Annotated in this window: 51 protein-coding genes and 1 pseudogene (2 of these 52 only partly in view); 22 read left to right on the top strand and 30 right to left on the bottom strand. The window is 70.7% G+C overall.

Going from position 1 to position 56,183, the window contains the following annotated elements; translation table 11 throughout:
- Together AB0K14_RS00305 and AB0K14_RS00310 are read right to left on the bottom strand one after the other, a co-directional pair.
- Window positions 1-189: the 5' portion of a class I SAM-dependent methyltransferase gene (locus AB0K14_RS00305; protein ID WP_360448923.1), read on the bottom strand. It extends 621 nt beyond the left edge of the window; 189 of the gene's 810 nt are visible here — the first part of the coding sequence; it begins with the start codon at window positions 187-189; its stop codon lies off the left edge, out of view.
- Window positions 190-276: 87 nt separating this feature from the next.
- A complete protein-coding gene (locus tag AB0K14_RS00310) occupies window positions 277-1,791 on the bottom strand; it encodes a sodium:solute symporter family protein (protein ID WP_360448920.1) in 1,515 nt (504 codons plus the stop codon).
- 327 nt (window positions 1,792-2,118) lie between these two features.
- Here AB0K14_RS00310 and AB0K14_RS00315 point away from each other — a divergent pair, with 327 nt between their 5' ends.
- Window positions 2,119-2,751, top strand: coding sequence for a response regulator transcription factor (locus AB0K14_RS00315; protein ID WP_360448917.1), 633 nt, complete (start codon window positions 2,119-2,121; stop codon window positions 2,749-2,751).
- Window positions 2,752-2,761: 10 nt separating this feature from the next.
- On the opposite strand, the gene AB0K14_RS00320 is transcribed toward AB0K14_RS00315, so the two are convergent.
- Complete coding sequence (locus AB0K14_RS00320; protein ID WP_360448914.1) at window positions 2,762-5,122, bottom strand: hypothetical protein; 2,361 nt, start codon at window positions 5,120-5,122, stop codon at window positions 2,762-2,764.
- Between the two features lie 146 nt (window positions 5,123-5,268).
- Between AB0K14_RS00320 and AB0K14_RS00325 the strand changes: the two genes are divergently transcribed.
- Window positions 5,269-7,107: an acyl-CoA dehydrogenase gene (locus AB0K14_RS00325; RefSeq protein ID WP_360449105.1), complete on the top strand. Its 1,839-nt coding sequence runs from the start codon at window positions 5,269-5,271 to the stop codon at window positions 7,105-7,107.
- Between the two features lie 236 nt (window positions 7,108-7,343).
- On the opposite strand, the gene AB0K14_RS00330 is transcribed toward AB0K14_RS00325, so the two are convergent.
- The 7 genes from AB0K14_RS00330 to AB0K14_RS00360 all read right to left on the bottom strand — a co-directional run bounded on the left by AB0K14_RS00330 (window position 7,344) and on the right by AB0K14_RS00360 (window position 15,170).
- Entirely contained in the window at window positions 7,344-8,153 is an 810-nt protein-coding gene (locus AB0K14_RS00330) for a DUF1206 domain-containing protein (protein WP_360448911.1), read from the bottom strand.
- A 48-nt stretch (window positions 8,154-8,201) separates the two neighbouring features.
- Entirely contained in the window at window positions 8,202-10,436 is a 2,235-nt protein-coding gene (locus AB0K14_RS00335; RefSeq protein ID WP_360448908.1) for a VanW family protein, read from the bottom strand.
- Window positions 10,437-10,535: 99 nt separating this feature from the next.
- Complete coding sequence (locus tag AB0K14_RS00340; protein ID WP_073886419.1) at window positions 10,536-10,829, bottom strand: co-chaperone GroES; 294 nt, start codon at window positions 10,827-10,829, stop codon at window positions 10,536-10,538.
- Window positions 10,830-10,865: 36 nt separating this feature from the next.
- Window positions 10,866-12,701, bottom strand: a complete 1,836-nt coding sequence (locus AB0K14_RS00345) for an NHL domain-containing thioredoxin family protein (protein WP_360448906.1) — start codon at window positions 12,699-12,701, stop codon at window positions 10,866-10,868.
- A 65-nt stretch (window positions 12,702-12,766) separates the two neighbouring features.
- Entirely contained in the window at window positions 12,767-13,147 is a 381-nt protein-coding gene (locus tag AB0K14_RS00350) for an NTP pyrophosphohydrolase (protein ID WP_360448904.1), read from the bottom strand.
- Between the two features lie 422 nt (window positions 13,148-13,569).
- On the bottom strand, window positions 13,570-13,716 hold the full coding sequence (locus AB0K14_RS00355; protein ID WP_360448901.1) for a hypothetical protein: 147 nt from the start codon (window positions 13,714-13,716) through the stop codon (window positions 13,570-13,572).
- 260 nt (window positions 13,717-13,976) lie between these two features.
- Window positions 13,977-15,170, bottom strand: coding sequence for an ATP-binding protein (locus AB0K14_RS00360; RefSeq protein ID WP_360448898.1), 1,194 nt, complete (start codon window positions 15,168-15,170; stop codon window positions 13,977-13,979).
- 122 nt (window positions 15,171-15,292) lie between these two features.
- Between AB0K14_RS00360 and AB0K14_RS00365 the strand changes: the two genes are divergently transcribed.
- Window positions 15,293-15,916, top strand: coding sequence for an SIMPL domain-containing protein (locus tag AB0K14_RS00365; RefSeq protein WP_360448896.1), 624 nt, complete (start codon window positions 15,293-15,295; stop codon window positions 15,914-15,916).
- 100 nt (window positions 15,917-16,016) lie between these two features.
- Here the strand turns inward: AB0K14_RS00365 and AB0K14_RS00370 are convergent, their stop codons facing one another.
- Entirely contained in the window at window positions 16,017-17,060 is a 1,044-nt protein-coding gene (locus AB0K14_RS00370; RefSeq protein ID WP_360448894.1) for an OmpA family protein, read from the bottom strand.
- A gap of 151 nt (window positions 17,061-17,211) precedes the next feature.
- Window positions 17,212-18,480, bottom strand: coding sequence for an acetyl-CoA C-acetyltransferase (locus AB0K14_RS00375; RefSeq protein WP_360448891.1), 1,269 nt, complete (start codon window positions 18,478-18,480; stop codon window positions 17,212-17,214).
- Window positions 18,481-18,579: 99 nt separating this feature from the next.
- Here AB0K14_RS00375 and AB0K14_RS00380 point away from each other — a divergent pair, with 99 nt between their 5' ends.
- Together AB0K14_RS00380 and AB0K14_RS00385 are read left to right on the top strand one after the other, a co-directional pair.
- Window positions 18,580-19,920, top strand: a complete 1,341-nt coding sequence (locus AB0K14_RS00380; RefSeq protein ID WP_360448889.1) for a 3-oxoacyl-ACP reductase — start codon at window positions 18,580-18,582, stop codon at window positions 19,918-19,920.
- Complete coding sequence (locus AB0K14_RS00385) at window positions 19,920-20,720, top strand: MaoC/PaaZ C-terminal domain-containing protein (protein WP_360448886.1); 801 nt, start codon at window positions 19,920-19,922, stop codon at window positions 20,718-20,720. The genes AB0K14_RS00380 and AB0K14_RS00385 overlap by 1 nt, the downstream gene beginning before the upstream one ends.
- Here the strand turns inward: AB0K14_RS00385 and AB0K14_RS00390 are convergent.
- On the bottom strand, window positions 20,710-21,141 hold the full coding sequence (locus AB0K14_RS00390; RefSeq protein WP_360448884.1) for a MarR family transcriptional regulator: 432 nt from the start codon (window positions 21,139-21,141) through the stop codon (window positions 20,710-20,712). The genes AB0K14_RS00385 and AB0K14_RS00390 overlap by 11 nt on opposite strands.
- A 126-nt stretch (window positions 21,142-21,267) precedes the next feature.
- Between AB0K14_RS00390 and AB0K14_RS00395 the strand changes: the two genes are divergently transcribed.
- Window positions 21,268-22,194 carry an alpha/beta hydrolase gene (locus AB0K14_RS00395; protein ID WP_360448881.1) on the top strand — a complete coding sequence of 309 codons (927 nt, stop codon included), beginning with the start codon at window positions 21,268-21,270 and terminating at the stop codon, window positions 22,192-22,194.
- On the opposite strand, the gene AB0K14_RS00400 is transcribed toward AB0K14_RS00395, so the two are convergent.
- Window positions 22,191-22,886: a TetR/AcrR family transcriptional regulator gene (locus tag AB0K14_RS00400; RefSeq protein ID WP_360448878.1), complete on the bottom strand. Its 696-nt coding sequence runs from the start codon at window positions 22,884-22,886 to the stop codon at window positions 22,191-22,193. The genes AB0K14_RS00395 and AB0K14_RS00400 overlap by 4 nt on opposite strands.
- Before the next feature lie 99 nt (window positions 22,887-22,985).
- On the opposite strand from AB0K14_RS00400, the gene AB0K14_RS00405 reads away from it, so the two are divergent.
- The 3 genes from AB0K14_RS00405 (at window position 22,986) to AB0K14_RS00415 (ending at window position 25,322) form a co-directional block, all read left to right on the top strand.
- Window positions 22,986-23,630 (top strand): SCP2 sterol-binding domain-containing protein, encoded by a 645-nt coding sequence (locus AB0K14_RS00405; protein ID WP_360448875.1) that lies wholly within the window; start codon window positions 22,986-22,988, stop codon window positions 23,628-23,630.
- 7 nt (window positions 23,631-23,637) lie between these two features.
- Window positions 23,638-24,852, top strand: a complete 1,215-nt coding sequence (locus AB0K14_RS00410; RefSeq protein ID WP_360448872.1) for an acyl-CoA dehydrogenase family protein — start codon at window positions 23,638-23,640, stop codon at window positions 24,850-24,852.
- A gap of 101 nt (window positions 24,853-24,953) precedes the next feature.
- The gene (locus tag AB0K14_RS00415) at window positions 24,954-25,322 is read left to right on the top strand and encodes a VOC family protein (protein WP_360448870.1); all 369 of its coding nucleotides are present in this window, start codon (window positions 24,954-24,956) and stop codon (window positions 25,320-25,322) included.
- Window positions 25,323-25,326: 4 nt separating this feature from the next.
- Here the strand turns inward: AB0K14_RS00415 and AB0K14_RS00420 are convergent, their stop codons facing one another.
- Window positions 25,327-26,232 carry a MerR family transcriptional regulator gene (locus AB0K14_RS00420; protein ID WP_360448867.1) on the bottom strand — a complete coding sequence of 302 codons (906 nt, stop codon included), beginning with the start codon at window positions 26,230-26,232 and terminating at the stop codon, window positions 25,327-25,329.
- Window positions 26,233-26,306: 74 nt separating this feature from the next.
- On the opposite strand from AB0K14_RS00420, the gene AB0K14_RS00425 reads away from it, so the two are divergent.
- Window positions 26,307-27,374, top strand: coding sequence for a pentapeptide repeat-containing protein (locus tag AB0K14_RS00425; RefSeq protein ID WP_360448864.1), 1,068 nt, complete (start codon window positions 26,307-26,309; stop codon window positions 27,372-27,374).
- Here AB0K14_RS00425 and AB0K14_RS00430 read toward each other — a convergent pair.
- The 3 genes from AB0K14_RS00430 to pdhA are packed head-to-tail and all read right to left on the bottom strand — an operon-like array spanning window position 27,371 to window position 30,964.
- Complete coding sequence (locus tag AB0K14_RS00430; protein ID WP_360448861.1) at window positions 27,371-28,738, bottom strand: dihydrolipoamide acetyltransferase family protein; 1,368 nt, start codon at window positions 28,736-28,738, stop codon at window positions 27,371-27,373. The two genes, AB0K14_RS00425 and AB0K14_RS00430, sit on opposite strands and share 4 nt — an antisense overlap.
- Before the next feature lie 10 nt (window positions 28,739-28,748).
- Complete coding sequence (locus AB0K14_RS00435; protein ID WP_360448857.1) at window positions 28,749-29,771, bottom strand: alpha-ketoacid dehydrogenase subunit beta; 1,023 nt, start codon at window positions 29,769-29,771, stop codon at window positions 28,749-28,751.
- Complete coding sequence (pdhA, locus tag AB0K14_RS00440; RefSeq protein WP_360448855.1) at window positions 29,771-30,964, bottom strand: pyruvate dehydrogenase (acetyl-transferring) E1 component subunit alpha; 1,194 nt, start codon at window positions 30,962-30,964, stop codon at window positions 29,771-29,773. The genes AB0K14_RS00435 and pdhA overlap by 1 nt, the downstream gene beginning before the upstream one ends.
- Window positions 30,965-31,440: 476 nt before the next feature.
- On the opposite strand from pdhA, the gene AB0K14_RS00445 reads away from it, so the two are divergent.
- Complete coding sequence (locus tag AB0K14_RS00445) at window positions 31,441-32,868, top strand: M20/M25/M40 family metallo-hydrolase (RefSeq protein WP_360448852.1); 1,428 nt, start codon at window positions 31,441-31,443, stop codon at window positions 32,866-32,868.
- Window positions 32,869-32,908: 40 nt separating this feature from the next.
- Here the strand turns inward: AB0K14_RS00445 and AB0K14_RS00450 are convergent, their stop codons facing one another.
- Window positions 32,909-34,978, bottom strand: coding sequence for a hypothetical protein (locus AB0K14_RS00450; protein ID WP_360448849.1), 2,070 nt, complete (start codon window positions 34,976-34,978; stop codon window positions 32,909-32,911).
- 107 nt (window positions 34,979-35,085) lie between these two features.
- Here AB0K14_RS00450 and AB0K14_RS00455 point away from each other — a divergent pair, with 107 nt between their 5' ends.
- From AB0K14_RS00455 to AB0K14_RS00480, 6 genes are all read left to right on the top strand, one after another.
- The gene (locus AB0K14_RS00455; protein WP_360448846.1) at window positions 35,086-37,767 is read left to right on the top strand and encodes a glucosidase; all 2,682 of its coding nucleotides are present in this window, start codon (window positions 35,086-35,088) and stop codon (window positions 37,765-37,767) included.
- 156 nt (window positions 37,768-37,923) lie between these two features.
- Window positions 37,924-38,742, top strand: a complete 819-nt coding sequence (locus AB0K14_RS00460) for a transporter substrate-binding domain-containing protein (protein ID WP_360448844.1) — start codon at window positions 37,924-37,926, stop codon at window positions 38,740-38,742.
- Window positions 38,743-38,817: 75 nt separating this feature from the next.
- Window positions 38,818-39,642 carry an amino acid ABC transporter permease gene (locus tag AB0K14_RS00465; protein ID WP_360448842.1) on the top strand — a complete coding sequence of 275 codons (825 nt, stop codon included), beginning with the start codon at window positions 38,818-38,820 and terminating at the stop codon, window positions 39,640-39,642.
- Complete coding sequence (locus AB0K14_RS00470) at window positions 39,639-40,439, top strand: amino acid ABC transporter ATP-binding protein (protein ID WP_360448840.1); 801 nt, start codon at window positions 39,639-39,641, stop codon at window positions 40,437-40,439. The genes AB0K14_RS00465 and AB0K14_RS00470 overlap by 4 nt, the downstream gene beginning before the upstream one ends.
- Before the next feature lie 89 nt (window positions 40,440-40,528).
- Complete coding sequence (locus AB0K14_RS00475) at window positions 40,529-42,709, top strand: hypothetical protein (protein ID WP_360448837.1); 2,181 nt, start codon at window positions 40,529-40,531, stop codon at window positions 42,707-42,709.
- 15 nt (window positions 42,710-42,724) lie between these two features.
- Window positions 42,725-43,627: an ROK family protein gene (locus tag AB0K14_RS00480; protein WP_360448834.1), complete on the top strand. Its 903-nt coding sequence runs from the start codon at window positions 42,725-42,727 to the stop codon at window positions 43,625-43,627.
- Window positions 43,628-43,642: 15 nt separating this feature from the next.
- Here AB0K14_RS00480 and mctP read toward each other — a convergent pair whose 3' ends face one another.
- The 3 genes from mctP to AB0K14_RS00495 form a co-directional block, all read right to left on the bottom strand.
- Complete coding sequence (gene mctP / locus AB0K14_RS00485; protein WP_360448832.1) at window positions 43,643-45,277, bottom strand: monocarboxylate uptake permease MctP; 1,635 nt, start codon at window positions 45,275-45,277, stop codon at window positions 43,643-43,645.
- A complete protein-coding gene (locus AB0K14_RS00490; protein WP_360448829.1) occupies window positions 45,277-45,543 on the bottom strand; it encodes a DUF3311 domain-containing protein in 267 nt (88 codons plus the stop codon). The genes mctP and AB0K14_RS00490 overlap by 1 nt, the downstream gene beginning before the upstream one ends.
- 118 nt (window positions 45,544-45,661) lie before the next feature.
- Window positions 45,662-46,363 carry a GntR family transcriptional regulator gene (locus AB0K14_RS00495; protein WP_360448827.1) on the bottom strand — a complete coding sequence of 234 codons (702 nt, stop codon included), beginning with the start codon at window positions 46,361-46,363 and terminating at the stop codon, window positions 45,662-45,664.
- A gap of 89 nt (window positions 46,364-46,452) precedes the next feature.
- Here AB0K14_RS00495 and AB0K14_RS00500 point away from each other — a divergent pair.
- A pseudogene (locus AB0K14_RS00500) lies at window positions 46,453-46,524 on the top strand (LamB/YcsF family protein); the annotation flags it as partial.
- 14 nt (window positions 46,525-46,538) lie between these two features.
- On the top strand, window positions 46,539-46,688 hold the full coding sequence (locus AB0K14_RS00505) for a hypothetical protein (protein ID WP_360448824.1): 150 nt from the start codon (window positions 46,539-46,541) through the stop codon (window positions 46,686-46,688).
- A gap of 3 nt (window positions 46,689-46,691) precedes the next feature.
- On the opposite strand, the gene AB0K14_RS00510 is transcribed toward AB0K14_RS00505, so the two are convergent.
- Genes AB0K14_RS00510 through AB0K14_RS00525 form a run of 4 tightly spaced genes read right to left on the bottom strand, consistent with a single transcriptional unit; the run spans window position 46,692 to window position 49,716 of the window.
- On the bottom strand, window positions 46,692-47,489 hold the full coding sequence (locus AB0K14_RS00510; RefSeq protein ID WP_360448821.1) for a hypothetical protein: 798 nt from the start codon (window positions 47,487-47,489) through the stop codon (window positions 46,692-46,694).
- 2 nt (window positions 47,490-47,491) lie between these two features.
- Window positions 47,492-48,613 (bottom strand): hypothetical protein, encoded by a 1,122-nt coding sequence (locus tag AB0K14_RS00515; protein WP_360448818.1) that lies wholly within the window; start codon window positions 48,611-48,613, stop codon window positions 47,492-47,494.
- Window positions 48,614-48,629: 16 nt separating this feature from the next.
- Complete coding sequence (locus tag AB0K14_RS00520) at window positions 48,630-48,953, bottom strand: type VII secretion target (RefSeq protein ID WP_360448815.1); 324 nt, start codon at window positions 48,951-48,953, stop codon at window positions 48,630-48,632.
- A gap of 7 nt (window positions 48,954-48,960) precedes the next feature.
- Window positions 48,961-49,716 carry a YbaB/EbfC family nucleoid-associated protein gene (locus AB0K14_RS00525; protein ID WP_360448812.1) on the bottom strand — a complete coding sequence of 252 codons (756 nt, stop codon included), beginning with the start codon at window positions 49,714-49,716 and terminating at the stop codon, window positions 48,961-48,963.
- Between the two features lie 202 nt (window positions 49,717-49,918).
- Between AB0K14_RS00525 and AB0K14_RS00530 the strand changes: the two genes are divergently transcribed.
- Both AB0K14_RS00530 and AB0K14_RS00535 read left to right on the top strand, forming a co-directional pair.
- On the top strand, window positions 49,919-51,151 hold the full coding sequence (locus tag AB0K14_RS00530; RefSeq protein ID WP_360448809.1) for a hypothetical protein: 1,233 nt from the start codon (window positions 49,919-49,921) through the stop codon (window positions 51,149-51,151).
- Window positions 51,152-51,155: 4 nt separating this feature from the next.
- Window positions 51,156-51,986, top strand: coding sequence for a septum formation family protein (locus AB0K14_RS00535; protein ID WP_360448806.1), 831 nt, complete (start codon window positions 51,156-51,158; stop codon window positions 51,984-51,986).
- 41 nt (window positions 51,987-52,027) lie between these two features.
- Here the strand turns inward: AB0K14_RS00535 and AB0K14_RS00540 are convergent, their stop codons facing one another.
- From AB0K14_RS00540 to AB0K14_RS00555, 4 genes are all read right to left on the bottom strand, one after another.
- On the bottom strand, window positions 52,028-52,348 hold the full coding sequence (locus tag AB0K14_RS00540; RefSeq protein WP_360448804.1) for a hypothetical protein: 321 nt from the start codon (window positions 52,346-52,348) through the stop codon (window positions 52,028-52,030).
- 252 nt (window positions 52,349-52,600) lie between these two features.
- Window positions 52,601-54,412 (bottom strand): phosphoenolpyruvate carboxykinase (GTP), encoded by a 1,812-nt coding sequence (locus tag AB0K14_RS00545; protein ID WP_360448801.1) that lies wholly within the window; start codon window positions 54,410-54,412, stop codon window positions 52,601-52,603.
- Between the two features lie 395 nt (window positions 54,413-54,807).
- Window positions 54,808-55,299 (bottom strand): GNAT family N-acetyltransferase, encoded by a 492-nt coding sequence (locus AB0K14_RS00550; protein ID WP_360448798.1) that lies wholly within the window; start codon window positions 55,297-55,299, stop codon window positions 54,808-54,810.
- A gap of 7 nt (window positions 55,300-55,306) precedes the next feature.
- Window positions 55,307-55,570, bottom strand: a complete 264-nt coding sequence (locus tag AB0K14_RS00555) for a hypothetical protein (protein ID WP_360448795.1) — start codon at window positions 55,568-55,570, stop codon at window positions 55,307-55,309.
- A gap of 115 nt (window positions 55,571-55,685) precedes the next feature.
- Between AB0K14_RS00555 and AB0K14_RS00560 the strand changes: the two genes are divergently transcribed.
- A protein-coding gene (locus AB0K14_RS00560) for a helix-turn-helix transcriptional regulator (protein ID WP_360448792.1) crosses the window boundary here: on the top strand, window positions 55,686-56,183 show its 5' portion. 351 nt of this gene lie beyond the right edge of the window; 498 of the gene's 849 nt are visible here — the first part of the coding sequence; it begins with the start codon at window positions 55,686-55,688; the stop codon falls past the right edge of the window.

Below are 56,183 nucleotides of genomic sequence, written 5' to 3' on the forward strand. Positions count from 1 at the left end.
CCCGTCCTGCGCCAGCCAGCCCGCGTGCACGCCGGTCGCCCCGCCGACGTCGAGCACGCGACTGCGCTCACCGACGAACCGCCGCACCACCTCCTGCGTGCGCAGGAACTCCAACCGCCCGTTCCCGCCGACGCGCAGCCGCTCGTCCTCGAACCCCTGCGCGTAGAACTCCCTGATCTCCCGGTCCATTTCCCGACCGTATGAACGGCGGCAAGCGGTTTACCGCTGTGCGGGCGCACGGAGGCGCCCGCACAGCGGAGACGACCCGCACGCGGTTCAGGCGCGGGCGGCGACCTTCTCCTCGTCGGGGTCGGACTGCAGCGAGTCGACGAGCTCCTCGCGGTCCGCCGACGGCTCCGGCTTGATCACCAGGCCGATCGCCAGGTAGAGCACCAGCGACACCAGCAGCGGCCAGGACACGATCACCGCCTGGGTGACGAACTCCACCTTGTTCAGCTGCATCACGTACAGCACGGCCCACGTGCCGAGGCCGCCGACGACCGAGCTCATCGCGGCGGTCGGGCCGACCTTCTTGAACCACGGCAGCATGCCGAGCATCAGCGGGATCGCGATCGGGCCCATCGTGGCCGCCACCAGGGCGATCACGACCTTGAGCACGAAGCCCTTGGTGTCCGCGGTCAACGCGATCGTCATGCTCAGCCCGATGAACAGGAACGTGGTGACCCGCGCCAGTTGCAGCTGCGCGGGCTCGCTGAACCGCCGCACGCCCTTCCACAGCCGGGGCAGCATGTCCCGGGTGATGACCGCGGAGATCACGTTGGCGTCGGAGGACACCATCGCCATGGTGTGCGAGAAGAAGCCGGCCAGCACCAGGCCGATCATGCCCGCGGGCAGCATGAGCTTGCCCATCTCCACGTAGGCCTGCTCGGCGTTGGCACCCATGCCCGGCACGATCAGCGGCGCGGCCCACATCGGGAAGAACAGCACCAGCGGCCACACCAGCCACAGCGCGCTGGACAGCAGGGCGGACCGCTTGGCCGCGGCACCGGACGGCGCGGCCATGTAGCGCTGCGCCAGGTTCCACATGCCGCCGTTGTACTCCAGCGTCTTGATCAGGAACAGCGCCATGAAGAAGATCAACGTGTAGTTGCCGGACAGCGGCTCGGAGTGCGACTCGGGCAGCTGGTCCCAGATCTTCCACATGAAGTCGATGCCGCCGAAGTGCGCGGCCACCGCGACGAACATGGCGATGCCCGCCGCGCCCTGGATGATGAACTGGCCGAAGTCGGTCAGCGCGTCGGCCCACAGGCCGCCCAGCACCGAGTAGACCATCGTGACGGCGCCGACGATCGTGATGCCGAGCCAGATGGGCACGCCCGCGAAGCCCTGGAGCAGCAGCGAGACCGCGACCCACTTGGCCGCGATGTCCACGACCTTCAGCGCCGCGCCCGCCCACGCCATGACCTGCTGGGTCGGCACGTTGTAGCGGCGGGCCAGGTACTCCAGCGGCGACTTGACGCCGTGCTTGGAGCGCAGCCGGTTCCACGTGCCCGCCCACAGGAACGCGCCGATGCCGACACCGACACCGATCGTCAGCGCCCACCAGATGTAGACGGTCAGCCCGAGGCGGTAGGCCTCGGCGGCGAAGGCCACGAACATGACGGCGCTGTAACCGGACATGTGGTGCGAGATGCCGGACAGCCACCAGGGCATCCGGCCGCCCGCGGTGAAGAAGTCCGCGATGTTCTTGATCCGCCCGCGTGACCAGTAGCCGATCGCCACCATCACGAAGAAGTACCCACCGACGACGATCCAGTCGAGGGTTTCCATGAGGCCTCCACGAGTGTCCGGCCCACGGGTGGCTGCGCGTGTTCGGGCGGCGGCGGTGCGCGGCTTCCACATGGGTGTGTGACGTACGTCTTACGAGGCTGTTGCGCCTCGCGGAAGGCCACGCGGGGGCATTGAGTCACACTTGTGACTGTTGTTCACATACATGACCGAGCGTGGATCGCGTCCGTTCGGAAAGTAGTTCGCGAAATCCGCGTCATGGCTGGTGGCCGAGGTGGTCGCACCCGTATGCGACCCGGCCTCAACACGCGTCCGCTCACACCAGGCGGGGACGGGCGCGCGCCTGCCCCCGGTCCGGGGGTCGCGCTGGTGGACCCCGTGCCGATGTTCCGCGAGGGGATGGCCGCCGTGGTCCGGCGCACGCCCGCCATGCACTGGCTGGGCGCCACCGGGCACCTGCACACGGCCGTGCGGCTGCACGAACGGCTGCGGCCCGACGTGCTGCTGGTGGACTCCCTGCTCGACCCGCAGGGACACCTGGCCACGCTGCTCACCGCCGGCGACCCGGCGCTGGCCGTGGTGTCCCTGGTCCGCGAGCCGCACCGGACGGCGAAGTTCGTGCGCTCGGCGCTGGCCGCGGGCGTGCGCGGGATGGTGCCGCGGGAGGGGGAGGTCTGCGACGTGATGCAGGCCGTCGCCCGCACGCACGCCGAGCGGATGTACCTGGACCCGACCCTCGCGCCGCTGGCGGCCGGTTTCACGCCGACCGCCGAGGCGGGCAGCCGCCGGTCGCTGTCCCGCCGGGAGTACGAGGTGCTCCAGCTCATCGCGGACGGCATGGAGAACCAGGCGGTGGCCAACGAGCTGTACGTCTCGGTGGAGACCGTGCGCACGCACGTGAAGAACATCCTGCGCAAGCTCCGCGCCCGCGACCGGACGCACGCGGTGTCACTGGCCTACCAGGCCGGTCTGCTGTCCGGTGGCATGATGCGACCGGTCTGACCACAGCGGCTCAGCCGGTGGCGATCTCGCCGTCGGGGGTAAGGCCGAACTCGCGCAGACGCTGGGCCTCCACTGTCCGGCCCTGCTCGACCAGCAACTCGTGCAGGGGGAGCCAAGCCCACTTGTCGCCCGTGCTGATTCGTGCGCGCAACTCGCGGTCACGGCCGTGATCACGGAGCAGCGTGTTGAGCAGCGAGGACAGGCCGCCGTCGTCGTCGACCTTCGACCGCAGGAATTCCAACGCGCGGTCCACCTGGCCATCCTCGACCAGCGCTTTCGCGATCTTGTCCGAAGTCGTGTCAGTCGCCTCGGCGTACCGGGTCGCCGTGTCCAGATCTCCCTGCCTCAGCGCCTGCTCAGCCATGAACCGCGAGGCCCGCTCGTCGTGCCCGTCGGCCAACACCCGAACCGCTTCCACATCCGCCGGGTCGCCGGACAGGATTGCCACGTCGACCGGGTGATCAGCTTCGCCCAGCCGCTTCGCCAGGGCAACCGCTTCAGTCCGCATACCTCTGCTGACCAGCAACTTCGCGGCTTCGTCGGCCGCGCCGCCCACGCCCTCCTCGGCCAGTGCCACGAGTGCGTCGAGGTGGCCACGCCGGGCGAGCAGGTCCGCCAGAACCCAGTCGATCTCGCGGTTCCCAAGCCCGGCGAACCTGTGGAGGACTTCCAGGGCGCCCCCGACATCGCCCTTCTCCTCCAATGCTTCGGCAAAGGCGCACGCGGCGTCGAAGTAACCCTCGTCGGTCAGCTCGCGGAGTCGGTCGAGCCGGTCCGCCTGCTTGAGCAGTTCGGCGAGCGCACCGATCTCCTCGTCGTCGCCGCGGGCCAGGAGGACCTCGTGCGTCGCGATCGCCTTGTCCGTTTCCCCAACCGCCTCGTACAGGTCGGCCAGCTTCCGCCAACACCACGGCTTTTCAGGCTCGAAGGTCTCGAGCAACAACTCGATGGCGTACTCGGGATCGCCGTACTCGATCAGGTGACCGACGGCGTACTCGTTGCCCTCGGCCGCCAATCGGGCCACCTCGTCGAAGTCCCAGGCGTCCACCAGCATCCGGTACAGGGCGGCATCCGGTTGGTCCGAGGCGTCGAGTCGTTCGATCACGTCGGCGGCCTGGCCTCGGTCACCGGTCGTGCGGTGCAGCTCCACCAGGTCGTGCATCGCCGCAGGCAGGCCGGGTCGCGCGGCTCGGTCGAGCAGGGTGTGGGCGAACCCGTGGAGACGCCGCTCCAAGGCCGCGCGGCCGAGCCGAGCCGCGTCTCCGTCGTCCACGACAAGTGACGCGCACGCGTCCCAAAACGCCTGTGGCGGTGCTGTCGCGCGGCGCGTCCGGTCGGCGTGCTGCAGGAGGTAGTCGGCGACCCGGTAGCCGTCGACCACACCCATCGCCTGGCCCATGGCCACCAGCGGCGCGGTGGCACCGAGTTGACGCTTGGTCGCGTAGTCCAGCGCTCGTCGGAACCAGTCCGCAGGCGCGGAGGCGCGCTCCGCCGGTGTGCAGTAACCGGATGCCGCCGCTTCGAGGAAGTCGGTGGCGAGGGCCGAGTGTGCTCCCAGCCGCGTGGCGTCGAGGGCGGCCGTCATGACGGCTCGTGCGTACGGGTGCGCGCTCTCCCACCGGTGCACGAGTTGGGGAGCCGCGGCCAGCACCTGCGTCAGCCCGAAGTCCCGGGACTTCAAGGCGACGCGCAGTCGCTCGTCCTGCGGCGCGGCGGCTTCCGCACGCGAGCGTTCGGCGGTCGTGAACGCCGCGCCCACATGCACGACCTTCGTCAGCTTGAGCAGGTCCCGCTCGGGCGCGTACCGGTCCTTGAAGGGCTCGCCCTGCTCCGTGTAGGCGTTGTAGTAGTCGGGCCACAGCGTCGCCACGACGATCACCTGCCTGGCCAGCAGGCCACGCACCACCGACGCGCTCAGACCGTGCTCGCCGTCGAGGTGCGATTGGAGTTCGTCCAGCCAGAGGACGATTCGGTCGAGTCCCTCCAGCCCGCGCACGGTCGTCGGCTGGACCAACGACCGATCGGGCACGACTTGCCGGACGGCCTCGAACAACGACCGGGTCTTGCCTACCGACGACCCGCCGACCAGCAACACGAACCCACCGCGCTCAGCCGCTTCCGCGATCAGGGCACGAAGCCGGACGTCGACGTCGCGCGGCACGTAGTGGGGCATCGAGGTGTCGGAGCCGACAGTGATCGGCCGGTGCACGCCCAACCGCAGCGGATCGGCCTCGCGCACGGGAACGACGACGTGACGTGGGGGGATTTCGCGCCCGGCGGCGAACGTGACGTCGCCGTGGACGTGGCCGATCTGGATGGAGTCACCGCCGATGACGGAGTTCTCCACCCGGTTGACGTGGGGGCGGGGCACCCGTCAACGATAGGGAACACGGCAGCTCAGACGCGTCTGATTCGCCACAACCGCGTGAGCGGCCTTGCCGAGGTTACTGACAGGTAATACCCTGTTGTTACCGGTCAGTAGGGGACCGCCCCGACCAGCATGGAGTGAGCGACGAGATGGGTCACTACAAGAGCAACGTCCGGGACCTCGAATTCAACCTGTTCGAGGTCTTCAACGTGCAGGACCACCTCGGCACGGGGCCGTTCGAGCAGTCCGACGAGGACACCGCGCGCGGCGTGCTTGCCGAGCTCAACAACCTGGCCGTCGGGCCGCTGGCGGAGTCCTTCGCCGACGCCGACCGCAACCCCCCGGTCTTCGACCCGAAGACCCACTCGGCCACGCTGCCGGAATCGTTCAAGAAGTCCTACCAGGCCATCTGGGACGGCGAGTGGTACCGCCTGTCGCTGCCGAACGAGCTGGGCGGCTTCGGCATCCCGCCGTCGGTCCAGTGGGCGGCCTCCGAGCTGATCCTGGGCGCGAACCCGGCCATCTACATGTACCTGGCCGGCCCGAACTTCGCCTCGGTCGTCTACCGCAACGGCACCGAGCAGCAGCAGCGCTGGGCCGAGATCATGATCGAGCGCGGCTGGGGCGCCACCATGGTGCTGACCGAGCCGGACGCCGGGTCCGACGTGGGCGCGGGCCGCACCAAGGCCACCCTGCAGGACGACGGCACCTGGCACATCGACGGCGTGAAGCGGTTCATCACCTCCGCCGACCAGGACATGACCGAGAACATCATGCACCTGGTGCTGGCGCGCCCCGAGGGCCCCGGCATCGAGCCGAAGCCGGGCACCAAGGGCCTGTCGCTGTTCCTCGTGCCGAAGTGGCACTTCGACCCGGAGACCGGTGAGTCGACCGGGGAGCGCAACGGCGCCTTCGTCACCAACGTCGAGCACAAGATGGGCCTCAAGGTGTCCACCACGTGCGAGCTGACGTTCGGCCAGCACGGCGTCCCCGCCAAGGGCTGGCTGCTCGGCGAGGTGCACGACGGCATCGCGCAGATGTTCCAGGTCATCGAGTACGCCCGGATGATGGTCGGCACGAAGGCCATCGGCACCCTGTCGACCGGCTACCTCAACGCCCTGGCCTACGCCAAGGAGCGGGTGCAGAGCGCCGACCTGACCCGGATGACGGACAAGACCGCGCCGCGCGTGACCATCACCCACCACCCGGACGTGCGCCGCAGCCTGATGCTGCAGAAGGCCTACGCCGAGGGGCTGCGCGCGGTCTACCTGTACACCGCCACGCAGCAGGACAAGATCGCGCTGGGCGGCCCGGACAAGGAGCTGGCGGAGAAGGTCAACGACCTGCTGCTGCCGATCGTCAAGGGCGTCGGTTCCGAGCGGGCGTACGAGCAGCTGGCGCAGTCGTTGCAGACGCTGGGCGGCTCCGGCTTCCTGCAGGAGTACCCGATCGAGCAGTACATCCGGGACTCGAAGATCGACTCGCTGTACGAGGGCACCACGGCCATCCAGTCGCTGGACTTCTTCTTCCGGAAGATCATCCGCGACAAGGGCCAGGGGCTCGGCTTCATCAACGGCGAGATCCAGAAGTTCCTGGACAACGAGGGCGGCAACGGTCGCCTCAAGGAGGAGCGGGCGTTGCTCAAGCGGGCGCTCGAAGACCTCCAGGGCATGCTCGGCGCGCTGGTCGGCTTCCTGACCAGCTCGCAGGAGGACGTCCGCAACCTGTACAAGGTCGGCCAGAACACCGTCCGGCTGCTGATGACGGCGGGCGACGTACTGGTCGGCTGGCTGCTGCTGCGCCAGGCCGACGTGGCGCTGGCCAAGCTGGACGGTCAGGTCTCGGCCAAGGACAAGGCGTTCTACGAGGGCAAGGTCGCGGTGGCGTCGTTCTTCGCCAAGTCCGTGCTGCCGGAGCTGACCGCCCGCCGCAAGATCACCGAGGCCACCGACAACTCCCTGATGGACGTCGACGAGGCCTCGTTCTGACCGCACGCACGACCCGGAATTGTCAGACCCTTCGGGCAGAATAAAAGCAGGGGTCCCCTTGGCGGGGACCCCTGCTTCTGCGTTGCGGGCGGTACCACGCGGCACCACGCCGTACCAGGTGGTACCACGCGGCACCGGGCCGTGTGAGGTGGTACCGGGCGGTGCCGGGCGGTGCCAAGCGACGCGGGGCGGCACCCGCGGGGGTGCCGCCTCCCGGCCGTTCACGACCGCGCGGATCAGCCCTTGTGCGCCTTGGCAGCGGCGAAGCAGTACGCGCCGAAGCCCAGGAAGCCGACCGCGATCACGGCCAGCGCGAAGATGCCGTACGGCTGCGCGGCGAGCGTGTGCAGCGCCTTGTCCATCCCGCCCGACTCGGACGGGTCGGCGTTGATCGCGGCGAACGCGACCAGGATGCCGATGAGCACGTACGACGCGCCCTTGCCGATCCAGCCGATCCGACCCAGCCGCTCGACCCAGATCCGGGTGCCGGCGGGCAGCTCGGACATGTTCAGGTCGTCCTCGAAGGACCGCTTGACGCCCTTGCGCGCCACCATGACGCCGAGGCCGATGACGAACGCCGCCACCAGCCCGACGAGGATCTGGCCGAACGGCAGCGCCAGCACACGGGCGGTCCACGTCTGGGACTGCTCGGTGCCGCTCTTCTGGGACGTGCCGGTCGCGTAGTTGATCGCGGCGATGCCGATGACCGTGCCGGTGATGGCGCGGCCGACCGAGCCGCACCGGCGGTAGACGCGCTTGCGCTTCTTGGTCACCCACCCGTAGCCGCCGGCGGCCATGGTCAGCTGCCAGACCGCGAACGCGAACAGGCCGATCGCCAGCACCCACAGCAGTAGCGGCCCGATCGCGGTCTGGGCCAGCGCGGAGACCGCGCCCTTCTGGTCGGTCCGCTCCCCGGTGTCACCGAGGACCACTTGCGCCGTCAACGCCGCCAAGAGCACGTGGACGAGCCCGTAACAGACCATCCCGGCGCGCCCCAGGATCTGCACGGCGGGATGTCTTCGCACCTCTTGCCCGGTGGTAGCCACGAACGGGTGATACCCAGTCGTGGCCACCACGAACCGTGGACCGCGGGCTCAACCGCCCGGTGGCGGCTCGCAGACGATCTTGAACTGCGGGTCGTACTTGACCGTCCGGCTCTCCTGGCGCGACTGCCCGGTGCGGCGGTCGGTGATGGTGCGCGTGTCGGTGACCGAGAACCCGGGCGCGCCGTTGCTCGGCTGGCAGCCCGGCTTGTTGATCTTGCGCTCCTGCGGCTGCGTGGGGTTGAACTCGGCGCTGGTGGACCCGGTCACGTCGTAGTTCTTGGTGCCCCACAACACGATCTTGATCGAGGACGGGGTCCAGATCGTCTGGATCGCCACGCCGGTCTCGTCCGGGTTGGTGAACTTGATGTCGATCAGGCTGTTGCCCGCGCCGTCCATGAACACGGTGGCCTCGCGACCCTTCGGGTAGCGCGAGATCCAGTAGCTGTGCTCCTTGTGCCCGGCGTCCTTCATGCCCGCGTGGTAGGCGGCGTTGTAGAGCGTGGTGGCGAACTGCGAGATGCCGCCGCCGACCGCCTTGCCGGGGATGCCGTCCTCGATGATGCCCGCCTCGACGTAGCCCTGCGCCGTGCCGCGGGGGCCGGTGTGGCCGTTGAGGCTGAACGTCTCGCCCGGCTTCACGATCGCGCCGTTGACCTTCTCGGCCACCACGCGGATGTTCGTGCCGGACGCGGCGACGAAGCCACCGGTCTGGAACTCGCCGATGACCTCCTTGATGCCCATCTTGTTCGCCTGCTCGGTGGTCACCTTGGCGGGCGTGTGCTTGTACTCGGCCTTGATCGCGCGCTCGTTGTCACGCTTGAGCACGTCGAGCGCGGTGGCCAGCGACTTGTCCCAGTCGATGCCGAGACCGTCGACGGACTCCTTCACCACGGGCCGGCCGCCCTCGAACACGATCTGGGCGTCCTTGCCCTCCTTCTCCGTGTCCTTCAGCTGCGGACCGGCGTGCTCGACGACCTTGCCGTTGTCGACCTTCGCGGTCAGGCTGCCGTCCTCGGCGGGCTCGAACACCAGCACGGTGGCCAGCTGCTCGGGCGTGAGCGTCGCGTCCTTGCCCTCGCCCTGGATGATCAGCGGCGCGGCGGTGGCGGGCTTGGCGACCTCGTCGAGCGCCTTCTGCACGCTCTCCTTGGTCGTCTTGACCGGGGTGGTGGCCACCGGCAGCTCGACCGTGCCGCCGTCGGCCCAGCCGGCCAGCAGCTTGTCCGTGGCGGCGGGCACGTCCAGCTTCTGGCCCTGCCTCGGGTCGACCGCGATCGGGGTGGCGCCCTCGAACCGGATGGCGCCCTCGGCGGGCTCGTGGTCGGTCTCGGCGCGCAGGCCCTCCAGGGCGGCGGCGAGCTTGGCCTCGTCGCTGCGGGTGGCGAAACCGACCTCGCGGGCGGTGAAGAAGGAGGTGACGCGGGTGATCGGGGACAGCGGCTGGCTGCCCGCGCGCTCCAGCGTGGCGGTCCAGTCCAGCTCCAGGCCGGCGGCCTTGGGGTCGACCTGGGTCTCGACGTCGCCCGCGCGCGCCTTCACCGGCGCGGCCAGGCGGGGTCCGATCTCGTCGCGGAGCTTCTGCTCGGCCTCGGGGTGGCTCATGCCGCCGACGTCCACGCCCGCGACGGTCACGCCGCGCGGCACGTTGCCGCCGGAGACGAGCAGGTCGAGGCCGTAGAGGACGACCAGCACGCCGAGCACGGCGGCGGCGATCAGGCCCCCCTTGCGCAAGCGCTTGCGGCGGGCGTCGGCCTCGTCGGCCTCGCTGTCGCCGTCGACCATCACCGGGCCGTGGACGGTGGCCTCCGGCTCCGGCGACGGAGGCACGGACACCGGCGCGGAGAAGACGGTGGTGGCCTCCGACGGCGACGACGGCCGGTCGAAACCGCCGGCCGGCGTGGAGATCATCTGGGTCCGCTCGGCCGCGGGAGGCGGCTGGGGGAGGGCGCGCGTCGGGTCACCGGACGGCGTGATCGCCTGGGTGGCGTCCGCGCCCCTGCCCGGCGGGTTGTGCTGCGCGTTGCGCGTCGGGTGCTGCGTCACGTCCTGAGAGACGCTCGGGGAGGCCGCCGCGTTGTCGGGGACACCCGAAGGGGGCGTCACATTACGGACCGTGGCCGAGGCGTCCGGCTCGTTGTCCGGCTCCTCCTGCGGCCACGCGGCCTCCTGCACCGAGCCCGCGGTGATCTTGGTCGTCCGTTCCGAAGCGGTGCCCGACGGGCGGACCGGCTCCATGGCCTTGGTCCGCTCAGCGTCGTACTCCGGTCGCTGGTTCTCCGGCACCGCTCCCCCTCTTGCCTCTCGCAAGGTCCTGGGACTGCTTACCCGACGGTCGTCACACGTCGATCACGGTTGGGCAGTGCGCAGGTCTCACCGCAGTTGTCACAGGTAGAGCCCGGTCCCGTGCTCCGTCCGCTCGGTCGCGGTCGCGTGCACGTCCCGTTCGCGCATGACGAGGTAGGTGCTGCCCTGCACCTCGACCTCGAACTGGTCCTCCGGGTTGAACAGCACCCGGTCGCCGACCTTCACGTGCCGCACGTTCGTTCCGACCCCGAGCACATCTCCCCAGGCCAGGCGCTTCGCCATCTGAGCGGTCGCCGGGATCACGATGCCACCGCTGCTGCGGCGTTCGCCGTCCTCCGGCGAGATCCGCACCATCACGCGGTCGTGCAGCATCTGGATCTCGAGCTTGACATCGGGCACCAGCAGAGTCTAGATGCCTTCGTCGAGGCCACCCATCATCAGGGGTAGCCGCCGCGGCCCGTCCCTTACCACGCGGATCGGCACGCCCCAGTCCTGGCGGGCCAGTTTGCACACCGGGTGCTCGACGGCCGGGTCGTCCGTGCAGCTCGCGGCCTGTGCCACGACGTGCAGGACGCCTTCGGTGAAGCCCTCGGCGACGCGCAGCGCGCGGACCAGGTCCGTGCCGACGCCCGCGCCCGACGCCAGCAGCCCGGGCGGTGAGCTGGTGATCTCCAGGCGGGTGGACGGGCCGAACCGGTCGTCCAGCTTCTGGCCGGTCGGCGGGGTGAACACGACGGCGAGCTCGACCTCGCCCGACGCGATCACCGACGGCGGCCTGCGCACCTGGTGCGCCTCGCCGCTGACCAGGCGCGCGCCGGGGGCGACGGGGCGTTCCAGGCGGTGCGCGGCGGAGGCGACGACGACCAGCTCGCCGTCGACCAGGACCGCGTCGGACGGCTCGGCGACGTCGGTGGCCAGGGTGGACACCTCGCCGGTGGCCGGGTCGTAGCGGCGGATGGCGCCGTTGTAGGTGTCGCAGACGGCGACCTGGCCGCCGGGCAGGACCGTCACGCCGAGCGGGTGCTGCAGCAGCGCCTGGTCGGCGTGACCGTCGCGGTGCCCGAAGTCGAACAGGCCCTTGCCGACGGCGGTGTGCACGGTGCGGTCGGCGTCGAGCCGGCGCAGCGCCGAGGTCTCCGAGTCGACCAGCCAGAGCCGGTCGCCGTCGGCGGCGAGGCCCGAGGTCTGGGCGAAGAACGCCTCGTGCGCCGGGCCGTCGTGCAGGCCTTCGACGGTGGTGCCCGCCAGGCGTTCGACGCGCCGTTCCAGGGGCTTGAACAGGCCGAGCGTGTGGTTGCCCGCCATCGCGATGGCGACGCCCCCCGCCGGTTCCCACCAGGCGACGTCCCACGGGCTGGTGAGGTGGATCGCGTCGGCGGGGCCGTCGGTGTCGCCGTCGCGCCACTGCTCGCCGGTGCCGGCGACGGTGGTGACCTCGCCGGTGTCCAGGTTCAGGCCGCGCAGGAGGTGGTTGACGGTGTCGGCGACGACGGCGTGGTAGCCGACCCGGGCGGCGACGTCGTCGGGCAGGAGCGCGATGCCGGCGGGTTCGGAGAAGGTGGGTTCGAGGCCGTCGCGGCGACCGCGCGCACCCGTGCCGATGCGCCTGATCACGGTCTCGCCGTCGAGTTCGAGCTCGACCAGGCCGTGGTGGGCGGAGTCGCTGACCAGCAGGGTGCCGTTCGCGGTCAGGACGGCCTTGGCGGGGAACCGGAGTTCGGTGTCGCGGGGCGGCGGCGCGACGTACGGGCCGTCGCCGCGGTGCAGGGTGCCCTTGGCGTCGTGCTCGGCGACGATCTCGGACACGACCTGGCGCAGCGCGTCGAGGTGGCCCTCGCCGGCGGCGACGTGCACGACGTAACCCTCTGGGTCGACCAGGACGAGCGTGGGCCACGCCTTGACCGCGTAGTTCTGCCACGTCGTCAGCTCGGGGTCGTCCAGCACGGGGTGCTCGACCTGGTACCGCTCGACGGCCGCTTCGAGGGCCGCGGGCTCCGCCTCGTGGACGAACTTGGGCGAGTGCACGCCGATGGTGACCAGGACGTCGGCGAACTCGGCTTCGAGGGGGCGCAGCTCGTCGAGGACGTGCAGGCAGTTGATGCAGCAGAAGGACCAGAAGTCGAGCAGCACCACTTTGCCGCGCAGGTCCTTGAGCGCGATGTGCTGCCCGCCGGTGTTCAACCAGCCCCGGCCCACCAGTTCGGGGGCGCGGACACGGGCACGGCGTCGTTGTGCGGTCGTCACGTCCGGAGTCAACACGATGTCCGAGGTCCGGTATTTCGCCGTCCAGCGACTGGGACGAACGGGAGCTAGTGCGGCCGGCGGACGGTGCGGGGGCCCAGGACGGTGGCGTTCAGGGCTTGCACGCGGTCGCGCAGGGCGCGGTCGGCGGTGATCACGGTGCACGGGCGGTCCGGTGGGTTGGTGCGGACCACGTCCACGATCGCGTCGTCGCCGGAGCCTGTGGCGGAGACCACGCGGACGCCGGGGACCGACTCGACGTGACGCGCCTTGCCCTCGACCACGAGGACCACTTCCAGAGGGCCGGCGAGGGCGGGCAGGCCGTGTTCGGCCACGTCGACGAGGTCGTCACGCAGTCGGGCGGCGGCGCCGGCGCGGTCGCGCCACCAGCCGTCCGGGACGGAGCCGACGACGTTGGCCGCGTCCACCACGAGGAGGGGCAGCGTCATCGATCCATGCTCTCAGCAAACCCTCATGAAACTGTCGTCCCCCGATGGCACCATGGAGTGGTCCATTGGGGGACAGACATGAATACGCAGGGGGAGATAGTGATGATCAGGCGCGCCCGCAGAACGCCGGACGACACCTGGAACGGCTCGGCCACGGCCAAGTAGCCGGACATGGGAAACCCCGCGGTGCTGCCAGGTCGGGGGTCCGACAGCACCGCGGGGTCATCTGGAACATCGATACACGATCGGGGACTGTTACATCCACCGAAGCGTGTGACGTAGATCACGGTTTATATGACGAAGCCCTGCCGCGCGGGAGGTGCGGCAGGGCTTCGTCGTTCCCCCTTCGCCAGAGCGCGGACGACGGGGCGCACACCCGGTGTCGATCGGGTGGTCGTCACGCGCGCCGGAGGAGGCCCTCCTTAACGGAGGTTGGTCCCCTGGGACTGGGCGATCGCCATCAGCTCGTAGCGCATGGCCGGGGTGGGCGCCATGTCGATCGCGCGGGCGACAGCCTTGCGGTTGCGAGCCTCGACACGACGAGCGCGGAGCTTCGCAGTGAAGTTCATCGGGGGTTCATCCCTCTCGAAGGTGTTCCTCGGTGTGTGCCTCAAGTATGCACCCTGACGGGCGCGGTTGCACCCGATTATCCGGTGAGGTGCCACACACGCCGACGAATCATCGGCTGTAACGCCTTCAACCCCGACGATTCGCCTGGCGTACACCTGCCTGACCGGACGCGGGCCGGCCAACTCTCTAGCGTGCACGCTAGATCACCCAATGCGACCGAAGCGAACGAATAACCGCAGGTCAGCCACTTGAGCCGGGATCAGTCCTCGCGACCGAGCAGGAACCGGCCGAAGTGCGGCACGGTGAACGCGATCTGCCCGCGTTCGGCCGAGTACACGAGCCCTTTCTTGATCAGGCTGTCCCTGGCCGGCGAGAGCGACGACGGCTTGCGCCCCAGGTGGTCGGCCACCTGCGCGGTGTTCACACCCGCGTCCTTGCCGTCGGTCAGCTCCGCCATCGCCCGCAGGTACTCCCGCTCGGCCGGCGTCGCCCGCTCGTACCGCGAGCCGAAGAACCCGACCGCCAGCTCCGCGTCCGCCTCCGGCGCGGCCACGGCCACGTCCATCGCGGTGATCGGGTCGGCGGGCGCCGCGTCCCACGCCGCCTTGCCGTAGGCCTGGATGAAGTACGGGTATCCGCCCGAGGCGTCGAACAGCGCGTCCAACGCCTCCGGCTCGATGCCCGCCTCCTCGCGGTCGACCGGCGCCAGCACCGCGCGGTCCGCGTCCTGCCGCGACAGCCGGTCGATCCGCACGTACCGGAACAGCCGCTCCGAGTACGACTTCGACGCCGACAGCACGGCGGGCAGGTGCGGCAGCCCGGCGCCGACCACGACCAGCGGCGCGCCCGACTGCGACAGCTCGTGGCACGCCGCGCACAACGCCGAGATGTCGTCCGCGGGCACGTCCTGCATCTCGTCGATCAGCAGCGTGACGCCCGTGCCGACGTCCTGCGCCAGCTCCGCGACCTCGGTGAACAGCTCCACGAGGTCGATCTCGATGTCACCGGAGTCCGCCCGGCCGACCGCCGCGGGCACGTCGATGCCCGGCTGCCACCGGTCGCGCAGCTTCGCGTCCTCGGGGTTGGCCCGCAGCGCGAACGCCTTCAGCACGCCGAGCACGGCCTCGACCCGGTCCGGCGCGCGGTGCCGCACGGCCAGGTCGCGGATCGCCCGGTGCAACGCGGCCGACAGCGGGCGGCGCAACCCGGCCTCGGGCCGTGCCTCGATCTTCCCGGCGCCCCAACCGCGCTTCACCGCCATCGACCGCAGCTCACCCAGCAGCACGGTCTTGCCCACGCCGCGCAGCCCGGTGAGCACGAGGCTGCGTTCCGGCCGGCCGCGCGCCACCCGTTCGAGCACCACGTCGAACGCGCCCAGCTCCTTGTCGCGGCCCGCCAGCTCAGGTGGCCGTTGGCCCGCGCCAGGGGCGAACGGGTTGCGCACCGGGTCCATCCTCGGACGGTATCGAGGTGTCTACGGCCGATCCAATACTCGGACCGTGTCGTCCGGTATTCACCAATCTAGGGTTGAATCTAGATAGCGCTATCGAGTGACATGGGCGGTAGCGTCGGGTCATGGCTGAGGTGGTGACGAAGGGCGTCGGCAAGGTCGAGCGGACCGCCGACCGCGCCGAGGTGCAGGTGAGCTTCGAGACGACGGGCTCGACGCGCAACGAGGCGGTGGACCGGCTGACCGCGCGGGTCGCCGCGGTGGAGCCCGCGTTCGGGCGGCCGGGCGTCGAGGTGCGGTCGCGGCAGCTCAACGTGCACGACAACTGGGACGGCAAGCGCCGTTCCGGCAGCCGTGCCATGCAGAACTACGTGGTGCGGGTCGACGACACCGCGGGCCTCGACGACCTGCTCGGCGCGCTCGTGACGGCCGAGCCGACGTGGCTGAACGGGCCGACGTGGCAGCTCCGGGACGACGCGGACGCCGTTCGGGAGGCGCAGCGCGAGGCCGTGCGGGACGCGCGCCGGCGTGCCGAGGGGTACGCCGAGGCGCTGGGCGCGCGGTTGGGACCGCTCCAGCGGCTGACCGACGGTGACGCCGAGGCCTGGGCGGCCGAGTCGCACCGGTCGATGGCGGCCGGCTACGGCGGCGCGCCGGGCGTGCCGCCGCAGATGGACCAGCTCAACCTGGAGGCGCAGCAGATCGTGGTCACGGTCCGCTGCACGGCCTCGTGGACGCTCCTCGACTGACGCCCGCGCCCGTTCTGAGCGTTGAACTCGGGTGTCCTGAACGTAGGACACGGTGGTCCTGAACGTAGGACACGCGCGTGCTGGAGGTACGACTCGCGGGTTAGCTGGGGGATTTCGGTTCGGCCAGTTCGACCACGACGGAGCGGTTGCGGGCGGCGGCGGCCGGGATCAGGTCGCCCGCGTCGTCGAGGTCGACGGCGAGGGGCGAGGTGAAGCCCGCGCCGACCACCTCGGTGAACGCCGACCGGCTCACGCCGAGCTCCATCAGCGTCGACACCACCCGCTGACCGCGCCGCCGGGTCAGGTCGATCGCCGCCTCCGCGGACGTCGAGCTGGCCGTGCGGGCGGTGACGCGCGCGGTCGTGCGGCCGTCGAACTTCGCCGCCACCTCCTGCAACACCTCGCGCGCGCCCGCCGCGAGTTCGTCGCTCCCGGCCTTGAACAGCAGCGAGTTGGGCACGTGCACCAGCCCGTCCTCCTCCACGACCTCGCCGATGTCCACGATCGGCACGTCGGCGCGACCGATCGACGCGCCACCCGGCACCGTCTCGGTGTCGTGCGCGCAGCTGTTCGCGCCGAACTTCGCGCAGACGCCCAGCCACAGCTCGACCAGCGCCTCCCGGGCGCCCGCCGGCAGCGGCGGCTGGTCACCGGCCACCTGGCCCAGCCCGGAGAAGATCACGTCCTTGCCGGTCAGCTCGGGCACGGCGTCGTCCGGCACCGCGGCCACCACCTCGGCGACGTCGAGGTCGAGACCGAGCCGGGTGAGGTCGAGCGGGTCGGTGGTCTGCAACCCGCTGCTGTGCAGCACGAGCACCGCCGGTCCGGCCGCGGCGGCCATGTCCGCCAGCACGGACAGCGGGTCGAGGTCCGGGCTGCTGCCGCCGAGCTGGCTGAGCTGACCCGTGAGCCGGTTCAGGTTCTGCTCGAAGCCCAGCTCGCGCAACGCCGCGTCGCCCTCGACCTCGTTGCCGTCCCGGACGGTGAAGTCCTCGTCCGAGTACGCGCTCCCGGACGCCTCGCCCTGCCGGTACACGACCACCCGGGTCACGCCCTGCTCGACCGCGGCCGACAACCGGTCGACGACGGTCGTCGTGAGCGCGATCCGGGGCTCGTTGGCCGACGCGGTCACCCCGATGCGCACGGTGGTGGTGTCACGGGAGGTGTCTCCGCAGGCAGCACAAGACGCCGCCACAAGCACGACTGCGGCGAAGAGCCGTGAGTGGTTCATGCATTGGAAACGGAATGAGAACGCGTTGTGTTACCTACAACACCCGTTCGGCCTAATGATCACGCTACCGCTCCACGATCGCCGTAACTCCCTGACCACCCGCCGCACAGATCGAGATCAGCGCGCGACCTGCGCCCTTCTCCGCCAGCAGCTTCGCCGCCGTGGCCACGATCCGCGCGCCCGTGGCCGCGAACGGGTGCCCGGCGGCCAGCGACGAGCCGTTGACGTTCAGCTTCGACCGGTCGATCGCGCCGAGCGGGCCGTCCAACCCGAGCCTGCCCTTGCCGAAGTCCTCGTCCTCCCAGGCCTTCAGCGTCGCCAGCACCTGCGACGCGAACGCCTCGTGGATCTCGTAGAAGTCGAAGTCCGGCAACGCCAGCCCGGCGCGCGCGAGCATCCGCGGCACCGCGTACGCGGGCGCCATCAGCAGGCCCTCGCCGCCGTGCACGTAGTCCACCGCCGCCGTCTCGGTGAACGTCAGGTACGCCAGCACCGGCAGGTTCCGCGCCGCGGCCCACTGCTCGGACGCCAGCAGCACGGCCGACGCGCCGTCGCTGAGCGGGGTGGAGTTGCCCGCGGTCATCGTCGCGCCCTCGCCCCGGCCGAACACCGGCTTGAGCTTCGCCAGCTTCTCCACCGAGGAGTCCGGCCGCAGGTTCTGGTCCCGGGCCAGCCCCAGGTAGGGGGTCACCAGGTCGTCGAAGAAGCCCCGCTCGTACGCGGCGGCGAGGTTGCGGTGGCTGGCGGCGGCCAGTTCGTCCTGGTCCTCGCGGGCGATGTCCCACTCCCGGGCGGTGATCGCCGCGTGCTCGCCCATGGACAGGCCGGTGCGCGGCTCGCCGTTGCGCGGGACGTCCGGCACCACGTGCTTGGGCCGCAGCTTCAGCGCCGCCTTGAGCTTCGCGCCCGTGCCGCGCGCCCGGTTGAACTCCAGCAGCACGCCGCGCAGGTCCTCGTGCACGCCGATCGGCGCGTCGCTGGTGGTGTCCACGCCGCCGGCCACGCCCACCTCGATCTGGCCGAGCGCGATCTTGTTCGCCACCGCGATCACGGCCTGCAGGCCGGTGCCGCACGCCTGCTGCATGTCGTAGGCAGGCGTTTCGGCGGACAACCTGCTGCCCAGCACGGACTCGCGAACGAGGTTGAAGTCGCGGCTGTGCTTGAGCACCGCGCCCGCGACCACCTCGCCGAGCCGTTCGCCCTGGAGGCCGAACCGGCTGACCAGACCGTCCAGGGTGGCGGTGAACATGTCCTGGTTCGACGCCGTGGCGTAGGGGCCGTTCGAGCGGGCGAACGGGATGCGGTTGCCGCCGAGGATGGCTACTCGCGCCATGTCGTCCTCCAGGGTGGGGCCGTGGCCGGTGGGCAGGTCGACGCCAATGTTACCTACTCATCAGTAGACTTACTAGCGAGTAGGGAGTGTGATGTCCGCATGGATCGATACCAGTCGTTCGCCAGGTCCGGCCTCGGGAGGTTCGTCGTCGGCAAGCTCGGCCTGCCCGACCCGTACCCGCTGCGCCGCCACTCAACCGGACAACCCCCGCTCGACGGGCCCGTGCTGATCGGCGGCGGCGGTCGGCTGGTCGGACCCGTCGGCGCGGCGGTGGAGTCGATGGGACTGGAGTCGGCCGCCCCCCGCGACGGCGCGGCGCGCGATGGCGCGGGACACGGCGAGAAGTACGGCGCGCTGGTGTTCGACGCGTCCGGCATCGACGCGGTCGAGCGGTTGCGGGAGCTGTACGAGTTCTTCCAGCCGGTGATCCGGTCCCTCGCGCCGTCCGGTCGGGTGGTCGTGTTCGGCACGCCGCCCGAACTGGCCGAGTCGCAGGTCGCGCAGCGCGCGCTGGAGGGCTTCACGCGCAGCGTCGGCAAGGAGCTCAAGCGGGGCGGCACGGCGCAGTTGGTGTACGTCGAGCCCGGTGGCGAGGACGCGATCGAGTCGACGGTGCGGTTCCTGCTGTCCGGGCGGTCGGCGTACGTGTCCGGGCAGGTGGTGCGGACCGGTCCGGCCGAGGTCGAGGCGCCGCGGGACTGGGACCGGCCGCTGGCCGGGAAGGTCGCGCTGGTCACGGGCGCCGCGCGGGGCATCGGTGCGGCGATCGCCGACGTGCTGGGGCGTGACGGTGCGACCGTGGTGTGCCTGGACGTGCCCGCGCAGGGCGACGAGCTGTCCGCGGTGGCCAACCGGGTGGGCGGGTCCGCGCTCCAGCTCGACATCACCGCGCCGGACGCGCCCGCGCGGATCGTCGGGCACCTCTCCCAGCGGCACGGCGGCGTCGACGTCGTGGTGCACAACGCGGGCATCACCCGCGACCGCACGCTCGGTCGGATGGACGCGGGCCGGTGGGACGCGGTGGTCGCGGTCAACCTGGCGTCGCAGGAACGGGTCAACGACGCGCTGCTGACCGCGGACGCGTTGCGGCCCAACGGCCGGATCATCGGCGTGTCGTCCATCGCGGGCATCGCGGGCAACGTCGGCCAGACCAACTACGCCACCACCAAGGCGGGCGTGATCGGCATGGTCGACGCGCGGTCCCGGCAGGTCGCGGGCCGCGCCACGGTGAACGCGGTCGCGCCGGGCTTCATCGAGACCAGGATGACCGCCGCGGTGCCGCTGTTCATCCGCGAGGCGGGTCGGCGGATGAACAGCATGTCGCAGGGCGGCCTGCCGGTGGACGTGGCCGAGGCGATCGCGTGGCTCGCGCACCCCGCGTCGGCCGGCGTGAACGGCAACGTCGTGCGGGTGTGCGGGCAGAGCCTGCTGGGGGCGTGATGGCGAACCTGACCCTGCTCTACGCCAAGGCCGCGCTGACCGCGTTCACCCGGCGCGGCGGCGAGCTGCCCGAGTCCTCCTTGGACGCCGAGGTGACCGTCGACGCCGTGCACCTGGCCCGGTACGGCAAGGTCTGCGGGTTCGGCGTGCGCGACGAGCTGCCGATCACCTACCCGCACGTGCTGGGGTTCGGGCTGCAGATGCGGCTGATGACCGGGCCCGGGTTCCCGTTCCCGTTGCCCGGCCTGGTGCACGTGGCCAACCGGATCAGGCAGCACCGGCCGGTGCTGGTGTCCGAACCGCTGTCGCTGCGCGTGGCGGCGTCGAACCTGCGACCGCACGAGCGCGGGCGGCAGTTCGACGTGGTGACCGCGGTGTCGGTGGACGGCGAGGAGGTGTGGGTCGACGTGTCGACTTATCTGCGCCGGGAGGGCGCGGGTTCGGGAGAACCGGCGTCGCCCGCCGACCCGCCCGCGGCGACGGCCCGGTGGCGGCTGCCCGGCGACCTCGGCCGGCGGTACGCGGAGGCGTCCGGCGACCGCAACCCGATCCACCTGAACCCGTTGGCCGCCAAGGCGTTCGGCTTCCGCCGGGCGATCGCGCACGGGATGTGGTCCAAGGCCCGGTGCCTGGCCGCGTTCGAGGGCAGGCTGCCCGACGCGTACGAGGTCGACGTGCGGTTCAAGGCGCCGATCCTGCTGCCGGGCGAGGTCGACTTCTCGTCCTCGCGCACCGGTGACGGGTGGCGGTTCGCGCTGTGGTCGGGTCGCCCGCACCTGGAGGGGGTGATCAGCGGCTGACGTTGTCGGCCAAGGTGCGGAGCAGGGCGCGCAGCCGTGCGGTGTCGGACTCGCTGAGGTTCATCGCCTCGCCCATCGCGGGCGGCACGTCCTTGGCGCGTCCACGCAGCTCGTCGCCCGCTTCGGTGAGCACGAGCCGGACCGACCGCTCGTCGTCGGGACGGCGTTCGCGGCGGATGAGGCCGGCCGCCTCCAGGCGCTTGAGCAGCGGCGAGAGCGTGCCGTAGTCGAGTTGGAGCGCGGCGGCGACGTCCTTGACCGGGACCGGGCCGCGCTCCCACAGCACCAGCAGCACCAGGTACTGCGGGTAGGTCAGGCCGAGGTCGTCCAGCAGCGGCCGGTACCGCGCGGTCACGGCCCGCGAGGCCGCGTAGAGCGCGAAGCAGAGCTGGTCGTCCAGGTCCAGGCTGAAGTCCCGCATGTCCGTCTCCCTCCACTTGTGATCGAGGCCACGATACACCTGCACCCATTTAGATTGTGCACGATGTAATCGCGAGCTATGTTTCTGGGTGTCAGGGATCGACCGCACGACATCGAGGAGCCCGGGATGACCGTCCTGGAACCGGCCGCCGCCGAGTTCGCCGCCGCCACCGCCAACCCGCCGTACCTGTTCGACCTGGGCCCGGTCGAGGGCCGCCTGGCCGTGGACGACGTGCAGTCCGGCGAGGTGTTCAAGCCCGAGGTCGACGAGGAGTGGGTGACGGTGGGCGAGGTGCCCGTCCGGGTCGTGCGCCCGGCCGGCGCGACCGGCGCGCTGCCCGTGGTCCTGTACGTGCACGGCGCGGGCTGGGTGTTCGGCAACGCCAGGACGCACGACCGGCTGGTCCGCGAGCTGGCCGTCGGCGTCGGCGCGGCCGTGGTGTTCCCCGACTACAGCCTCTCGCCCGAGGCGCGCTACCCGGTGGCGCTGGAGGAGAGCTACGCCGTGGCGCGGTGGATCACCACCGAGGGCGCCGCGCGCGGACTCGACGCGTCGCGCCTGGCCGTGGCGGGCGACTCGGTCGGCGGCAACATGTCCGCGGCGTTGACGCTGCTGGCCAAGGAGCGCGGCGACGTCGCGTTCACGCAGCAGGTGCTGTTCTACCCGGTGACCGACGCGTCGTTCGACACGCCGTCGTACCACGAGTTCGCCGAGGGCTACTTCCTGCGGCGTGACGCGATGCAGTGGTTCTGGGACCAGTACACGACTTCCGAGGCGGAGCGCGCGGAGGTCACCGCCTCACCGCTGCGGGCGTCGGTGGAGCAGCTCACCGGGCTGCCGCCGGCGTTGGTGATCACCGCCGAGGCCGACGTGCTGCGCGACGAGGGCGAGGCGTACGCGAACAAGCTGCGCGAGGCGGGCGTGCCGGTGACCGCGGTGCGCTACCAGGGCGTCATCCACGACTTCGTGATGCTCGACGCGCTGCGCGGGACCCACGCCGCCGAGGCCGCGATCGGCCAGGCCGTCGCCGTGCTCAAGGGCGCGTTCGCCTAGGCGGTGCCGTCCCCCTCCCGGCCGCGGTCGGCCCTGCGGGACGGCGGGTGCCACACGTCGCCCGCCACGAGGTCCCCGAAACCCATCCACACCAGGTTCATGAGCCGGGCGGCGACGACGCCGGCCGGCTCCTCGGGGTTGTCGAGCCACCAGTCGGCCAGCGACTCGCCCGCGCCGACCAGGGCGGCGGCCAACGACTCGGCCTCCTTCGCACCGGCCCGCGGCACGTTGGTGAAGTCCGACGAGTGCACCAGCAGCGCCGCCACCAGGCTGATCGCCCGGCCGCGCATGTCGGCCAGCTCCGCGGCGAACGGCCCGCCCTGCGACGACGCCTGCCGGTGCAGGACCTGCCAGCTGGCGCGGTTCTCGCCGACGAACCCGAAGAACGCCCGCAGCCCGCTCCACAGCTGGACGTCCGGCGGCTCCTCGGCCTCGACGCCGTCCGCGATCGCCTCCATCATCCGGGTCGCCTCGCGGCGGATGCAGGTGGCGAACAGCTCCTCCTTGGAGCCGAGGTAGGCGTACAGCATCGGTTTGGAGATGCCCGCGACCTCGGAGATCTCGTCCATGGACGCGGCGTGGAAACCCAAGCGCGAGAAGACGTCGACCGCGGCGTCCATGATCTGCCGCTCGCGCACCGCGCGTGGCAGTCTCTTGGCCCGACCCGGGCGAACCGGTTGCTCTGCGTGCATCGCACCCCCTGGATGGCTGGCACAAGATTACTCTGAGCCCCTTGCCGCCTTACCTACTCGCCAGTAGGCTTACCAAGCAGTAGGTAGCGGAGGTGCCACATGACCATCGACCTCACCACCGAGGCGATCGCGAAGCTCAGCCCCCAAGAGCTGATCTCAACGCTCAAGCAGGTCGATCCGGCCGATCCGGCGCTGAACGACGTCGACATCGACGTCATCGCGCGCGGCATCGACCCGAAGAAGCTCGGCAAGGACGAGTTCGCCGACCTGCTGGGCGCGTTGGGCGCGCTGGCCGACGGCGGCGCCGACCTCGACCTGGCCAAGATGGACCCGCAGAACTTCGCGCGGATCATCTCGCGCGCGTCCAAGGACCAGATCGAGGCCGTGACGTCCCGGCCCGGCCTGCGCGAACGCGTGCTCGACGAGGTGTTCCGCCGCATGGAGGTGCACTTCCGCAGCGACCGCGCGGGCGCCACGCGCGCCGTCGTGCACTTCCGGCTGACCGGCGGGTTCGACGGCGACGACGTGTACGAGGCGATCATCGAGAACGCCGCGTGCACGATCAACAAGGCCGCGACCCGTGACCCCAGGGCCGTTGTCACGTTGGGTCCGGTGGAGTTCCTGAAACTCGCGACCGGCAACGCGTCGGCCCCGGTGCTGTTCATGACCGGCAAGCTGAAGGTCAAGGGAGACCTCGGCTTCGCGGCGGGGTTCATGAGCCTGTTCAACATTCCGAAGGCGTGAGGGGACCATGGGCGGTTTTTCGCTGGAGCTGAACGAGGACCAGCTTGACCTGCGCGAGTGGGTGCACGGCTTCGCGAAGGACGTGATCCGGCCCGCGGCGTCGGAGTGGGACGAGCGCGAGGAGACGCCGTGGCCGGTGATCCAGGAGGCGGCGAAGATCGGCCTGTACGGGTTCGAGTCGCTGGCGACCTGGTTCGCCGACCCCATCGGGTTGTCGCTGCCGATCGCCACCGAGGAGCTGTTCTGGGGTGACGCCGGGATCGCGTTGGCGTTGATGGGCACCGGTCTGGCGGCGGCGGGCATCTTCGCCTCCGGTGAGCCGGAGCAGTTGGCCGAGTGGGTGCCGGAGTGCTTCGGCACCGAGGACGACCCGAAGCTGGCGGCGTTCTGCGCGTCCGAGCCGCAGGCGGGGTCCGACGTGGCGGGGTACCGGACGCGGGCCGTGTACGACGAGGCCACCGACGAGTGGGTGCTCAACGGGCAGAAGGCGTGGGCGACCAACGGCGGCATCGCCAACGTGCACGTCGTGACGGCGGTCGTGGACGGCTCCCTGGGCGCACGCGGTCAGGCGGCCTTCGTCGTGCCTCCGGGGACGCGCGGGCTGTCGTCGCCGGGGAAGATCAAGAAGCACGGGATGCGGGCGTCGCACACGGCGGACGTGTTCCTGGACGACGTGCGCGTGCCGGGTCGGTGCCTGCTGGGCGGCAAGGAGCGGCTGGACGCCAGGCTCGCCCGTGCCCGTGAGGGGCAGAAGGCCGGTGGTCAGGCGGCGATGGCGACGTTCGAGACGACCCGCCCGACCGTCGGCGCGATGGCCGTGGGCGTCGCGCGCGCGGCGTACGAGTACTCGCTGGAGTACGCGAAGGACCGCTCGGCGTTCGGCCGGAAGATCATCGAGAACCAGTCCATCGCGTTCGACCTGGCGAACATGAAGATGGAGATCGACGCCGCCCGCCTGCTGGTCTGGCGGGCCGCCTGGATGGGCCGCAACAACGTCCCGTTCACGGCGGGTGAGGGGTCGATGTCGAAGCTCAAGGCCGGCGAGGTGTCGGTGTGGGCGACGGAGCGTGCGATCCACATCCTGGGCGGGGCCGGGTACACGCGCGAGCACCCGGTCGAGCGGATGCACCGCGACGCGAAGATCTTCACCATCTTCGAGGGCACGTCGGAGATCCAGCGGTTGGTGGTGGCCAGGGCCATTTCCGGGATGCACATCAAGTGAGGTGACGTCCCAGGCCGTCGTCAGGCCGCCTGGGTCCGGGCGGGGTCTTCGGGACGCGGAAGACCCCGTCCCCTGCTTTCCGGCGCGGTTAGGCTCGGCGGATGGTCGGGGTGTTGCAGTGCGTGGTGCTCGATTGTCCGGAGCCCGAGGTGCTCGCCGAGTTCTACCGGGGGCTCCTGGGTGGTGAGGTCGACCGGGCCGATCGGCGGTGGTCGTTGGACGAGAACTGGTCGACGTTGCACACCGGGTCGATCGTGTTGGGCTTCCAGCGGGCGGTCGAGTACCTGGCGCCGGAGTGGCCCGATCCGCGCAAGCCGCAGCAGTTCCACCTGGACGTCGGGGTGGAGGACCTCGGCGTGGCCAAGGCCGAGGTCCTCCGGTCGGGCGGCACGTTGTTGGACGATTCCAACGACGTGTGGTGGGTGTTCGCCGATCCCGCCGGCCACCCGTTCTGCCTGGTGTTGGAGTGACGGGTCAGCGGCCCGCTTCGACCAGCCACGCCCGCTCTGCGGTGGTGTCGGGCACCTGCGTCTCCCAGCCGTTGATCTTGCCGATCAGCTGCCAGTAGCGCTCGGCCCTGGGATCGCCGAACTCCTCCAGTCGACGGGACAGCTCGGGTCCCACGGGGACGTCCAGGGCGGACGACCACTTGTCGTTGATCCCGGCCACGATCGCCGCGGCCTCCGACGAACGTGGGTCGACGCCCGCGTCCAACGCCTCGCGGGCCCGGTCGATCGCGTTCTGGAACGCCTCCATCTGCGCCGGTGAGTACGGCGCCATGTCGGCACCTTCCGCCCGCATCTCCTGGTGCCGCTGCGACATCCGTCGGATGGACGCCCGGAAGTCCGGGTCGCGCACCAGGTTCACCAGCTCGATCCACGCCTCCAACTGCTCCGGCGACGGGTCGTCCGGCAGGTCCACCCGGACCGACCGCATCCGCTCCAGGAACGCCGGGTCCATGTCGAACCCGCCGAACACGTCGTCGAAGAAGTCGTCGAGGATCGCCTGGCGCTCCCCCTCCGACAGCCGCGCGAACTCGTGCACCATCTCCACCTCCCCGTTCCGTGCCACGACCCGCAGCACGGCCCGGCGCAACCGGAGCGTGCGCATCTGCGCGTCGATGGCTTCCGCGTGCGTCCGGGCCACCTCGGCCACGGACACCTCCCGCGCCAGCACCCGTTGCGCCGTGGGCAGGTCGACGCCCAGTTCGCGCAGGGTCCGCACGAGCTTCAGCCGCGCCAACCCGTCGACGTCGTAGGTGCGGAACCCGCCCGCCGTGCGCCCCGCCACGGGGATCACACCGGAGTCGGAGTAGAACCGGATCGTCCGCGTGGACAGCCCGGTCATCCGCGCCAGTTCGCCGATCGAGTAGTGCGTCACGGGGACCACCCTGAACTCTCCAGTCACTGGAACTTCAACTCGATTAACGCCATGGTCGGGCACGATGGTGCGCTGTGCCGCCGGAGTTGACCGCCTACCTGCCCGCCACCGCGGCGTTCGCCGCCCTCGCGCTGGCGTGGTGGCTGGTCAAACGCTCCCCCCGACCCGCCCGGGCACCCCAGGACGGCGCGCGCGGGTCGATGGCGGGGTCGGTGGTGCGGTGGTTGCTCGCGGCGGTCGTGCTGGCGGTCGCCACCGGGACGGGGCTCTACCTGCTGCTCGGCCGGCCGGGGCTGCCCGACACGGCCGCGTTCACCACGGCCGAGCTGCTCGACCTGCTCAAGATCGGGCTGGCGGTGGTCGGCGGGCTGGGCGCGGTGGTGGCGCTCGCGGTCGCCTACCGCAAGCAGCAGGTGTCCGAGGCGGCGCACGTGATCGCGACCCGGCAGGAGGACCGCGAGGGGACCAAGTACCTCAACGAGCGCTACGGGAAGGCCGCCGAGCAGCTCGGGCACGAGAGCTTCGCGGTGCGGCTCGCCGGCGTCTACGCCATGGTCGGTCTGGCGGACGACTGGGAGGCCCAGCGGCAGACGTGCGTGGACGTCCTGTGCGGCTACCTGCGCACGCCCTACCCGGAGGACGACCGCACCGAGCGCGAGGTGCGGCAGGCGATCATCACCAAGCTGCTCGACCACAGCGCGCGCTGGCGCCGGGTGAGCGTCGACTTCCACGGGGTCGAGTTCGAGGACCTGGACCTCTCGGACCGGGTCGTCAGCGGCGACTTCTCCTTCGACCACGCCGCTTTCCGCGGCGCGCTGACCGATTTCAGCGGCACCAGGTTCATCGGTTCGACCACGTTCCGCGGCGCGGTGTTCGCGGCGGAACGCACCACGTTCTGGGGCATGACGGCGGACAAGGCCGTGCTGGACTTCAGCGCCGCGAGCTTCACCGGCGAGGTGGTCGACTTCTCCGCCACCACGTTGACCGACCACACGAGCATCCGGCTGGCCTCCGCGGAGGCCGACGGGTGCATGTTCGTGCTCGACGACGCCAAGGTGCACGACCCGAAGGCGTTCGAGCGGATGCTGCGCAACAGCAAGACGCCGGGAGCCGGTGCGGGCTCCCGGCGTCCACCGGGCTAGTAGGTCATCGCCACGCCGGGATCGGCGAGCAGCGCGCCCACGTCGGCCAGGAACTGCGAGCCCTGCTGGCCGTCGACCACGCGGTGGTCGAAGCTGAGCGCCAGCTGGCACACCTTGCGCGGCACGACCTGGCCGTCCACCACCCACGGCATGTCCCGGATCGCGCCGAACGCGAGGATCGCCGACTCGCCCGGGTTGATGATGGGGGTGCCCGTGTCGACGCCGAACACGCCGACGTTGGTGATGGTGATCGTGCCGTTCATCATGTCGGCGGGCGTCGTCTTGCCCTCACGGGCGGTCGAGGCGAGCTCGTCCAGCGCCACGGCCAGCTCGCGCAACGACATGCGGTCGGCGTCGCGGACCTTCGGGACCACCAGGCCGCGCGGCGTGGCGGCCGCGATGCCCAGGTGCACGTAGTCCTTGTAGACGATCTCCTGCGCCGCCGCGTCCCACGTCGCGTTGACGTCGGGGGTGCGGCGGGCGGCCAGGACGACCGCCTTGGCGGCGAACGCCAGCGGCGTGAGCTTCACGTCGCGGAACCCCGGCGCGTTCTTCAGGCGCGCCCGCAGCTCCATCATCGGCGTCACGTCGACGGTCAGGAACTCCGTGACGTGCGGCGCGGTGAACGCGCTGTCCACCATGGCCTGCGCGGTCGCCTTGCGAACGCCCTTGATCGGCACGCGCCGTTCCCGCGACCCGCTGTCCACGACGGACGGCGCGGCGGGCGCGGGCGCCACGGCCTGCTCGACGTCCTCCCGCGTGATCACACCACCCGGGCCGGAGCCCGACAGCGCGAACAGGTCGACGCCCAGGTCCTTCGCCAGCTTGCGCACCGGCGGCTTGGCCAGCGGCACGTAACCCCCGGCCGGCGCGGACACCGGTTCGGCGACCGCGGGAGCCGGGGCCGGCGCGGACACCGGAGCGGCCGGAGCCGGAGCAGCGGAGACCGGAGCAGCGGCCACGGGGGCCGGTGCGTCCTTGCGCTGACGGCGCTTCGCCGCGCCGGCCCGCGGGCCGTAGCCCACCAGCGTGGCGATCCGGCCGCCCGGCATCTCCTCGCCGATCTTGCCGTTCGACGCGGGTGCGGGCGCAGGCGTGGCGGCCGGGGCCGAGCCCGCCGGGTCCACGTCGATCGTGATGATCGGGACGCCGACCTCGACCGTCTGGCCCACCTCGGCCAGCAGCTCGGTCACCACGCCGTCCCACGGGCACGGCAGCTCGACGGCCGCCTTGGCGGTCTCGATCTCGACGATGATCTGGTTGACCTTCACCGCGTCACCCGGCGCGACGTGCCAGGTGAGGATCTCGGCCTCGGTCAGCCCCTCTGCCGTGTCGGGCATGGGGAACTGCTTGAACTGCGGCACAGCTATCCCCTTACCAGGCCAGCGAGCGGTCGACGGCGTGCAGCACCCGGTCGAGGTCGGGGAGGAACTCCTCCTCCAACTTCGACGGCGGGTACGGGGTGTCGAACCCGGTCACCCGCAGCACCGGCGCCTGCAGGGAGTAGAAGCACTCCTGCTGCACCTTGGCCGCGATCTCGCCGGAGATGGACGCCTCGCTGGGCGCCTCGCTCACCACGACCAGCCGACCGGTGCGCCGCACCGACTCGTACACGGGCGCGAGGTCGAGCGGGGACAGCGTGCGCAGGTCGATGACCTCCAGCGAACGCCCCTCCTCCTCGGCCGCCGCGGCGGCTTCGAGGGACGTGCGCACCATCGGCCCGTACGTCACGAGCGTGACGTCCGAGCCGGTGCGCAGCGTGCGCGAGGCGAACAGCGGTCCGGGCGCGGCGGTCGTGTCGACCTCGCCCTTCTCGTAGTAGCGCCGCTTCGGCTCGAAGAACAGCACCGGGTCGTCGCAGTCGATCGCCTGCTGGATCATCCAGTACGCGTCGGCCGGGTTCGAGCACGCGACGACCTTGAGGCCGGCGGTGTGCGCGAAGTACGACTCGGGCGACTCGGAGTGGTGCTCGACCGCGCCGATGCCGCCGCCGAACGGCACCCGGATCACCATGGGCACCTTGAGCCGGCCCTGGGTGCGGAAGTGCAGCTTGGCGACCTGCGACACGATCTGGTCGAAGCCGGGGAAGATGAAGCCGTCGAACTGGATCTCGCACACCGGCCGGTAGCCGCGGATCGCGAGGCCCACGGCGGTGCCGATGATGCCGGACTCGGCCAGCGGGGTGTCCAGCACCCGCTGCTCGCCGAAGTCCTTCTGCAGGCCGTCGGTGATCCGGAAGACGCCGCCGAGCTTGCCGACGTCCTCACCCATCACGATGACCTTGGGGTTGGCCTCCATCGACGCGCGCAGGCCGTTGTTCAACGCCTTCGCGATGGTCAGCGTCTGCACCGCGGCGGGCCCGGCGGACGTGGGGCGGTCCATGGTCGGAGCGGCCATCAGTGCTCACCTCCGGCGAACCCGGCGTGGTAGGCCAGGAACTCGTCGCGTTGCGCCTCCAGGACGGGGTTGCCCTCGGCGTAGACCTCGCTGAAGATCCGCCCGGCCGGCGGGTCGGGCAGGTTGACGCAGTAGTCGCGCAGCTCGATCGCGACCTGCTCGGCCTCGTCCTCGATCGAGTCGAAGAACGACTGGTCGGCCCACTGCTGCTTGACCAGGTGCACCTTGACCCGCTCGATCGGGTCCTTCAGCTTCCACAGCTCCAGCTCGTCGGACAGCCGGTAGCGCGACGGGTCGTCGGAGGTGGTGTGCGCGTCCATCCGGTAGGTGAACGCCTCGATCAGGATCGGGCCGTTGCCCTGGCGGCACTCCTCCAGCGCCCAGCGGGTGACCGCGAGGGTGGCCAGCACGTCGTTGCCGTCGACCCGGATGCCGGGGAAGCCGTAGCCGCGCGCCCGCTGGTAGAGCGGGAGGCGGGACTGGCGCTCGGTGGGCTCGGAGATGGCCCACTGGTTGTTCTGGCAGAAGAACACCAGCGGCGCGTCGTAGACCGCGGCCCACACGAAGCCCTCGTGCACGTCGCCCTGGCTGGTCGCGCCGTCGCCGAAGAAGCAGATGGTGGCTTCACCGTCGGAGTCGCCGACCTTGCCGTCGAACTTCTGGCCCATCGCGTAACCGGCGGCGTTGAGCACCTGGTTGCCGATGACGATCGTGTACGGGTGGAACCGGGTCGCGACCGGGTCCCACGTGCCGTTGTCGGTGCCGCGGAAGATGCCGAGCAGGTCGGTCGGCTTGACGCCGCGCGTCCACGCGATGCCGTGCTCGCGGTAGCTCGGGAACGCCATGTCGTCCGGCCGCATGGCCCGACCCGCGCCGATCTGCGCGGCCTCCTGACCGAGCAGCGGCACCCAGATGCCCAGCTGGCCCTTGCGCTGCAGCGCGTTGGCCTCGCGGTCCACCCGGCGGACCAGGACCATGTCGCGGTACAGCCCGCGCAGCTCCTCGGCCGTGATGTCGATGTCGAAATCCGGGTGCTGGACGCGCTCGCCCTCGGGGGTGAGCAGCTGCACCAGGTCGGCGCCGCCCTCGTCTGTCGCTCGCAAGCCTGCGATCACCTGTTCCGCTGTCGGTGTGGCAGCAGTGGCCGGCGCGGCATCCGGCCCTGGGTGCGTCCATTCTTCGGGGGACGACATGCGCCTTGTCTCCTCGTCTACGAGGCCGCCCGGTCGCTTGTGGCGACCCTCGCGGCTGCACCGCCGGTCGCCGTCGCCCCCGGGGTGTGGGGGTCGGGCAACCGTCGGCGCTGACGGTGTTCTCATCCACATCCTGACATGGCGTCACCCGGCATGGTGAGCCCCGTCCCAGTTCGTAATCTCCGGTACAGCCTCCTGACGTGCGGTAACGGTTGGACGGCCAATCTTCGGCAGTCCGAGTAGAACGTTCGGATGACGAACGCCGGTGTCCCGGTTACCGATCGTTAACCACCTTCCGTAGGGCTGCGGACACGCCGGGTGGACCGGAACGGCCCACGTCGGCCCCTCTGCGTTGGATGGACTACCGACCTTCGGCCATACCGACCATTTCCACCAAGCGAAACCCCGACGGGCGCGGGCCGGGCGGCGCCGTCCGAGCGGGACCGTCGCGCACGCCGCCGTGACAGGATCGGGAGGTGGACCGTTCAGCGCTGACCCGTACCGTTCGCGGGCTCTGGGACGACGACATCCTCCCGAGCCTGTCCGCCTTGGTCGCGATCCCCGCGATCTCCCCCGTCTTCGACCCCGCGTGGGCCGCGCACGGCCACCTGGCCGGTGCCGTGGAGCACGTGCGCGCCTGGCTCGCCGACCGCGACCTGCCCGGTGCGACCGTCGAGGTCGTCGAGCTGCCCGACCGAACGCCGGTGCTGCTGGTCGACGTGCCCGGCACCGCACCCACCTCCGAGGCACAACCTTCCGGCACGGTGCTGCTGTACGGGCACCTGGACAAGCAGCCGCCGGTCGGCGGCTGGGGCGACGGGCTGGGGCCGTGGACGCCGGTCGTGCGCGACGGGCGGCTCTACGGCCGCGGCGCGGCCGACGACGGCTACTCGGGCTACGCGGCCATCGCGGCGATCGAGGGCGTCCGGCGCGCGGGCGGCACGCACTCGCGGTGCGTCGTGCTGCTGGAGACCGGCGAGGAGTCCGGCAGCCCCGACCTGCCCGCCTACCTGGAGCACCTGCGGCCGCGGCTGGGCGACGTGTCGCTGGTCGTGTGCCTGGACTCCGGTGGCAACGACTACGACCGGATGTGGCTGACCACGTCGCTGCGCGGGTTGGCGCAGGTCACGATGACGGTGCGGGTGCTGGACAGCGGGCTGCACTCGGGGATGGCGAGCGGGATCGTGCCGTCGTCGTTCCGGATCGCCCGGCAGCTGCTCGACCGGCTGGAGGACTCCACGACCGGCGAGGTGCTGGTGCGCGAGATGCACGTCGACATCCCGGAGCACCGGGTGGCGGAGGTGCGCGACGCGGTGTCCAGCACGCCCGGTGTGCTGGTCGGCAGCGTGCCGTGGGCGGCGGGGACGCAGCCGATGGGCACCGACGAGGTCGAGCTCGCGCTCAACGCCGGGTGGCGGCCGACGCTGTCGGTCACCGGCGCGTCCGGGCTGCCCGAGCCGGACGACGCGGGCAACGTGCTGCGGCCGTTCACCACGCTGGTGCTGAGCTTCCGGCTGCCGCCGACGGCCGACTCCGAGGCCGCCATGGACGCGGTGCGGCGGACGTTGACCACCGACGTGCCCTACGGGGCCTCGGTGGAGCTGTCCCGCATCGAGTTCGCCGACGGGTGGAACGCGCCGGAGCTCGCGCCGTGGCTGCGCGAGGCGGTGGACCGGATCGGCGAGGACGTGTTCGGCGCGCCGTGGCGGACGGTGGCCCTGGGCGGCTCGATCCCGTTCATGGGCCTGCTGCACGAGGCGTACCCGCAGGCCCAGTTCCTGGTCACGGGCGCGGTCGGGCCGGACTCCAACTGCCACGTGCCCGACGAGTGGCTGCACCTGGCCCACGCGACCCGGATCACCGAGGCCGTGGCCTTGGTGCTGGACGCGCACGCCCGGCGTTAGTGGGAGGCGGGGTGGTGGTCGGGGCTCCGACCACCACCTCTCACGCCTGCGCCCACCTGCGGTCGAGGTCGCGGAGCAGGGCCATGCCCGCGTCGGGGTTGGAGCCCGCGTAGCGGCGGGCGCGGGCCAGGTCGTCGAAGTCGAGGACGGCCATGCGGTCCTCGGTGAGGTCCGCGGTGAAGGTCACGCTGACGGTCGCCAGGAAGTGGACGCGGGCGGCGATCGCGTCGCGCAGCTGGCGGGCGCGGTCGGACCGGCCCGCGTAGGCGGCGAGGACGCGCTCGCCGTAGGTCTTGAGGTCGGTGGCGGGGCGTTCGTCCAGCATGCGCAGCAGTGCGGTGACGCCCTCGCGGTCGTCCACGGCGGTCAGGGCGTCGGCGGTGGCCTGGCAGGCCCGGGTGAGCTCGGCCGCGGCGAGGGCGCGCACCACGTCCGCGATGTCCCGTCCCGGCTGCTCGCGGGCCAGGTCCACGATGGCACGGGCGGTGCGCACGAGCTGGCGGGCCAGGCCGCCGGAGAACGCGTACGCCAGGGCGTGGAACTGCTCGGACAGGCCCAGCACGTAGCGGCGGAGCAGCCGTTGGGCGTACTGGAAGTCGAGGTAGTCGACCCGGACCACCTCGTCGAACGAGCTGTCGAAGACGCTGCGCAGCCCCATGCCGGACAGCTCGAAGTCGTACTGGGCCTCGGTGGAGACCGAGACCAGGTAGTGGCAGCCGGAGACGTCGAAGATCGCCTTGATCTCGTTGAGGAAGCGGCGGGCGGGCTCTCCGGTGCCGATCCGGTCCAGTTCGTCGATGCCGATCAGCACCCGTCCCGGTTTGCCCTCGCCCGCCGCCGCCAATTCCGTGGTGGTCCGCGTCAGGAACTCGCGGAAGCGCTTCACCAGCTCGGGGTAGGTCAGCGCACGCCCGGTCATGGTCAGCGCGCGTTTGCCGGACAGCTCGAACCCCTTGAACCCGCCCTTGCCGCTGACCTCGTTGGCGTAGGTGCGGACGTAGCGGAGCAGCTCCAGGTTGGCCCGCGCGTCGGAGACCAGCGGGTGCGGCACGATCCGGCGCCACGGCAGGCGACGGCGACCGACGTGCCGCCAGTGCGCGATGACCGCCTCGCACGTCTCGGCGAACAGGTGGACCACGAACTCCTGCGGCACGTACTCGACCGGGGCGGACACCAGGACGGCCAGGTCCGGCGCACGGTCCTCCTCCCGGTACCGGCCGCCGCAGAACGCCCGGAGCAGGTTCGTCTTGCCCGCACCGCGCGGTCCCGCGATCGCGAAGCTGCCGCCGTCCAGCTGGGCCACCAGGCGGGTCAGCTCGACGCTGGCCGGGGTCGGCACGTGCATCCGCAGGTGGTCGGACCTGGCCAGGCCGGACGCCTCGCGAACGGTCAACGACGTCGAGTACACCACCTTGGTCGCCTCGTTGACCCGGGTGTACAGGACCGGGAGCACGCCCTCCTCCAGCAGTGCGGACAACCAGGTCGTGAAGGCCTCGTCCTCGCCGGCGGCCCAACGCGGCCGCGAGAGCGAGAGTCCGGCGAACCTGACGAGGATGTCGACGAACCACCCCGTGAGCACGACCAATCCGATCAGGGTGACCAGGGAGTCGAGCCCCTGCCAGTTGTTCACCATGATCGAGGTCCACGCGACGGCGACGGCCCCGGCCCCGGCGTAGGCCCACAGACCCGGCTTCGAGTAGGTCCGCCAGTTCTTCGTCATGACCGCGCCATATCCGACCAGGGCGATCGCCATGCCGCCCCCGTACTGGTTCCGGACCGCGGTGGTGGCCCCGAACAGCCCCAGCACCTCGTTGACCAGCACCGAGAAGCCGAAGGCAGGGATCAGCGCCAACACGAGCAGCCGGGCGACGAAGCGCAAGGGGCGCAGCGAGGGCAGAGCCGTCGAGTCGGACGCGACCGTCGCGCGGTACTGCGACTCGGCGTCCGCGGCGGCGGCGAACACCGACGGCTCGGCCTCGGCGACCGCGTCGAGGAGTTCCTGCCGGCTCACGTCGCCCGACGCCACGGCCTGCTGGATCTCGGGCCGGTCCAGGGCCTCGGAGACCACGCGGGTCAGTGCGCCGTCTCGCCACGGGCGTAAGTCGTCCACGGAGAGTGACGATGACACCCCACGGACAGGGTCTGCAAACACCGGTCAGGACTGTGACCTAACCGACCGGTAACCGGTTTACTGAACCGATGCCGCACACTGGCCGAGTGAACGAGCACAGCCGGCAAGCCGAGCGGACGCGGTTGGCGGAGTCGGACTCCCCGACCGCACCGTGGCGCCTCTGGGGCCCCTACCTGGCCGGACGCCAGTGGGGGACGGTCCGCGAGGACTACTCGGCGGGTGGGGACGCGTGGACGTCCTTCCCCTTCGACCACGCCCGCTCACGTGCCTACCGCTGGGGCGAGGACGGCATCGCGGGCATCTGCGACGTGCACGGCTTCCTCAACCTCGGCGTTGCGCTCTGGAACGGCCGCGACCCGATCCTCAAGGAGCGCTACTTCGGGCTCACCAACAACGAGGGCAACCACGGCGAGGACGTCAAGGAGCACTGGTGGGTCACCGACGGCACGCCGACGCACTCGTGGATGCAGGTCGTCTACCGGTACCCGCAGGGTGAGTTCCCCTACGCCGAGCTGCGCGAGATGGCCAAGCGCGCCGGCCGCAACGAGCGCGAGCCGGAGCTGTCCGACACCGGCGCCCTGGACGAGAACCGGTTCTTCGACGTCCGGATCAGCTACGCCAAGGCGGGCCCCAAGGACATCTGCGTCGAGCTGACCGCCACGAACCACGGCCCGGACCCGGCCCCGCTGCACCTGCTGCCCCAGTTCTGGTTCCGCAACACGTGGGCGTGGGGCCGCGACGACCGCAAGCCGAGCCTGCGCGCCTGCACCCGCGACGGCTGGCGCCGGATCACCGCCGAGCACGGCGCGCTGGGCCGCTACACGCTGCACGTCGAGGGCACGCCGACGCTCCTGGTCACCGACAACGAGACCAACGAGGTCGAGCTGTTCGGCACCGAGCGCAACCCGACCCGCTACACCAAGGACGGCATCGACCGGTACGTCATCGGCCAGGACGCGCGGGCGTGCCAGGTCATCGGGCCGGACGACACCGGCGAGCCCGGCACGAAGGTCGCCGCCTGGTACTCGTTCGACCCGGTCGAGCCGGGCGAGTCGGTCACCGTGCGGCTGCGGCTGGTGGAGGGTGACGGGCACCTCGACGCGTTCGGGCCGAGCTTCCAGGACACCGTCGACCAGCGCAGGGCCGAGGCCGACGAGTTCCACCACACCGACCTGGACCCCAAGCGGGCCGCGATCGTGCGGCGGGCGCTGGCCGGCCTGATGTGGACCAAGCAGCACTACCGCTTCCGCACCGCGGAGTGGCTGGACGGCGACCCGGCGCAGCCCGCCGCGCCCAAGTCGCGCAAGAACATGCACGCCCGCAACGCGCACTGGCGCCACTTCGACGTGGCCGACGTGATCTCCATGCCGGACGAGTGGGAGTACCCCTGGTTCGCCGCGTGGGACCTCGCGTTCCACACCGTGCCGTTCGCGAAGGTCGACCCGGCGTTCGCCAAGGAGCAGCTGCTCCTGCTGTGCCGGGAGTGGCTGATGCACCCCAACGGCCAGCTGCCGGCCTACGAGTGGGAGTTCGGCGACGTCAACCCGCCGGTGCACGCGTGGGCGGCGTTGCAGGTCTACCGGTCGGAGGAGGTCAAGGACCGCAAGTTCCTGGCCAAAATCTTCCACAAGCTGCTGCTGAACTTCTCCTGGTGGGTCAACCGCAAGGACGCCGACGGCAGCTACCTGTTCGAGGGCGGCTTCCTCGGCATGGACAACATCGGCCCGGTGAACCGGTCGGAGCCGATGCTGGGCCAGTGGCGGCTGGAGCAGTCCGACGCCACGTCGTGGATGGCGGCCTACAGCCTGCACCTGATGCAGATCGCGCTGGAGCTGGCGCGGCACGACGAGTCCTACGAGGACGTGGCCACGAAGTTCGTGGAGCACTTCCTGAGCATCGCCGAGGCGTCCACGCAGTTCGGTTCCGGCGGGCGCGGCATCTGGGACGAGACGGACGGCTTCTGCTACGACGCGGTCACGCGGCGGCTGCCGGACGGCCACGTGGAGTCCAAGCCGGTGCGGGTGCGGTCGATGGTGGGCCTGATCCCCGTGCTGGCGTGCGCGGTGCTGGAGCCGTGGGTGTTCGAGGAGCTGCCGGAGTTCACCCGGCGGTTGGAGCACCTGCTGTCCCGCCGACCGGAGTTGCAGCAGTTCCTCAGCCGCAGCAACGGCGGCGCCCTGCTCAGCCTGCTGGACGAGCGCAAGCTGCGGCTGGTGCTGAGCCGGATGCTGGACGAGGGCGAGTTCCTCTCCCCGCACGGCATCCGCAGTCTGTCCGCGGCGCACCGGGAGGGCCTGGAGGTGCAGGTCGCCGACCAGGAGCACCGGATGGGCTACGAGCCGGGCGAGTCCCGCACGCCGATGTTCGGCGGCAACTCGAACTGGCGCGGCCCGGTGTGGTTCCCGACCAACGCGCTGCTCGTGGAGGCCCTGCGCACGATCGAGGAGTTCCACGGCGGTCGGTTCCACGTGGAACTTCCCACCCGCAGCCAGCGGCACGTGACCGCGGGGCGGGCGGCGGACGAGCTGGTCGGACGGCTGGTGACGCTGTTCCTGCCCGACCACGACGGGCGCCGGCCCGCGGACGGCAAGCGGATCGAGTCGACCGACTCGCCGCTGTGGCGCGAGCACGTCACCTTCAGCGAGTACTTCGACGGCGACACCGGCGAGGGCCTGGGGGCGACGCACCAGACGGGGTGGACCGCGCTGGTCGCGAGCCTGTTGACGGATCGTCGCCACACAGGCGCTCTGGGTGAATCAATTGTGTGATGAACGCCAAACGCCTGAACAATTTGTCGCCATAAGTACTTTGTGACGCAAGATTCATGCGTACCGGTGTTCTGTAACACCCGCGTGCTGTGCACCGCGTCACCCAAGTGGCAGTATGCCGAACACTCGACCGACACAGTTACGAGGAGTGACGCCGTGGCCCGTCGTACCAGGCACGCTGCGCTCGCCCTGTTCCCCGTGCTCGCCTTGGCGGCCACGATGACGGCGTGCGCGACCAAGGTCAACACCGGCTCGCAGGACAGCGGGTCGGGCATCACCCTGGTCCAGAGCGGCAAGCTGGTCACCTGCACCCACCTGTCCTACAAGCCCTTCCAGTTCTCCGAGGGCGACAAGACGGTCGGCTTCGACGTCGACCTGGTCGATCTGGTGGCCAAGGAACTGGGCGTCACGCAGGAGATCTTCGACACCCCGTTCGAGACCATCACCTCCGGCGAGGTCTTCAACACCGGGAAGTGCGACCTGGCCGCGGCCGGCATGACGATCAAGCCGGACCGCGCCGAGGTCATCGACTTCTCCGAGCCCTACTTCGACGCCTCGCAGGCGCTGCTGGTCAAGAAGGACTCGCCGGTCAAGTCCCTGGAGAACCTCAAGGACAAGAAGATCGGCGTGCAGCTGGAGACCACCGGCGAGATCTACGCCAACGAGAACGCGGCGAAGTACGGCTACACGGTCGTGCAGTTCGAGGACCTGCCGTTGCTGGAGACCGCCGTGCGCACCGGCGCGGTGGACGCGGCCATCAACGACAACGGCGTGCTGCTGGACTACGTCAAGGAGTTCCCGGACACCGCCGTGGTGGCGGAGTTCGACACTCAGGAGAAGTACGGCATCGGCATGAAGAAGGGCAACACCGCCCTCAAGGCCAAGGTCGACGAGGTCCTCAAGAAGGCCAAGGACAGCGGCAAGTACGACGAGATCTACGAGAAGTGGTTCGGCAAGAAGCCGGAGTCGAAGTAAGCGGCTGACCGCGGGGCCGGTGTTCTCCGAGCACCGGCCCCGCGCCTTGTCCACCCCACCCACGAGGTAACCCACATGGCACTCTCCAAGCGACAACGCGCCAAGGCGTTCCGCTTCGCCCAGTACGCGCTGCTGGTCGTGGCCGCCGTCCTGCTGGCGGTCGTCGCCGACTGGAACGAGATCCAACGCAGCTTCTTCAACCTCGAGATCGCTGCGGAGATGTTCCCCAACGCCATCACCGTGGCGCTGAAGAACACGCTCGTCTACACGGCCCTCGGGTTCGCGTTCGGCCTGGCCCTCGGCCTGGTGCTGGCGCTGATGAAGCTGTCGCCGGTCGCGCCGTACCGGTGGCTGGCCACGATCTACATCGAGTTCTTCCGCGGTGTGCCCGCGCTGCTGGTGTTCATCGCGCTGAGTTTCGGCGTGCCGCTGGCGTTCGGGCTGCAGTTCGACATCTACTCGACGGTGATGCTGGCGCTGGGCATCGTCGGCGCCGCGTACATGGCCGAGACGATCCGCGCGGGCATCCAGGCGGTGCCGAAGGGCCAGATCGAGGCGGCCCGGTCGCTGGGCATGTCGCAGGGCCGCACGCTGCTGACCGTGGTGATCCCGCAGGCGTTCCGGATCATCCTGCCGCCGCTGACCAACGAGCTGATCCTGCTCACCAAGGACTCGTCGCTGATCTACATCATCGGCCTGGCCCGCGACCAGTACGAGCTGACCAAGTTCGGCCGCGAGACGCTGAGCCGGTCGCCGTCGCTGACCCCGATCCTGGTGGTCGGCCTGTGCTACCTGCTGATCACGCTGCCGCTCGGCCACCTGTCGCGGCACCTGGAGCGGCGCACCGGCGGCAAGAAGATCAGCACGCCGGAATCGACCGGGTTGGGGGTGTCCGCGTGAGCGTCGACGACGTGGTGGGCGTGGGTGGCGCGGCGAGCGACCTGGCGGTCGAGATCACCGGGTTGAAGAAGTCGTTCGGCACGCTGGACGTGCTCAAGGGCATCGACGTGCGGGTGAACCGCGGTGACGTCGTGTGCGTCATCGGGCCGTCCGGCTCGGGCAAGTCCACGCTGCTGCGCTGCGTGAACCTGCTGGAGGAGCCGACCGCCGGCCGGATCGTGGTCAACGGCGCCGAGCTGACCGACCCGGACGTGGACATCGACGCCGCCCGCACCCGCATCGGCATGGTGTTCCAGTCGTTCAACCTGTTCTCGCACCTCAACGTGCTGAACAACCTCATGGTCGCGCAGCGCAAGGTGCTCAAGCGGGACGCGAAGCAGGCGCAGGAGGTCGCGCTGCGCAACCTGGAGCGGGTCGGGCTGTCGGACAAGGTCAACGCGATGCCCGGTCAGCTCTCCGGCGGCCAGCAGCAGCGCGTGGCGATCGCCCGGGCGCTGTCGATGGACCCGGACGTGATGCTGTTCGACGAACCGACCTCGGCGCTGGACCCGGAGCTCGTCGGCGACGTGCTCGGGGTGATGCGGCAGTTGGCCGACGAGGGCATGACGATGCTCGTGGTGACGCACGAGATGCAGTTCGCCCGCGAGGTGGCCGACCGGGTGCTGTTCATGGACGGCGGCTACGTGGTCGAGGAGGGGCCCGCCGAGCAGGTCATCGGCGCGCCGCAGCACGAGCGCACGCAGTCGTTCCTGGCCCGCGTGCTCGACCCGACGCACCAGGGGCCCAGCAGTACCTGAGCCCCGGCGGTATCCGACCCCGGCGGTATCCGACCCGGTGGGCCGGAACCCGTCCCGGGTGACGGCCGGTGCCCTTATTGTCACTTCCCATGACCGAGGTGGGGGCGCGGCGGCTGGACGTGTTCGACCCCAGCCCGCCGCGCTCCGCCCGGATGGCCGCGGCCGACGTGCTGCGCGGTCTGGGCGAGCCGGACGGGACGTGGCGGTTACCGCGGCGGCGGGCCGGGATGCCACCGGTGGTGCGGGTGGCGGACAAGTTCCTGACCGGCGCGCTCGACCTGCGGGCGGTGGAGTTCCCGTACCTGCTGGAGTTCGTGCGCTGCCGGTTCGAGGAGCCGCCGGACCTGCGGCAGGGCAAGCTGGCCGGGATCGAGTTCGCGGACTGCCGGCTGCCCGGCCTGTCGGCGCGGAACCTGAGCAGCGCCAACGAGGTCTCGCTGGCGGGCAGCACGGTCGAGGGCCTGGTGGACCTGGTCGACGCGGACGTGGCCGGGTCGTTGACGTTGCGGGACAGCGACCTGCGGGCACCCGGCGCCATCGCGTTGCACGCCGACCGGTTGAAGCTGGCGGGCGGGTTGCTGGCGCAGCGGGTGCGGGTCACCGGCGAGCTGCGGATGGCGGGCGCGCACGTCGGCGGGTACTGCAACTTCAGCGGTGGGCTGCTGACCAACCCGCTCGGCCACGCCTTCAACGGCACCGGCCTGCACGTGGGCGGCAACCTGCTGATGAACGGCTGCACGGTGCACGGCACCGTGCTGCTCGCGGGCGCGCGGGTCGACTCGGCGTTGACGCTGCGCGGCGCGACCGCCGCCGACGGCCGGGCCGACGACGACGCGCTGGACCCGCACTCCGACCCCGACGCCACGCTCGTGTTCGACCGCATCACGGTGGACGGCGACGTGCAGCTGGACCGGGGTTTCACCAGCGCGGGCACGGTGCGCATGGTCAACGCCGCGATCGGCGGCACGCTGTCGCTGTCCGGTGGCGCGTTCGACGCCATGGGCCAACCCGACGGCGAGCCCACCGGCTTCGGACGCGCGCTGGCCACCGACACCGCCGAACCGACGGGGTTCGGGCGCGCGTTGCACCTGGACGGCACGACGGTGGGCGGTGACATCATCGGCCGCCAGGCGCGGGTGCGCGGCCAGCTGCGCATGGTCGACTTCCAGGCCAAGGGCAGCGTCATCCTCGACGGGTCCACTCTGGACAACCCGCGCGCGGACGCCGTGCTGGGCAACCGGTCCAGGATCGGCAGCAACCTCGCCGCCCGCGAGGTCGAGGTGACCGGCGGGTTGGAGCTGCGCGGTGTGCACGTGGGCGCGAACCTCGACCTGCGCGGCAGCCGGATCACCCGGCCGGGCCGCTACCGGCACCAGCCGGCGGGCAAGCCGTCGCTGGACATCGGCGGTGCGGTCATCGGGCGCGACCTGATCTGCGCGCGTGGCGCGAAGGAGTTCGTCGCGCACGGCGGTGTGCGCGCACGGCGGGCGCAGGTCGGCCGGATGGCCACGTTCGAGGGCGCCGTGCTCGGCGACAAGCTCGACACGCACGCGTTGAACCTGCTGGGCATGCAGGTGCAGGAGCTGGTGGTGACGACGGTCAGCCCGCCGCGCGGGGACGTGACGCTGCGCCAGGTGCGCTGCACGGTGTTGGACGACAACGAGCACTTCTGGGGCGCGACCGGCCGGATCGACCTGGAAGAGTTCCGCTACGACTCGCTGCGCCACCCGATCGACCTGCGTGACGACGGTGAGGTCGACCGGCGGCTGCGCTGGCTGCGGCAGGCCATGCGGCGCAGCTACCGGCCCGGGCCGTACGACCAGTTCGCCGAGATGCTCCGGGCGGGCGGCAACGACGAGCACGCGGCCACCGTGCTGGTGGAGAAGCAGCGGCTGCGGTACCGGGCGGTCGCCGAGGGCCGCCGCTGGCTGCGGCCGCTGGTGCTGCTGTGGAGCTGGCTGCAACGCGCGATGGTCGGCTACGGCTACCGCCCGGCCCGCGCGTTGGCGTGGCTGGTGGTGACGTGGCTGCTGGGCAGCGCCTACTTCGCCGCCGGACCCGAGCTGTCCGAGATCAACGAGCAGGACCACCTGACCTGGAACCCGTGGCTGTTCACCATCGACCTGGTGGTGCCGATCGTGGACTTCGGCAACAAGAACCGCTGGCACACGCCGGACGAGTCGCAGTGGATCGCCTCCGGGATGATCGTGACGGGCTGGGTGCTGGCCACCACGGTGGCGGCGGGCGTCACCCGGACGTTGAAGCGGTGACCTAGTGTTGCGGCCGTGACTGACCTGGTGCTCGCACTCGACGTCGGCGGCACCAAGATCGCCGGTGCGTTGGTGGACCGCGGTGGCGCGGTGCGGCGGGCGGTTCGGGTGGCCACGCCGGCCGGGTCCGCGGAAGAGGTCTGGGACGCGGTGGCGTCCGTGGTCGAGCAGGTGGCGCAGGGCGAGGGCGTGGCCGGGGTCGGCATCGCCTCGGCCGGGCCGGTGGACGTCGACGCGGGCACGGTCAGCCCGATCAACGTCGCCGGGTGGCGTGGGTTCCCGCTGCGCGAGCGGGTGTCGGCGTTGCTGCCCGGCGTGCCGGTGGAGTTGGCGGGCGACGGGCCGTGCATGGCGCTGGGTGAGCACTGGCTCGGCGCGGGGCAGGGCAGCCGGTTCGTGCTCGGGCTGGTGGTGAGCACCGGCGTCGGTGGTGGGCTGGTGCTCGGCGGGCGGCCGTTCGGCGGGCGGACCGGCAACGCCGGGCACGTCGGGCACGTGGTGGTCGAGCCGGACGGCGAGGCCTGCCCGTGCGGTGGGCGCGGGTGCGCGGAGACGGTGGCCGGCGGGCCGCGGATGGTGGCGTGGGCGCGCCGGCTGGGCTGGCAGGGGCCGGACGGTGCGGACGCGGCGCACCTGGCGGCTGCGGCCGGCACGGGTGAGGAGATCCCGAAGGCCGCGTTCGAACGGGCCGGGCGGGCGGTCGGGCTGGCGATCGCGGCGACGGCCGCGGTGGTGGACCTGGACCTTGCGGTGGTCGGCGGCGGCGTGGCGCAGGCCGGTGACCTGCTGTTCGACCCGATCCGCCGGACCGTCGCCGACCACTGCGGGTTGTCCTACCTGAGCTCCCTGCGCGTGGAGCCCGCCCGGCTGGGTGGCCAGGCGGGACTCGTCGGCGCCGCTCGGTTGGTGCTCGGCTGACCAGTGGACGGCTGACTAGTGGACGGCGATGGGCTTGACCCGGTCGCTGTCCTCGTCCACGTGGTAATCGTCGCCCTGCGTCTCGTCGGTGCCGTTGAACAACCGGAACCGCTTCGCGATCAGCGTCACGACGACGGCGACCAGCAGGTTCGTCACGACGGCGATGGCGCCGACGTAGATCTGCACGGCCGACCCGGCGAACGGGTGCCAGCCGAACAGCGACAGCTGGCCCAGCGGCAACGCGGACCCGGCGAAGTGGGACTTGCCGACGGCCGGGTTGCCGATGTTGTAGAGCAGCCACATGCCGTAGCCCATGCCCGCGATCCAGCCCGCGACGAGGCCCCACAGGTGGAACCACCGCGTGTACAGCGCGATCGCCACGGCGGGCAGCGTCTGCAGGATCATCACGCCGCCGATGAGCTGCAGGTCGATGGAGAACTGCGGGTCGATGAACACGATGAACGCGACCGCGCCGAACTTCACCACCAGCGATGCCAGCTTGGCCTGCTTGGCCTCCTGGGCGGGCGTGGCGTCCCTCTTCAGGTACTCCTTGTAGATGTTGCGCGTCCACAGGTTCGCCGCCGCGATCGACATGATCGCCGCGGGCACCAGGGCGCCGATCGCGATGGCCGCGAACGCCACGCCCGCGAACCAGCCCGGGAACTCCTGGCCGAACAGCACCGGGATGATCGTGTTGGTGTCCGGGCGGCCGGTGGCCTGGTTGGTGATCGGCTTGGCGCCCGCGCTGATGGCGACGAAGCCGAGCATCGCCAGCAGGCCGAGCAGCAGCGAGTACGCGGGCAGCGCGACCATGTTCCGCTTGATCACGTTGCGCCCGCGCGAGGCCAGGATGCCGGTCAGCGAGTGCGGGTACAGGAACAGCGCCAGCGCCGAGCCCAGCGCCAGCGTGGCGTACTGGAGCTGGTTGTTGCCGGTGAGGATGATCCCGTCGGCCTTGCTCTCGGTCGCGGCGTACTTCGCCTGGGCGGTGTCGAAGATCGCGCCCCAGCCGCCGAACTTGGACGGCAGGTAGATCACCGCGACCAGGATCACGATGTAGATCAACGTGTCCTTGACGAACGCGATCAGCGCGGGCGCGCGCAGGCCCGACTGGTAGGTGTAGAGCGCCAGGATCACGAACGCGATGAACAGCGGCAGGTGGCCGAGGATGCCGGAGCCGTTGAGGCCCATCGTGCGCAGCACGGCCTCCAGGCCGACGAGCTGCAACGCGATGTAGGGCATGGTGGCGACGATGCCGGTGATCGCGACGATCAGCGCGAGCCAGTGCGAGCCGTACCGGCCGCGGACGAAGTCCGCCGGCGTCACGTAGCCGTGCACGCGCGACACCGACCACATGCGCACCAGCGGCAGGAACACGATCGGGTACAGGATGACCGTGTAGGGCAGCGCGAAGAAGCCCATCGCGCCGGCGCCGAAGACCAGCGCGGGCACGGCGACGAACGTGTACGCGGTGTACAGGTCACCGCCGACCAGGAACCAGGTGATCCAGGACCCGAACTTGCGGCCGCCGAGGCCCCACTCGTCCAGGTGCTCCAGGGTGTCGCCGGCCTTCCACTTCGCCGCGACGAAGCCCAGGACGGTGACCAGCAGGAACAGTGCGCTGAACACCACCAACTCGGTCCACTGCATTACTTGGCCCCCTCATCCAGGTCGTCCACGCCGAGCTTGTCCGGCTTGCCCTTGACGACGGGTTCGTCCTTGGTCTTGACGTAGACCAGGCCCACGCAGAGCACACCCACCGGGACCCAGGCGAACTGGTACCAGTAGAAGAACGGCAGCCCCAGCACCCGCGGCTCGTCGGAGTTGAACCACGGCGTGACGAGCATGAGCAGCGGAACCAGCAGGAGCAGGTTCCAGTTGCTCCAGCGGAGGCTGGATTTTCGAACAGACGACATGTGCCCCTCCGTACGGCGGCCCGGTGACGCGGTGTCGCGCGATGCTAGGCCGGAGGAGGGACAGTAGTCACCATGCCAGGTGGGTTACCGACGGATGACGTAGTTGGATCGTGACCAACTACCGCTGCGCACGCAGGCCGGTGACCAAGTGCTTCTCCGCGCGGTCGAAGTAGGTGAGGAGGGCTTGTTCGGCCGACTCCACCTCGCCCGCGTCGAGGCGGTCCACGATGGACTGGTTCAGCGGCAGGTAGTCGCGGTGGAACTCCTCCGGGTCGCCCATCACGTGGAACGCCAGGCGCACCTCGGCCAGCAGCCGCTTCATCTCTCCGTCCAGCCGGGCGCTGCCCGCCAGCGCCGTGATCGCCTGGTGGAACTTGACGTTCGCGGTGCCGACGCCGGTCCAGTCGCCCGCCTCCCGGAAGGCCAGGCCGAGGTCGACGGCGTCGCGCACCGCGCGTTGGGCCTCGTCGCCCGCGTGCGGCCAGCGGCGGACCGCGCCGCACTCGATGACCCGGCGGGCGGCGTAGAGGTCCACGATGTCGGGCACGTCCGGGCGGCGGACGAACACGCCCTTGCTGTACTCGTGCACGAGCAGGCGTTCGTGGGTGAGCAGGCGGAACGCCTCGCGCAGCGTGTTGCGGGACACCCGGAGGGCCTCGCCCAGGGCTTTCTCGTTGAGCTGCCGGCCGGGCTTGATGTCACCGTCGAGGACCCTGGCGCGCAGCTTGTCCGCCACCCGCTCGGCCGTGCTGGAGCGATCCAGGTCACCGCGGTCCTTCGCGAGGGCGTTCAGCCAGCCGTCGGCCTGCGCGGTCGTCATGTGCCCGAGTCTAGTGCCCGACAAGTCAAATGGAGTATTGAAGGATCGTTCAACGATCCTTCAATTGGACGACAGGTGGGGGAGGGCTCGTGCACCGCAACGCGGATCTTGGCGAGGGGTTCGGTCGCTGGGTCGTGGGTGACGACCAGGCCCTTCTCGACGTGGTGGGGCCGCGGTGGCCGGGCTACCGGTCCGGTACGAGGCGTTCGCGGACCGGCCGTACACGGCGGCGGGCACGTTGGTCGACCGGCGGCGGACGGCGTTGACCGACGCGGGCGTGCCACTGGGCCCGTTCGCCGGTGGGGTGGACCGGCTGAGCGCGTGAGGGTCAGCGCGCCGGGGACACGCCCATCCGGTCGAGCAACCCGAGGATCACGTCGACCGAGGCCGGCAAGTGGTCCGGGTTGATCCGGTTGGGCGTGGTGCCGAAGACCAGCCCCGCCTCGAAGTGCAGCGGTGACGGCAGCGCGAGTCCCTCGTTGAGCAGCCACTCGACGGCTCGGGGGTTCAACAGCCCTGCCGCTGCGGCCGGATCGCTGGTGAACACGGCGAACTGGGCGTCCAGCGGACCCGGCGGGAACCTGGCGGGGACCCACTGCCCGTGCTCGCGCGCCACGGTCACCGGGACTTCGCGGACCAGTTCGCCGCCTTGGGCGAGGGCGTTGTCGGGTGGCAGCGCACGACCGAGGAAGTTCTTCGCCCCGTAGACGCGGCGGCTGATCCTCATCGGCACGAGCGGGGAGGTGGCCACCTCGATCCGCTGCTCGTAGGCCGTGCGCGTGCCGTTGTCGATGGACTTCTCCACCGTGGCCTCGGTCACGCGCACCGACCACCGGCCCCGGCGGAAGTCCAGCGCCGTGACGTAGGCCGGGCGCGACGCCGTGCCCATCCGGTTGATCATGCCGTCGGTCTCGTCCCTCAGCGGCTCCAGCAGCTCGGCCGACCAGGGCAGCACGTCGTCCGGACCGGCCACCCGGCCACCGAGGGTGGTGGCGAGCGAGGCCAGCGACTCGGCCTGCTCGCGCTCTTCCTTGCGCTCCCTGCGCCGGTTCCACCAGAACCCCAGCGCGAACAGGCCGAGGACGATGGCTCCCAGCGGCAGGAGGTCCAGGTAGAAGTCATCCATGATCAGATGTCCAGGTATCCCTTGGTCTGCTGCTTCGACTGGTCTTCGCCGGTGGCGGCGTACTCGTCCGCCTTCTCCTGGGCGGCCTGGTTGCGCAAGGGCTTGTCGATGCCCGCGTTGGCGCCGGTGCCGACACCGAGCTGCGATGCCGCCGCGTCGGTGGTCGCGTTCCACAGGGACTTGCCGATCCCCTGCTGCACCCGCTCGCCGATCATGCCGTCCTTGCTCCACAGCTTGACCAGCGGGGACTTGTCGCCACCCGCCTTGAGCGCGTCGGCGACCACACTGCCCGCGTGCTTGTTGGCCATGGAGCGCTGGAAGGCGGTCTTGACGTTCCCGACCCGCTTGGCCAGGTTGCGCAGGAAGTCGAGGATCTTGGTCAGGAACTGCTTGAGCTTGGCCACGATCCGCGCCACCCGGCTGCCCGTGGTGGCGACGCGCACGCCGGTCGCGGCGCCGGCGGCGGCGGTGGACGCGCCGAAGCTGGGGATGGCCGCGGCCAGGGCGGGGATCCAGATCATGACCAGCCAGGTGATCAGCTCGGTGAGGATCGCCTTGATGAAGTCCTCGACGATGGTCATGATCATGCTGGAGATCTGGAGCATCTGCGCCAGCTCACCGGCCTGACCGGCGACGCCGTCGATGCCGCTCGCGAACTCGCCCAGCTTCGTGCCCGCGGCCTCCGACGCCTTGCCGCCCCAGCTCGTCACCGAGTTCTGCAGGTCCTCGTCGAACTTCTGCCGCAGCTCGGCCACACCCTTGCCGATGGCGTTGAAGTTCTCCGCCGCCTGCGCCAGCGCGGGACCGTCGCCGCTGACGAAGTGGATCGCGTCCTCCAGCGGCTGCACGACGCTGATCAGGAAGTTCAGCCCCTGCCCGACCAACCAGCCGATCGGGTCGGTCGCGATGCCCAGCGCGGAGGTGCCGAGCGAAGCGACCAACGCGGAACCCTCGGAGGCCAGGCCCGTGACCTCGGCGCCGCCGTTCTCGGACGCCTTGCCCGCCGCTTCCTTGATCTTGAGGTAGTTGCCGTAGAAGGGGGCGGCTTCCGCCATCTTCTGGCTGGTGTCCTTCTCGCCGACGGTGATCTCGACGCCGCCGGCCGTGGTCTTCACTTCCGCCATGGTGGGTACCCCGCCCCTACTTGTTGTCCAACTCGACTTGCAGGCCGTTGAGCAGGTCCTTCACGGCTTGTTCCTGCTCGTCGTAGTCCTGCGCCGCGCCGTTGAACTTGTCCGCGCCCGACTGCAGCCCCTCCTGCATGGCGGTGAACAGGTCGTTGAGGTCGCCGAGCATCTGCGTGTAGTTGTCCTTGACGAACAGGCCGACCACGCCCCAGGACTTGTTCGACACGTCGGCCTTGGCGACCAGGCCCGCGATCTCGGCGGCCGTGCCGCGGTGCGCGCCGAGCTTGCCCGCGAAGTCCCTCAACTCGTCCGGGTTGACGTCGAATCCACCGCTCATCGCGTGGTCACCGGTCCTCGTCGTCGAAGAGGTTCAAGAAACGGCCGTCCTGGTTCTGCGCCGGCCCCGAGCGCGGGGGCGGCTTCGGCTGGTCGTCGTCACGGAGGAACCGGCGTTGTGAGAAGTCGTCGGGTTCCTCGACGGGCTCGGGGCGGCGCGGCGGGGCCGGCGGGGCGGGTCGGGCCGGCGGGGCGGGTGGCACCCGGTTCGGGCCCGTCACGGGAGGCGGCGCCATCGGCGGCGGACCGGCGTAGGGCGGGGTGTGGGGCGGCACGGCGGGCGGCGGGTTCTGGGCCGCCTGGTTCTGGGCCGCCTGGTTCTGGGCCGCCTGGTTCTGGGCCGTCTGGTTCTGGGCCGCCTGCTCGGTCATGGCGCGCAGCTCCTGCGGCGTGACGCCGAACAGCTGGGCCTGGGTCTCCAGCACCTGGTCGGTGAGGTGCATGTCGTCGCCGAGCGCGTTCTCCACGATCCCCGCCTGGCGGCGCGCGGCCTCGGCGACGGCCTGCCGCAGCGTCCCCATCAGCGCGGCGGCCAGCGCGTGCGGCGGCCGGCGCATGGCCTGGTCGGTCAGCCGGATGTCCTTGATCGCCCCGGACGGGCCGGCGACGACGGTCACCGCGCGGTCGGGTGAGGTGGCGACCACCTCCATCGTGGCCAGTTCCTGTTGCATCTGGTCGATGCCGGCGACCTGCTGGTCGACCCGGTGCAGCTTGGCCTGGAACTGTTCGAACTGGGCGACGAGCTGGTCGAACTCGGCCGACACGGCAGGACCTCCGACGACTTCCCGATCTGCGGCGACGCGTGCGACGCCGGTGAGCAGCACTCATACTCGCAAGCCGACCGGTCACCGCGTACCCGATTGGGCGAAAAGCCTGATGGGTGAAACCCAGGGGCCGTTCGGCGGGTTCCTCGACCCGCTGCCGGTCCGGGAGCATCTGTGGGTGACCAGACGACTCCGTGCAGTGATGGCTCTCACACTCGGTCTGTCCCTCCTCACCCTTCCGGGCATCGCGCACGCGCAGCCCGCACCGTGCTTCGACCCGAACGCACCCACCACCGTGGAAGAGCAGCGGTTGGACGACCGGCTCACGCCGACCGGCCCCGAGGTCGGGCCCGAACTGGTCCGGTCGGGCGGGTTCGAGGACGACGTCAGCCGGTTCACCACCCGCCTGTGCGAGCCGATGTCCCGCACGCAGGCCCTCCAGTTCACCCGCACGGCGGGCACGGACCTGTGGCGGGCGGCCGTGCTGCGGGCGCGGTCGCCGCAGGCCTGGGACCGCTACGACGACCGGCCGCTGTACTGGGCCCGGCTGCTCGCGACCAAGGCGCTGCGGCAGTGGCAGCCCTCGGGGTGGCGGCTCGGCGCGGCCGACCGGGCGCGGCTGGTCGAGTCGTTCGACCGCGCGTCACGCGGCGTGGACGACCAGGGTGTCGGCGGCGGGGTGCGGCGGATCGCGGTCACCGGGTTCGACCCGTTCCAGCTCAGCGGCACCTCCGTGCGGCGCAGCAACCCGGCGGGCGCGGCGGCGTTGCAGCTCGACGGCCGGGTGCTGGAGACGCCGTCCGGGCCGGTGGTGGTGGAGGCCGCCGTGCTGCCGGTGCTGTGGGGCGCGTTCGACCAGGGGATCGTGGAGCGGTTCTACGGCACGGCGTTGCAGTCACGACCCAGCGCGCTGGTCACCGTCAGCCAGGGCAGGCCGGGTCAGTTCGACGTCGAGCGGTGGGCCGGGCGGTGGCGCGGCGGGTTCGGCGACAACAACGACGTGTCGGCACGCGGCGTCGTGCCGGACGCGGCGGGGTGGCCGCAGCCCGCGCACGAGTTCATCGAGACCACCCTGCCGCACCAGCGCATGGTCGCCGCCGGGACCACGCCGTTCCCCGTGCGCTACAACCGGGAGTTCTGCGAGTGGCCGGTCGGCACCACGCCCGGCACCGGCGCACCCGACTGCCGCGTGGACGAGCCGACGCCCGGCGCGGCGGCGGCCAGTGGGAGTGGCGGCGACTACCTGTCCAACGAGTCGATGTACCGGGCCAACCGGGTCAGGCTCGGGTTGGGGGTCACCACGACCGCGGGCGGTCATCTGCACACGCCGGTGCTCGGCCAGCCCGCCGACCCGACCGCGCTCACCGACGCGGCCTTCGAACGGGACCGCCGGGCGATCGCCGACCAGGTGGTCGCGCTGGTGTCAGTAATCTGACCGCGTGAGGGGCTGGCGGGCGGCGGTCGTGGCACTGGCCGCGCTGTCGCTCGCCGCCTGCACGACCCCGGTGCAGGGCGTGCCGGACGCCGAGGTCGTCCGCCCTTCCCTCACCCCGTCCGCCGACCAGCTGCCGAAGGCCGGTCAGTGCACGAACACCGGCCTGGAAGTCCTCGACTGCGCGGTCGAGCACGAGGCCGAGGTGACCGGGATCGGCGTGCTCGACGGTCTCGGCGACGCCTACCCGAACGACCGCGACCTGCGCCGGGCCGCCCTGCCGGCGTGCCGCACCGCGCTCACCGCCTACCTCGGCAGCCCCGACCACGACGCCACCCGCCTCCAGGCCCACGCGTACTGGCCCAGCCGCGACGGGTGGGCGAAGGGCGACCGCTGGCGCGTGTGCACGGTGGTGGAGATGAAGCCGGACGGCAGCCGGGCGCGGCGCAAGGGCAGCGCCAAAGACCTGCTGAAGGCGGCCGGGTTCGGCACGGTGCAGCTGTGCGCGACCGCGTCACCGGGGCAGGCGCGGGACGCCGGGATCACCGCCTGCGACCAGCCGCACAAGGCCGAGGCCGTGCCGGGCGTGCTCGCGCTGGGCGGTCCGCAGGAGCCGGCGCCATCGCTCGACGAGGTGAACGCCAAGGCGGCCGAGCACTGCGCCAAGGCCGTCACGAACTACGTCGGCGCACAACGGGACGACGTCTTCGCGTCGTGGCGCGCGTTCGGCAGCCAGGCGTGGTCCGAGGGCTACACGTCGGCGGTCTGCTACGCCGAAGCCACCCGGGCGTTCACCGGCAGGCTCTGGGGCCTCGGGAAGAACCCACTCCCCAACTGACCCACAGGCTGTGCACAGTTCCATCCACAACCTGTGGACAACTAGTCCCCCCGCCACGCGAGCAACACCAGCAACACGCCCACCACGACCGGGATCCCGCTCTCGAACATGGTCCTGAGCACCGGCAAGAACGGCAGGACGGCAAGTTCGTACAGCACCGAACCGGCGAGGGCGGCCAGTCCCACGGTCAGCGGTGCGGCTGGGGACAGCTTCCCCACGCACACCAAACCCACCAGGAGTCCCACGACTCCCAGCGCCAGCAGACCCTCGATCCGCGCGCCGTCCGCGAGGAGGTCGAGCGCGAAGGCCGTCACGAACACCGCGGCCGCGGCGCCGACCGTCCCGAGCAGGACGCCGGCCACGTGCCACCAAGGTGATACCCGTCTCCGCACGGGCTCAACCGCGTCACCCGCCGGGAGGTACCGCACGACTCCCGTGCGCGGTGCACCCTCACGGGGGCGGTCGTAGTGCAGCCCGCCGAGAAAATCGTCCGATTGGCTCACACACCTGTAGTACCTCCGGACGAGCCGGATGTCACCGGGAGCAACCAAAAAGAGACCCGGTGGACGCCGTTGGCCACCGGGTCTCCCGCCTGGGAGGTACAGCTGTCGAGGTCAGCCGAGGCGGAGCTTCAGCGCCTCCAGCTCGTCGCGCAGCGAGGTCGGCACCTTCTCGCCGATCTTGGCGAACCACTCCTCGATCATCGGGATCTCGGCCCGCCACTCGTCGGCGTCGAACTCCAGCGCCGCCTCGATGTCCTCGCGCGACGCGTCCAACCCCGACAGGTCCAGCTCGGCCGCAGTCGGCACATGCCCGATCGGCGTCTCCACCGCGGCGGCCTTGCCCTCGATCCGCTCGACGGCCCACTTCAGCACGCGCGAGTTCTCGCCGAACCCGGGCCACAGGAACCGCTTGTCGTCGCCCCGGCGGAACCAGTTCACGTAGAAGATCTTCGGCAGCTTGTCCGCGTCGGCCGACTTGCCGGTGTCGATCCAGTGCTGGAAGTAGTCACCGGCGTGGTAGCCGATGAACGGCAGCATCGCCATCGGGTCGCGGCGCACGACGCCGGTCTTGCCGACGGCGGCGGCGGTCGTCTCGCTGGACAGGGTCGCGCCCATGAACACGCCGTGCTGCCAGTCGCGCGACTCGGTGATCAGCGGGACGGTGGTGGCGCGGCGGCCGCCGAAGAAGATCGCCGAGATCGGCACGCCGTTCGGGTCGTCCCACTCGGGCGCCTTGATGTCGCACTGGTCGATCGGCGTGCAGTAGCGCGAGTTCGGGTGCGACGACAGCTCGTCGCCGCCGGGCGTCCAGTCCTGCTTCTTCCACGAGGTCAGGTGCGCGGGCGGCTCGCCCATGCCCTCCCACCACACGTCGCCGTCGTCGGTCAGCGCGACGTTGGTGAACAGCGAGTTCCCCTTCTCGATGGTGCGCATCGCGTTGGGGTTGGTGTGGTAGTCGGTGCCGGGGGCGACGCCGAAGAAGCCGTTCTCCGGGTTGACCGCGTAGAGCCGGCCGTCCTTGCCGAACCGCATCCACGCGATGTCGTCACCCAGGGTCTCGACCTTCCAACCCGGGATGGTCGGCTCCAGCATGGCGAGGTTGGTCTTGCCGCACGCGCTGGGGAACGCCGCCGCGATGTAGTAGGACTTCTGCTCCGGCGAGGTGAGCTTGAGGATCAGCATGTGCTCGGCCAGCCAGCCCTCGTCGCGCGCCATCACCGAGGCGATGCGCAGCGAGTAGCACTTCTTGCCCAGCAACGCGTTGCCGCCGTAGCCCGAGCCGAACGACCAGATCGTCCGCTCTTCGGGGAACTGGGTGATGTACTTGGTGTCGTTGCAGGGCCACGGGACGTCGGCCTGGCCCGGCTCCAGCGGCGCGCCGATCGAGTGCAGCGCCTGGACGAAGTCGGCGTCCTCACCGAATCGCTTCAGCGCCTTCGTGCCCATGCGGGTCATGATGTGCATCGAGACGACGACGTACTCGGAGTCGGTGATCTCCACGCCCAGCATCGGCTTCTCGGCGTCGAGCGGACCCATGCAGAAGGGGATCACGTACATCGTCCGACCGCGCATGGACCCGCGGTACAGCTCGGTCATGATCGCCTTCATCTCGGCGGGGTCCATCCAGTTGTTCGTCGGGCCCGCGTCCTGCGGGTCCACCGAACAGATGAAGGTGCGCTCCTCGACCCGCGCCACATCGGTGGGATCCGACGCCGCCCAGAACGAGTTGGGCTTCTTCTTCAGCGGCACGAAGGTGCCCGCGTCCACGAGTTTGGCGGTGAGCCGGTTCCACTCGTCCTGGGAGCCGTCGGCCCACACCACTTCATCGGGGCAGGTCAGCTCGGCGACCTCGTGCACCCAGGACAGCAGGCGCGCGTGGTTGGTCGGTGCGTGGTCGAGACCGGGAATGGTCACTGCCGTCATCTCGTCTCGTCTCCTAGCTGAGCGCCAGCCCACGGTGGACGCCGTTGTCCTGGTGGGACGTCCTCGCGAATGGCTCCGCCCGCCCGGTGGAGGGCGTGCCGTTTAAGGGGATAGACGGAGGTTAGCCGGGTTAATCCCGGGTAACGCACATCTGGCCTGTCGGCTGGCTCACAAAACCGATTCTGGAATCGATTCAGCACCCGATCACCACAAATCCGCCTGTGACCTGGGCTTTAGTCGGCGGAATGCAAGGGCGGCCCGGTGCGTCGATCGCCACACGATCAGGTGTACACCAGGCGACGTTGTGAGATCGCTCTCACGGATCGGCGCAAGAATTGCTGCGACGAAATGCCCGGATTACTCGACCGTTTCAGAAAGTAGTTTGAACGACTCTTCTACTTGTGCCCCAAGGGATTGCCGACGTCGAGCCGCCGGTAGTACTGGACCTGGGGGAACGGGGTGAAGCCCGCGCGTTCGTAGGTGCGGCGGGCGGGTGCGTGGCCGGGATCGCCGCCCGTGCCGACGACGACCAGCGCGACGCCCGCTTCACGCAGGCGCTCGACGGCGAAGTCGGTCAGGGCGGAGCCGATGCCCTGCCGTTGGTGGTCGGGGTCGACGGCCAGCATGTGGATCTCGCCGTCCCCCACCCGGACCGCGACGAAACCCACGACGCGGTCGAGCCGGTCGGCCACCCACACGGCTGTCGCGTCGTCCCGGCAGACGTCCTCGACGGCTCGGGCCTGCGTCGACTCCCAGTCCGGGAACAGCGCGGTGTAGATCGGAACGCCCAGGACGGCGCGGAACGAGTCGAACACCGGAGCCCACGCGCGCAGCGAGAACTCGACCACGGTGCCGATGTCGTCGGCCGTCAGCGGGCGGATGACCATGCGGCCATCATCGCGACAGGCGCACGACCTCCGCACCCGGATTTGCGGTCAGGTCCGCCTCGGCCCGGGCGATGGCCGCGTCGAAGGCGGCCCGGAAGTCCGCGATCGAGGTGTCTTCGAGCTGGAAGCAGAACTTGTCGTCCGGGCCGAGCAGTTCGACCACCCCGTTGTTGACGTTGATCGTGCACACGGCCGCCTCGCCCCTGTCGGTCTGGCACCGGAGCAACCACTCCCGCCGCTCCCGTTCCTTGCGGATCACCCTCTGCGCCACGCCTGCCTCCTAGCTGGTTGTATGTGATCGAACACGGAAAGTACAAGCCTCAAGCTAGCCTATTGCGAGGCTTAAAGCGGGTTCCCGATCGGGTGAAGGTGATGGCGCCGTGGGCATGGCACAGCAGACGGTCGAGCGCCTCCAACTCGGGGCGGCCCTCGCCCGACTGCGCGAGACAGCGGACAGGTCGCAGCAGCAGGCAGCGGAGGCCCTCGGTCTCAGCACCGGCCGGATCAGCCAGATCGAGCATGCCAAGGGCACGCTGAGCGTCGAGGAGTTGGGCCGACTGCTCGACTTCTACGGCGTGCACGGGTCCGAGAGGGAGACCGTCCTCGCGCTGGGAGCGGTGAGCCGGAAGCGGCAGAAGCGGCGGGGATATGTCGACAACCTGCCGCAACCCTTCCAGCGGCTCACCGACCTGCAAGCCTCGGCGGAGGTGGTCAGCTGGTACGAGTGCGGTGTGGTGCCCGGCCTGGCCCAGTCGCCCGACTACATCCGGGCGCTCCTGGGCAGCGCCGACTCGATCTTCTGGGAGACGTCGGAGCAGGAGACCGCCGACCGCATCGAATTCCGCCTCCAGCAGCAGCGGCAACTGTTGGCGGCCTCGGCCCCG

The organism is Actinosynnema sp. NPDC050801 (genome assembly GCF_040673975.1).
Taxonomy (GTDB): domain Bacteria; phylum Actinomycetota; class Actinomycetes; order Mycobacteriales; family Pseudonocardiaceae; genus Actinosynnema.

Excerpts from the sequence above, each read along its gene's own strand:
- AB0K14_RS00310 (WP_360448920.1), bottom strand. The coding sequence starts at position 1,791 with ATGGAAACCCTCGACTGGATCGTCGTCGGTGGGTACTTCTTCGTGATG.
- AB0K14_RS00325 (WP_360449105.1), top strand. The coding sequence starts at position 5,269 with ATGGGTCACTACAAGAGCAACGTCCGGGACCTCGAATTCAACCTGTTC.
- AB0K14_RS00340 (WP_073886419.1), bottom strand. The coding sequence starts at position 10,829 with ATGCTGCACGACCGCGTGATGGTGCGGATCTCGCCGGAGGACGGCGAA.
- AB0K14_RS00350 (WP_360448904.1), bottom strand. The coding sequence starts at position 13,147 with ATGACGCTGCCCCTCCTCGTGGTGGACGCGGCCAACGTCGTCGGCTCC.
- AB0K14_RS00355 (WP_360448901.1), bottom strand. The coding sequence starts at position 13,716 with ATGAACTTCACTGCGAAGCTCCGCGCTCGTCGTGTCGAGGCTCGCAAC.
- AB0K14_RS00360 (WP_360448898.1), bottom strand. The coding sequence starts at position 15,170 with ATGGACCCGGTGCGCAACCCGTTCGCCCCTGGCGCGGGCCAACGGCCA.
- AB0K14_RS00365 (WP_360448896.1), top strand. The coding sequence starts at position 15,293 with ATGGCTGAGGTGGTGACGAAGGGCGTCGGCAAGGTCGAGCGGACCGCC.
- AB0K14_RS00375 (WP_360448891.1), bottom strand. The coding sequence starts at position 18,480 with ATGGCGCGAGTAGCCATCCTCGGCGGCAACCGCATCCCGTTCGCCCGC.
- AB0K14_RS00380 (WP_360448889.1), top strand. The coding sequence starts at position 18,580 with ATGGATCGATACCAGTCGTTCGCCAGGTCCGGCCTCGGGAGGTTCGTC.
- AB0K14_RS00385 (WP_360448886.1), top strand. The coding sequence starts at position 19,920 with ATGGCGAACCTGACCCTGCTCTACGCCAAGGCCGCGCTGACCGCGTTC.
- AB0K14_RS00390 (WP_360448884.1), bottom strand. The coding sequence starts at position 21,141 with ATGCGGGACTTCAGCCTGGACCTGGACGACCAGCTCTGCTTCGCGCTC.
- AB0K14_RS00395 (WP_360448881.1), top strand. The coding sequence starts at position 21,268 with ATGACCGTCCTGGAACCGGCCGCCGCCGAGTTCGCCGCCGCCACCGCC.
- AB0K14_RS00400 (WP_360448878.1), bottom strand. The coding sequence starts at position 22,886 with ATGCACGCAGAGCAACCGGTTCGCCCGGGTCGGGCCAAGAGACTGCCA.
- AB0K14_RS00405 (WP_360448875.1), top strand. The coding sequence starts at position 22,986 with ATGACCATCGACCTCACCACCGAGGCGATCGCGAAGCTCAGCCCCCAA.
- AB0K14_RS00410 (WP_360448872.1), top strand. The coding sequence starts at position 23,638 with ATGGGCGGTTTTTCGCTGGAGCTGAACGAGGACCAGCTTGACCTGCGC.
- AB0K14_RS00415 (WP_360448870.1), top strand. The coding sequence starts at position 24,954 with ATGGTCGGGGTGTTGCAGTGCGTGGTGCTCGATTGTCCGGAGCCCGAG.
- AB0K14_RS00435 (WP_360448857.1), bottom strand. The coding sequence starts at position 29,771 with ATGGCCGCTCCGACCATGGACCGCCCCACGTCCGCCGGGCCCGCCGCG.
- pdhA (WP_360448855.1), bottom strand. The coding sequence starts at position 30,964 with ATGTCGTCCCCCGAAGAATGGACGCACCCAGGGCCGGATGCCGCGCCG.
- AB0K14_RS00465 (WP_360448842.1), top strand. The coding sequence starts at position 38,818 with ATGGCACTCTCCAAGCGACAACGCGCCAAGGCGTTCCGCTTCGCCCAG.
- AB0K14_RS00475 (WP_360448837.1), top strand. The coding sequence starts at position 40,529 with ATGACCGAGGTGGGGGCGCGGCGGCTGGACGTGTTCGACCCCAGCCCG.
- mctP (WP_360448832.1), bottom strand. The coding sequence starts at position 45,277 with ATGCAGTGGACCGAGTTGGTGGTGTTCAGCGCACTGTTCCTGCTGGTC.
- AB0K14_RS00490 (WP_360448829.1), bottom strand. The coding sequence starts at position 45,543 with ATGTCGTCTGTTCGAAAATCCAGCCTCCGCTGGAGCAACTGGAACCTG.
- AB0K14_RS00495 (WP_360448827.1), bottom strand. The coding sequence starts at position 46,363 with ATGACGACCGCGCAGGCCGACGGCTGGCTGAACGCCCTCGCGAAGGAC.
- AB0K14_RS00510 (WP_360448821.1), bottom strand. The coding sequence starts at position 47,489 with ATGGATGACTTCTACCTGGACCTCCTGCCGCTGGGAGCCATCGTCCTC.
- AB0K14_RS00515 (WP_360448818.1), bottom strand. The coding sequence starts at position 48,613 with ATGGCGGAAGTGAAGACCACGGCCGGCGGCGTCGAGATCACCGTCGGC.
- AB0K14_RS00520 (WP_360448815.1), bottom strand. The coding sequence starts at position 48,953 with ATGAGCGGTGGATTCGACGTCAACCCGGACGAGTTGAGGGACTTCGCG.
- AB0K14_RS00530 (WP_360448809.1), top strand. The coding sequence starts at position 49,919 with ATGGCTCTCACACTCGGTCTGTCCCTCCTCACCCTTCCGGGCATCGCG.
- AB0K14_RS00545 (WP_360448801.1), bottom strand. The coding sequence starts at position 54,412 with ATGACGGCAGTGACCATTCCCGGTCTCGACCACGCACCGACCAACCAC.
- AB0K14_RS00550 (WP_360448798.1), bottom strand. The coding sequence starts at position 55,299 with ATGGTCATCCGCCCGCTGACGGCCGACGACATCGGCACCGTGGTCGAG.